45 protein-coding genes (2 of these 45 cut by a window edge) are annotated in these 57,671 nt (G+C 39.0%); 10 read left to right on the top strand and 35 right to left on the bottom strand.

The window, feature by feature from the left end; translation table 11 throughout:
* The 20 genes from ACN9MR_RS06775 to ACN9MR_RS06680 form a co-directional block, all read right to left on the bottom strand.
* Positions 1 to 105, bottom strand: the 5' end (the start) of a protein-coding gene (locus tag ACN9MR_RS06775) for a DUF885 family protein (RefSeq protein ID WP_426328852.1). 1,677 nt of this gene lie to the left of the window's left edge; the window shows 105 of its 1,782 coding nt (coding positions 1-105); its start codon is at positions 103 to 105; its stop codon lies beyond the left edge, outside the window.
* Between the two features lie 87 nt (positions 106 to 192).
* Positions 193 to 1,095 carry an AraC family transcriptional regulator gene (locus ACN9MR_RS06770; RefSeq protein ID WP_426328851.1) on the bottom strand — a complete coding sequence of 301 codons (903 nt, stop codon included), beginning with the start codon at positions 1,093 to 1,095 and terminating at the stop codon, positions 193 to 195.
* Positions 1,096 to 1,418: 323 nt separating this feature from the next.
* Positions 1,419 to 2,660 carry an NAD(P)/FAD-dependent oxidoreductase gene (locus ACN9MR_RS06765; protein ID WP_426328850.1) on the bottom strand — a complete coding sequence of 414 codons (1,242 nt, stop codon included), beginning with the start codon at positions 2,658 to 2,660 and terminating at the stop codon, positions 1,419 to 1,421.
* A 39-nt stretch (positions 2,661 to 2,699) separates the two neighbouring features.
* Complete coding sequence (locus tag ACN9MR_RS06760; protein WP_426328849.1) at positions 2,700 to 3,701, bottom strand: 4-hydroxyproline epimerase; 1,002 nt, start codon at positions 3,699 to 3,701, stop codon at positions 2,700 to 2,702.
* Positions 3,694 to 5,280, bottom strand: coding sequence for an aldehyde dehydrogenase (NADP(+)) (locus tag ACN9MR_RS06755; RefSeq protein WP_426328848.1), 1,587 nt, complete (start codon positions 5,278 to 5,280; stop codon positions 3,694 to 3,696). Before ACN9MR_RS06755 ends, ACN9MR_RS06760 begins: the two co-directional genes overlap by 8 nt.
* A 14-nt stretch (positions 5,281 to 5,294) precedes the next feature.
* Complete coding sequence (locus ACN9MR_RS06750) at positions 5,295 to 6,212, bottom strand: dihydrodipicolinate synthase family protein (protein WP_029276121.1); 918 nt, start codon at positions 6,210 to 6,212, stop codon at positions 5,295 to 5,297.
* 341 nt (positions 6,213 to 6,553) lie between these two features.
* Positions 6,554 to 8,230, bottom strand: a complete 1,677-nt coding sequence (locus tag ACN9MR_RS06745) for a M1 family metallopeptidase (protein WP_426328847.1) — start codon at positions 8,228 to 8,230, stop codon at positions 6,554 to 6,556.
* 596 nt (positions 8,231 to 8,826) lie between these two features.
* A complete protein-coding gene (locus ACN9MR_RS06740) occupies positions 8,827 to 10,233 on the bottom strand; it encodes an aminopeptidase P family protein (protein ID WP_426328846.1) in 1,407 nt (468 codons plus the stop codon).
* A 704-nt stretch (positions 10,234 to 10,937) separates the two neighbouring features.
* Positions 10,938 to 13,703, bottom strand: coding sequence for a DUF5695 domain-containing protein (locus tag ACN9MR_RS06735; RefSeq protein WP_426328845.1), 2,766 nt, complete (start codon positions 13,701 to 13,703; stop codon positions 10,938 to 10,940).
* A 492-nt stretch (positions 13,704 to 14,195) separates the two neighbouring features.
* The gene (locus tag ACN9MR_RS06730) at positions 14,196 to 15,971 is read right to left on the bottom strand and encodes an aminopeptidase P family protein (RefSeq protein WP_426328844.1); all 1,776 of its coding nucleotides are present in this window, start codon (positions 15,969 to 15,971) and stop codon (positions 14,196 to 14,198) included.
* A 148-nt stretch (positions 15,972 to 16,119) separates the two neighbouring features.
* A complete protein-coding gene (locus ACN9MR_RS06725) occupies positions 16,120 to 16,587 on the bottom strand; it encodes a hypothetical protein (protein WP_426328843.1) in 468 nt (155 codons plus the stop codon).
* Positions 16,584 to 17,102, bottom strand: a complete 519-nt coding sequence (locus ACN9MR_RS06720) for a LytR/AlgR family response regulator transcription factor (protein WP_426328842.1) — start codon at positions 17,100 to 17,102, stop codon at positions 16,584 to 16,586. Before ACN9MR_RS06720 ends, ACN9MR_RS06725 begins: the two co-directional genes overlap by 4 nt.
* Positions 17,103 to 17,155: 53 nt before the next feature.
* Positions 17,156 to 18,451, bottom strand: coding sequence for an esterase-like activity of phytase family protein (locus ACN9MR_RS06715; protein ID WP_426328841.1), 1,296 nt, complete (start codon positions 18,449 to 18,451; stop codon positions 17,156 to 17,158).
* Positions 18,452 to 18,582: 131 nt separating this feature from the next.
* The gene (locus ACN9MR_RS06710; protein ID WP_426328840.1) at positions 18,583 to 19,485 is read right to left on the bottom strand and encodes a metallophosphoesterase family protein; all 903 of its coding nucleotides are present in this window, start codon (positions 19,483 to 19,485) and stop codon (positions 18,583 to 18,585) included.
* A 115-nt stretch (positions 19,486 to 19,600) separates the two neighbouring features.
* Positions 19,601 to 21,463 carry an alkaline phosphatase gene (locus tag ACN9MR_RS06705; RefSeq protein ID WP_426328839.1) on the bottom strand — a complete coding sequence of 621 codons (1,863 nt, stop codon included), beginning with the start codon at positions 21,461 to 21,463 and terminating at the stop codon, positions 19,601 to 19,603.
* Positions 21,457 to 22,980: a RagB/SusD family nutrient uptake outer membrane protein gene (locus tag ACN9MR_RS06700; protein WP_426328838.1), complete on the bottom strand. Its 1,524-nt coding sequence runs from the start codon at positions 22,978 to 22,980 to the stop codon at positions 21,457 to 21,459. The genes ACN9MR_RS06705 and ACN9MR_RS06700 overlap by 7 nt, the downstream gene beginning before the upstream one ends.
* A 21-nt stretch (positions 22,981 to 23,001) precedes the next feature.
* A complete protein-coding gene (locus tag ACN9MR_RS06695; protein WP_426328837.1) occupies positions 23,002 to 26,235 on the bottom strand; it encodes a SusC/RagA family TonB-linked outer membrane protein in 3,234 nt (1,077 codons plus the stop codon).
* A 230-nt stretch (positions 26,236 to 26,465) separates the two neighbouring features.
* On the bottom strand, positions 26,466 to 27,410 hold the full coding sequence (locus ACN9MR_RS06690) for a FecR family protein (RefSeq protein WP_426328836.1): 945 nt from the start codon (positions 27,408 to 27,410) through the stop codon (positions 26,466 to 26,468).
* Between the two features lie 63 nt (positions 27,411 to 27,473).
* Positions 27,474 to 28,037 (bottom strand): RNA polymerase sigma factor, encoded by a 564-nt coding sequence (locus ACN9MR_RS06685; RefSeq protein WP_426328835.1) that lies wholly within the window; start codon positions 28,035 to 28,037, stop codon positions 27,474 to 27,476.
* Between the two features lie 654 nt (positions 28,038 to 28,691).
* Positions 28,692 to 29,696 (bottom strand): LLM class flavin-dependent oxidoreductase, encoded by a 1,005-nt coding sequence (locus ACN9MR_RS06680; protein ID WP_426328834.1) that lies wholly within the window; start codon positions 29,694 to 29,696, stop codon positions 28,692 to 28,694.
* A gap of 450 nt (positions 29,697 to 30,146) precedes the next feature.
* Between ACN9MR_RS06680 and ACN9MR_RS06675 the strand changes: the two genes are divergently transcribed.
* A complete protein-coding gene (locus ACN9MR_RS06675) occupies positions 30,147 to 30,872 on the top strand; it encodes a LytR/AlgR family response regulator transcription factor (protein WP_426328833.1) in 726 nt (241 codons plus the stop codon).
* A gap of 25 nt (positions 30,873 to 30,897) precedes the next feature.
* Here the strand turns inward: ACN9MR_RS06675 and ACN9MR_RS06670 are convergent, their stop codons facing one another.
* Positions 30,898 to 31,029 (bottom strand): hypothetical protein, encoded by a 132-nt coding sequence (locus ACN9MR_RS06670; protein ID WP_426328832.1) that lies wholly within the window; start codon positions 31,027 to 31,029, stop codon positions 30,898 to 30,900.
* A 178-nt stretch (positions 31,030 to 31,207) separates the two neighbouring features.
* On the opposite strand from ACN9MR_RS06670, the gene ACN9MR_RS06665 reads away from it, so the two are divergent.
* The gene (locus ACN9MR_RS06665; RefSeq protein WP_426328831.1) at positions 31,208 to 32,242 is read left to right on the top strand and encodes a sensor histidine kinase; all 1,035 of its coding nucleotides are present in this window, start codon (positions 31,208 to 31,210) and stop codon (positions 32,240 to 32,242) included.
* Between the two features lie 189 nt (positions 32,243 to 32,431).
* On the top strand, positions 32,432 to 32,644 hold the full coding sequence (locus ACN9MR_RS06660; RefSeq protein ID WP_426328830.1) for a hypothetical protein: 213 nt from the start codon (positions 32,432 to 32,434) through the stop codon (positions 32,642 to 32,644).
* A 201-nt stretch (positions 32,645 to 32,845) separates the two neighbouring features.
* Here the strand turns inward: ACN9MR_RS06660 and ACN9MR_RS06655 are convergent, their stop codons facing one another.
* Entirely contained in the window at positions 32,846 to 33,223 is a 378-nt protein-coding gene (locus tag ACN9MR_RS06655) for a hypothetical protein (protein ID WP_426328829.1), read from the bottom strand.
* A gap of 367 nt (positions 33,224 to 33,590) precedes the next feature.
* On the opposite strand from ACN9MR_RS06655, the gene ACN9MR_RS06650 reads away from it, so the two are divergent.
* Positions 33,591 to 34,217: a hypothetical protein gene (locus ACN9MR_RS06650; protein ID WP_426328828.1), complete on the top strand. Its 627-nt coding sequence runs from the start codon at positions 33,591 to 33,593 to the stop codon at positions 34,215 to 34,217.
* Between the two features lie 39 nt (positions 34,218 to 34,256).
* Here ACN9MR_RS06650 and ACN9MR_RS06645 read toward each other — a convergent pair whose 3' ends face one another.
* Positions 34,257 to 35,144, bottom strand: coding sequence for a sugar phosphate isomerase/epimerase family protein (locus ACN9MR_RS06645; protein WP_426328827.1), 888 nt, complete (start codon positions 35,142 to 35,144; stop codon positions 34,257 to 34,259).
* Positions 35,145 to 35,479: 335 nt separating this feature from the next.
* Here ACN9MR_RS06645 and ACN9MR_RS06640 point away from each other — a divergent pair, with 335 nt between their 5' ends.
* Entirely contained in the window at positions 35,480 to 36,079 is a 600-nt protein-coding gene (locus ACN9MR_RS06640) for a GIN domain-containing protein (RefSeq protein WP_426328826.1), read from the top strand.
* 96 nt (positions 36,080 to 36,175) lie between these two features.
* Here the strand turns inward: ACN9MR_RS06640 and ACN9MR_RS06635 are convergent, their stop codons facing one another.
* The gene (locus ACN9MR_RS06635; RefSeq protein WP_426328825.1) at positions 36,176 to 37,546 is read right to left on the bottom strand and encodes a YeiH family protein; all 1,371 of its coding nucleotides are present in this window, start codon (positions 37,544 to 37,546) and stop codon (positions 36,176 to 36,178) included.
* Between the two features lie 312 nt (positions 37,547 to 37,858).
* Between ACN9MR_RS06635 and ACN9MR_RS06630 the strand changes: the two genes are divergently transcribed.
* Entirely contained in the window at positions 37,859 to 38,254 is a 396-nt protein-coding gene (locus ACN9MR_RS06630) for a DoxX family protein (protein ID WP_426328824.1), read from the top strand.
* A 257-nt stretch (positions 38,255 to 38,511) separates the two neighbouring features.
* On the opposite strand, the gene ACN9MR_RS06625 is transcribed toward ACN9MR_RS06630, so the two are convergent.
* The 4 genes from ACN9MR_RS06625 to ACN9MR_RS06610 all read right to left on the bottom strand — a co-directional run bounded on the left by ACN9MR_RS06625 (position 38,512) and on the right by ACN9MR_RS06610 (position 41,455).
* Complete coding sequence (locus ACN9MR_RS06625; RefSeq protein WP_426328823.1) at positions 38,512 to 38,685, bottom strand: hypothetical protein; 174 nt, start codon at positions 38,683 to 38,685, stop codon at positions 38,512 to 38,514.
* Positions 38,686 to 38,696: 11 nt separating this feature from the next.
* On the bottom strand, positions 38,697 to 39,479 hold the full coding sequence (locus ACN9MR_RS06620; RefSeq protein ID WP_426328822.1) for a DUF1223 domain-containing protein: 783 nt from the start codon (positions 39,477 to 39,479) through the stop codon (positions 38,697 to 38,699).
* 214 nt (positions 39,480 to 39,693) lie between these two features.
* Positions 39,694 to 40,455, bottom strand: a complete 762-nt coding sequence (locus tag ACN9MR_RS06615) for a LytR/AlgR family response regulator transcription factor (RefSeq protein WP_426328821.1) — start codon at positions 40,453 to 40,455, stop codon at positions 39,694 to 39,696.
* Positions 40,436 to 41,455: a sensor histidine kinase gene (locus tag ACN9MR_RS06610; RefSeq protein ID WP_426328820.1), complete on the bottom strand. Its 1,020-nt coding sequence runs from the start codon at positions 41,453 to 41,455 to the stop codon at positions 40,436 to 40,438. Before ACN9MR_RS06610 ends, ACN9MR_RS06615 begins: the two co-directional genes overlap by 20 nt.
* A 474-nt stretch (positions 41,456 to 41,929) precedes the next feature.
* Between ACN9MR_RS06610 and ACN9MR_RS06605 the strand changes: the two genes are divergently transcribed.
* Both ACN9MR_RS06605 and ACN9MR_RS06600 read left to right on the top strand, forming a co-directional pair.
* A complete protein-coding gene (locus ACN9MR_RS06605; RefSeq protein ID WP_426328819.1) occupies positions 41,930 to 42,979 on the top strand; it encodes an alpha/beta fold hydrolase in 1,050 nt (349 codons plus the stop codon).
* A 56-nt stretch (positions 42,980 to 43,035) separates the two neighbouring features.
* Positions 43,036 to 43,494 carry an organic hydroperoxide resistance protein gene (locus ACN9MR_RS06600; RefSeq protein ID WP_426328818.1) on the top strand — a complete coding sequence of 153 codons (459 nt, stop codon included), beginning with the start codon at positions 43,036 to 43,038 and terminating at the stop codon, positions 43,492 to 43,494.
* A 74-nt stretch (positions 43,495 to 43,568) separates the two neighbouring features.
* Here the strand turns inward: ACN9MR_RS06600 and ACN9MR_RS06595 are convergent, their stop codons facing one another.
* A complete protein-coding gene (locus ACN9MR_RS06595) occupies positions 43,569 to 44,036 on the bottom strand; it encodes an Lrp/AsnC family transcriptional regulator (protein WP_426328817.1) in 468 nt (155 codons plus the stop codon).
* Positions 44,037 to 44,692: 656 nt separating this feature from the next.
* Between ACN9MR_RS06595 and ACN9MR_RS06590 the strand changes: the two genes are divergently transcribed.
* Together ACN9MR_RS06590 and ACN9MR_RS06585 are read left to right on the top strand one after the other, a co-directional pair.
* Positions 44,693 to 45,199: a hypothetical protein gene (locus tag ACN9MR_RS06590; RefSeq protein WP_426328816.1), complete on the top strand. Its 507-nt coding sequence runs from the start codon at positions 44,693 to 44,695 to the stop codon at positions 45,197 to 45,199.
* Positions 45,187 to 45,942, top strand: a complete 756-nt coding sequence (locus ACN9MR_RS06585; RefSeq protein WP_426328815.1) for an oxygenase MpaB family protein — start codon at positions 45,187 to 45,189, stop codon at positions 45,940 to 45,942. Before ACN9MR_RS06590 ends, ACN9MR_RS06585 begins: the two co-directional genes overlap by 13 nt.
* 169 nt (positions 45,943 to 46,111) lie before the next feature.
* Here ACN9MR_RS06585 and ACN9MR_RS06580 read toward each other — a convergent pair whose 3' ends face one another.
* The 6 genes in view from ACN9MR_RS06580 to ACN9MR_RS06555 are tightly spaced (at most 32 nt apart) and all read right to left on the bottom strand, a layout consistent with a single transcriptional unit that may run on beyond the window.
* On the bottom strand, positions 46,112 to 47,845 hold the full coding sequence (locus ACN9MR_RS06580) for a RagB/SusD family nutrient uptake outer membrane protein (RefSeq protein ID WP_426328814.1): 1,734 nt from the start codon (positions 47,843 to 47,845) through the stop codon (positions 46,112 to 46,114).
* Positions 47,846 to 47,862: 17 nt separating this feature from the next.
* Positions 47,863 to 51,096, bottom strand: coding sequence for a SusC/RagA family TonB-linked outer membrane protein (locus ACN9MR_RS06575; RefSeq protein WP_426328813.1), 3,234 nt, complete (start codon positions 51,094 to 51,096; stop codon positions 47,863 to 47,865).
* Positions 51,097 to 51,125: 29 nt separating this feature from the next.
* On the bottom strand, positions 51,126 to 52,559 hold the full coding sequence (locus ACN9MR_RS06570) for a fasciclin domain-containing protein (protein WP_426328812.1): 1,434 nt from the start codon (positions 52,557 to 52,559) through the stop codon (positions 51,126 to 51,128).
* A gap of 32 nt (positions 52,560 to 52,591) precedes the next feature.
* Positions 52,592 to 54,406, bottom strand: a complete 1,815-nt coding sequence (locus ACN9MR_RS06565) for a fasciclin domain-containing protein (RefSeq protein ID WP_426328811.1) — start codon at positions 54,404 to 54,406, stop codon at positions 52,592 to 52,594.
* Between the two features lie 10 nt (positions 54,407 to 54,416).
* Positions 54,417 to 55,880, bottom strand: a complete 1,464-nt coding sequence (locus ACN9MR_RS06560; RefSeq protein WP_426328810.1) for a RagB/SusD family nutrient uptake outer membrane protein — start codon at positions 55,878 to 55,880, stop codon at positions 54,417 to 54,419.
* 10 nt (positions 55,881 to 55,890) lie between these two features.
* On the bottom strand, positions 55,891 to 57,671 hold the 3' portion of the coding sequence (locus ACN9MR_RS06555; RefSeq protein ID WP_426328809.1) for a SusC/RagA family TonB-linked outer membrane protein. Its footprint extends 1,495 nt past the window's final position; 1,781 of the gene's 3,276 nt are visible here — the last part of the coding sequence; its start codon lies beyond the right edge, outside the window — the gene reads right to left on this strand; it ends in the stop codon at positions 55,891 to 55,893.

Here is a 57,671-nt window from a genome sequence, read left to right as displayed (position 1 = left end):
GGTTTGTTCGTACAAACTTTCGTTTGACGTTTGGGCTAATACAAAAGTACCTGATAACAGGCTTACCATTAAAAAAAGGGCAAAAAACTTCAATTTGTTTTGCATTTGGTTTGGTTAAATTTGGCGAATAGCATTTGCCTCCATTTGAAAAAATGGCTAGCTTTTTTTTTAAAAAAATAAAAGTGTTTTTGTTTAGGCGCCTACATAGCTCACCCTGCTCACATTATTATAAGTATCGATATATGCTCTTGGCGACTGACCAATAATACTTTTAAATACCCGGTTAAAATTGGTAATACTATTAAAACCAGCTTTATAGGCTACACCTGAAATGCAATCGGCTTTTTCTCCAGAAATAAGGCTTTTACAGGCATCGTTAATTCTAACTTCGTTTAAAAAGGATACGAAAGTATGTCCCGTATGTTTCTTAAAATATCTGCAGAAGGCCTGAGGAGTCATAAACGCGGCATTGGCTACATCTTCTAAAGAAATTTGATTATTGTAGTTTTCGGTGATAAAGTTAATGATCTTACTCAACCGCATACCTTCATTTTCGGTCACGTTAGAAGAGTACATATCCGAGCATAAAGATTCTACATTCTCATTCAAATCCTGCAGGCTGTTAACCAATTTCAGAAAGTTAAACAACACATCAACTCCCGATGCCTGGTGAACATTGAACATTTTGGTTACCATGTTTTTAGTAAAAGCAGCAGGAATTTTGAAACCATGTTTGTTTTTAGCTAAAAAACCACTTGCCATCTTCATTTCGGGAAGATTGAACAAAGCAGCTAAAATACCATTAGGATTAAAGTAAATAGAACATGCTTTGATTGTTTTATTGTTATCGGGGGAGAAATACTCGGGGTTGCTTTTAAAAAGATGTGGAAGTTTTGCCCCAATTACAAAAATATCGCCCGGTCGGAAAGCATGCATATCATTCCCTGCGATTAACGTACCTTCTCCTTTTTCTATATAAGTAATCTGCCATTCATCGTGGCGGTGCAGATACTGGTAAAAATATGGAAGTTCAATATGTTCCGATATCACACTCTTGTCATCGGGAACAAGCATGGTAAATGGTAATACTTTCATAATTTTGGTTTGGTTGGTTGAGTTTGATTACGAATTGAATGTATGAATATTAACTCAAATAAACCAATAAAACCTAAATAAGGTTAAAATCCTGCTATAATTTGATAATATATGACGGATTTGATGATGAATTTGGCAGCTTGTAAATCACTACAAATTTAGTTTAACCTACTGTAAAGCAATATCTAAGCCGATTAATTTGAACGAGTAACGTCTGTTATTTTTGGACTAGCAGTCTACTTCGGCGTTTTTTTTGGGGAATTGTGAAGAAACTGAATTAGCTAAGGCAGTCAAGTTTTTAAAAACTTGACTGCCTTAGTATATTATCGAACTACTGCGAATGGCTCCATTTTTAGATCAGTAGCCATGCCTGAAGCAATCTGGCTAACCAATAAACCCGTTGCAGGGCCTAAACTTAACCCCATCATACCGTGGCCGGTAGCGATGATTAGATTTTCTCTTTTTTGGCTTCTGCCAATGTAAGGCAGGCCATCAGGAGAAGACGGACGGAAACCATACCAGATATCTTTTTCTGCCGGGAGTGTGGGTTTTAAATCTGGAAAATATGCTGGAACCGATTCTACAATACCTTTAACCCTTTGCATATTAATGCGGGTATTAATTTTATCTAACTCCATTGTACCGCCGTACCTAATCTGCCCGTTCATTGGTGTTATGGCCACTCTGGCTTCACATAGCAATGCCGGAATAGTTAGCCGTTGCTGAGGTTCTGGCTCCATAAAAGAATAACCTTTACCTGGCATTAAAGATATATTAACATCGGCCATTTTTGCCACAGCAGGCGACCACGAACCAGTTGCCAGAACATACTGATCTGCTTCCCAGGCAGTGTTGCCTGTAAAAACCTTCATAATGCGATTGCCAACAGTTTCAATTTTATCAACCTCTTTATTACGTTCTATTTTAACACCATTGTTTAACAAATATTGAAGCAAAGCATTCATCAACTTTGTTGGATAAAGGTGTGCATCGCAACGATAATGTACTGCGCCTAAAACATCTAATTTTAAATCTGGTTGTAACGCGCGGCACTCGTCGGCTGTTAACACAGCCATATCCAAACCCAGTTCAATTGCCTTTGCAGCTAAATGCGCTTCTTCTTCTCCTGCTTTTTCTGTTTTATAAAATGCCAGAATACCATTGTTCGTTAATTCGAAATCGAAATCAGGCTCTTTTGCCAAACCTTCATATAGTTTTTTGCTCAGTAACGATAAATCGCGTAAAGGCACTGCCGATTGGCTTACGTGTTTTGCCGTGGCATGTTTCATAAATTTCAAGCCCCAGTTAATGAGGCTCCCATTTAAAGATGGGCGAACATAAAAAGGGCTTTTGCTGTCAAACATCCAACGGATACCTTGTTTTATCATACCCGGTGCAGCCAAAGGCACAAAATGGCTTGGCACAATCATCCCCGCATTACCAAAAGAACAGTTGTCGGTAATATCTCCCTTATCTAAAACTATTACTTCGTACCCCCTTTTCTGCAGATAGTACGCTGAAGTTAGGCCTACAATTCCACCACCTATAATTAATACTTTCGACATTCTTTTAATTTATACTGCTGATATTAATTTAAAAACTCCCTAAATCACCTGAAATCCATGTGCATATGGATCATCTTCGGCATCTATTTTAATGGTATTGTAGCCATAAATTTTTGCCCAGCCCTCTACACTTGGTATAATGGCTTTAATTCCGTTCAGGTCTACAACTTCTTCTACTCTTCCAATAAACTTACTACCGATAAAACTTTCGTGAATAAAATCTTCTCCCTGTTTTAGTTTTCCTTTAGCAAACCACTGTGCTAAACGGGCTGAGGTACCTGTTCCACATGGTGACCGATCGATGGCTTTATCGCCATAAAAAACTGCATTCCTGGCGGTTGATGTAGGATCGATTGTTTTTCCGGTCCACAACACATGGCTACAGCCATTTATCGTCGGATCTAAAGGATGTACAAAAGTATATTGCTCATTGATGCGTTTTCTAATGGTCTGACTCCAGGTAATCAGTTGCGAAGCGGTATAGTTTTCCAGTCCCGGAAAATTTTCCTGCGGGTCTACAATGGCATAAAAGTTACCGCCATAAGCTACATCAAAAGTAAGCTCACCTAAATCCGGGCATTCTACTTCTAAATTTTCTGCAGCCAGGTAAGAAGCTACGTTTTTCAGCTTAACCGATTTAACCTTTTTACCTTCCTGCTTGTATTCAATTAATACCAATCCGGCCGGAGCCTCCATCCTGATCACCCCTGGTATTTTGGGCTGAATCAATCCTTCCTCTATGGCAATAGTAATGGTACCGATAGTACCGTGGCCACACATTGGAAGGCAGCCACTGGTTTCGATAAAAAGCACAGCTACATCATTCGCTGGATCGTGAGGCGGATAAAGAATACTGCCCGACATCATATCATGGCCGCGTGGCTCGAACATTAAACCTGTTCTGATCCAATCGAATTCTTTCAAAAAATGCTGACGCTTTTCGCTCATGTTAGAGCCAATAAGCTGAGGGCCGCCGCCTGCAACTAACCTAACCGGATTTCCGCAAGTATGTGCATCTACACAAAAAAAAGTTTTACTCATGAGATTTCGTTAATATCTGGTTAACCGTTCTGAAAATACCTAAAGGATTTCCGTCTTTCAATTCATCCGGCAATAATTCCTGCTCCCAATCCTGATAAGCCAATGGCCTTGCAAAACGGTTGATTGCAGTTGAACCAACTGAAGTAAAACGGCTATCGTTGGTAGCAGGAAATGGTCCGCCATGTTGCATGGCGGCACAAACTTCTACGCCTGTAGGCACACCGTTTAAAATAATCCTTCCGGTTTTATCAGTCAGCTTATTTACCAAAGTTTGATAGTCCTGAAGCTCCTGTTTTTCGGCCATTAGGGTTACGGTAAGCTGTCCTTCCAATACATCAATGGCCTTTTCAAGTTCGGCAATATCCTGAGCAACAACCAACAGCGAATATGGGCCGAAAATTTCTTCACGGAGTTTTGGATTTTTGATAAAATCGGCAGCACTTACCTGAGCAATTTTAGCCTCTGATTGGTTTTGAAGCGCACTATTTTTTACTGTTGATACCGATAAAAGCGCAACGCCACCCTCATTTACTATCTCAGCAGAAAGTTTACCATAATTATTGGCAATACCTTCGGTAAGCATAGTTGCTGATGGAATAGTTGAAATTGCCTCTTTTAATACGGCTTTAAAATTTTCGAGTGCCGGCGATTGAACCGCTAACAATAAACCCGGGTTGGTACAAAACTGACCAGCGCCCAAAGTAATTGATGCAGCATATTTTTTGGCCAGCTCTTCTGCCTGGTTTTCTATGGCCTTGGGAAGAAAGATTACCGGATTAATACTTCCCATTTCGGCAAAAACCGGAATAGGTTGTTCGCGCTGTTGCGCCAGATTAACCAAGGCCATTCCGCCTTTAAACGAACCTGTAAACGTTACTGCTTTAGTTAATGGATGCTGAACCAAGGCGGCTCCAATGGTATAACCATCATCATACAACAAAGAGAAAACACCTTTAGGCATTCCCGTTTTCTCGGCAGCCTTGATAATGGCACCGCCTACCAAAGCACTGGTTCCGTAATGTGCGGGATGTGCTTTAACTACTACCGGGCAACCAGAAGCCAATGCTGATGCCGTATCGCCACCTGCAACAGAAAAAGCAAGTGGAAAGTTACTGGCACCGAAAACCACTACTGGCCCGATTGGGATCAGCATTCGTCTGATATCAGGCCGTGGTAAAGGCTGTCTTTCAGGCAGTGCAGTATCGATGATTGCGTCCACCCAAGAGCCTTCGGCAACCAGATTGGCAAACAACCTTAACTGGCCTGTGGTTCTGCCCAGTTCGCCCTGTAAACGAGCTAAAGGCAAACCGCTTTCTGCCGATGCCCTGTTTACCAGCTCTTCGCCAAGATTGGCGATTTCATCGGCAATGGCATTTAAAAAAGCGGCTTTAAAATCTTTGTTTAGGTTTCTATAGCTTTGGAAAGCCGATGTTGCCGATGTTAAGGCATCGTTAACAAGACTATCGTTCGCTTTAAAAAATTCACCGTCAAGCGTTAATCCCGTTGCGGGATTAACAGCTTTAAGGCTTCTTTCATTAACTTCTATATAGGTGCTGGCTACAATATTTTTTCCGTTCATATTTGGTTTTTAAACTATTTTCCCCAACTACCCGCAGGTAGTTCCGGACGAACAGCTAATGCATCGTTAATAATTTTCAATACTTTCTCTCTCTCTGCGCCACTTATTGGTAAACGAGGTGCGCGAACCGCTTCTGTTCCTAATCCGGTTGCTACTTCAGCCAGTTTAATGTACTGTACCAATTTTGCATGAATATCTAACTCAAGTACAGGTAAAAACCAACGGTAAATGGTTAACGCTTCAGCTATGCGGTTTTCTTTAATCAATCTGAAAATAGCCACTGTTTCTCTCGGGAAAGCATCTACTAAACCAGCAACCCATCCATGGGCACCCATCACAATGCTTTCCATCGCCAATGGATCTACTCCAGTAAAGATTTTGAAGCGGTCGCCAAAGCGGTTGATTAATCGGGTTACGTTCGATACATCTCTAGTTGATTCTTTGATTGCCTGAATGTTATCGTATTTAGTCAAAACCTCGAACATATCTAACGTTACTTCGATTTTATAATCAACAGGATTGTTATAAATCATGATCGGTAGGCTTGTGCTTTCTGCAATGGCACCAAAAAAGGCCAAAGTTTCGTCTGGAGCAGCATTATAACGCATTGGTGGCAATAACATTAAACCTTGTGCGCCAAGCGATTCTGCTTTTTTAGCTACTTCGATTGCTTTTTTTGTAGTCGACTCTGCAATGTTCAATAAAACCGGTACACGGCCATTTACCACAGTTAAGGTATGCGATAACAGACCGAACTTTTCTTCATCGGTTAGTACACTGGCTTCGCCAAGCGATCCACCTAAAATAATCCCTTCAGCACCTGCTTCTAATTGCGCTTCGATATTTAAATCGAAAGCCGGAAAATCTAACTCATCGTTTGCTGTAAATTTTGTAGTTACAGCAGGGAAAACCCCAGTCCATTTGATACTCATTGTAATGTTATGTTTTTTAATAATTATGATTCAAAAAAATTAATCTGGCCCGTTTAATCCAAAAGCCGGGTAATTGGCAAATCATCATTTAATTAAATTATCAGCGATAAATGCTATTAAACGATATTCAAAGTTAGGCGATTGCTAAACAGTAATATTGTTGGATTTTAACCGATATTGGCTATAAATACGCCATTTGAATCAGACAGAATTGATTTGAAAAAGCTGAAACGCTTGTAGGAGAAATGAGATATAACGAAAAAGGTATCCTTACGAAAAGGAATACCTTTAATAAAATCCGTCGGATGGACACCCACCCGCTCTGCCTATTTCAAAATGAATTATTTTGTGTTTTTCGCCTGTAGGTAATACATAAATTCGATGGCCGATTTTGCAAAAAGCGCATCCTGACCTTTAGCCAATGTAACCTGTTGCCAGTTTTGCGAAGGAATAATTTTAAGCGTTTTAATACCTTCTTTTTTCAGACTTAAAGGCAGATTGAAACCTTTAACACAATTGCTGTAACGGTAGAAAGCTTTACCACCTTCCAGGTAATATTCGAATGCAGGAACTTGTACCGTACGCAGGTACTGATCAAAAACTTTTGAAAAATCATAGCCTGCTCTCTTAGAAATATAATTTTCGATCTGCGCAGTTGTTACCGTTTTATGATAAAAGGTTTGGTTGAGTCCCCGCAATATCGACCTAAAAAGTTCGTCGTTATTTAAACTATGCCTGATGGCGTGTAACATGTTCCCTCCTTTTGGATACATATCGCCACTACCCTGTGCATTTACACCATAAGGGGGAATAATAGGGCTATCATTCCGGATGCCTTTTCTAATTCCAAAATTATACTCATTACCTGCTTTATTGCCAAATATGTAATCTACAAAAAGAGTCTCGCTATAATTGGTAAATCCTTCGTGCACCCACATATCGGCCAGATCGTTGGTGGTAATATTATTGCCGAACCATTCGTGTCCGCTTTCGTGGATAATGATAAAATCCCATTTTAAACCCCAACCATCGCCCGACATATCTCTCCCTCTATAGCCAAACTTATAACCATTACCATAAGACACTGCCGATTGGTGCTCCATTCCGGTGTGCGAAGCATCGATAAGTTGATAACCATCTTCGTAAAAGGGATAAGGACCAAACCAATGTTCAAGGCTTTTCATCATTTTATGCACCTGATCGGGCATATAGGTTTTCGCTTTTGGATAATTGTAATCAAGTACCCAATAATTTACATCTAATGCACCTTTTTCACCTGCATATTTCTCCTTAAAATTTACGTACTTTCCAATGTATGGGATGATGCAATAATTGCTAATCGGGTTTTTAACATTGTATTGGTAAGTCACAGTACCATCGCGGTTATCTTTTTTGAATACCAGTCGTCCATTCCCTATCGCTACCAAGGTATCAGGAACCGTCATTGTTAAAGAAGCGCCCAGATTGGGTTCGTCGCTTTGATGATCTTTATTTGGATACCAAACTGAAGCGCCTAAGCCCTGGCAGGCAACCGTCATCCATGGGCGCGAAAGCGAATCGGTGGTGAAGATAAAACCACCATCCCAAGGCGCTCTTTTGGCCTGGTGAACCTTACCATGGTAAAAAATATGCACGTTATTCAGTGCTGATAATTTTTGTGCCGGAACATGCACATACCAAACACTGCCCACATGTTCGAATTCCACTTTTGAACTTCCGTTGTACAGCACACTATCAATAATTAATGGTTCCTGTAGATCGATCTGCATGCGGGTATTACCATTATTATGCTGCACAACTTTGTATACGATTTTGTTCGAGCCCGTTATACTTTTGTCATTATAATCGGGTTTAACAGAAAGTTCATAACGCTGCACATCCCACCAGGTACGTTCGGCATTTAGGCTTCCCCTCAAGGTATCGGCCAGCGTGTAAACCTTTTTGGGTGACTGTGCAAAAAGTATTGTACTGAACAATACTAAGATCATTGTTAAGGTTGTAAGTGTTAATTTTCTCATCTTTTGCTGGTTATCATGTTGCGATCGTATATTATTCATTTGAAAAGCAATTACAGTACTTATCGGTTAGTTCAGTCCTGCTATCTCTCCTGCTCCGATAAAGGATCGGGAGCATCCGTTCCATCAGGTTTATTTAATCCTGGTCTCTGTAAACACCAGTTTCCTGTTCTGTGCTTCAGTCCTCAGTTTTTAGCCCTGACAGAAGCGGGCATCCCGATTTTTCTCGGGATAAAGCGGATGGCAGGACTATCCTTAAAAAAATCGAAAAGCCCTGCGCTCCAAAACAAAAAACAACAGTTATTTTAAAAGATCTACGTTAAATTTTCTTTAATGGCTCTTTATTAATTGTTATGTTGTTATTATAGCTAAATATTAATTTGAAAAGCAGTTTCAGTTTTTCATCGGTTATGGCAGCCCTGCTATCCCTCCTGCTCCGATAAAGGATCGGGAGCATCCGTTCTATCAGGTTTATTTAACCTTGGTTCTGTACTTCGAACCCAAGTTTTTAACCCTCGTAGAAATGAACATCCTTAAAAAAATCGAAAGGTCCTGCGCTCCAAAATAAAAAGATTTGTTAATCCCAATAAGCACCTTTGCTAATAAGCCCCACTTCTAATCGATTCGATTTCATCGGTGGTTAAAGCCAAATGTTTACCCAGCATCCTGCTTCCGTTTTCGGTAACCAGAAAATCGTCTTCAACCCTGATACCGCTAAAGTTTCTGAACTGTTCCAATTTATCATAGTTAATGAATTCGGTAAATTGGTTAGCGGCTTTCCAACGGTCTATAAGTTCGGGAATAATATAAACACCTGGCTCTACCGTTAACACATATCCTGCTTCGAGTGCTTTGCCCAACCTCAACGATTTCAATCCGAACTGAGTGGTATTTTTAGTCAGTTCATCAGTATAACCTACATATTGCTCGCCTAAATCCTCCATATCGTGTACATCTAAACCCATCATATGTCCTGTTCCACATTGAAAGAACATCGCATGTGCACCGGACTGCACCGCATCGTCGATATTACCTTTCATCAGGCCTATGTCTTTTAAACCCTGTGCCAGCATTTTACACGAAGCCAAATGCACATCTAAATATCTTACACCCGGCGCCAACATATTTTTGCCATGCGTGTAAGCATTCAATACAATATCATACACATCTTTTTGCTCGGCACTAAACTTTTTGCCTACCGGAAAAGTACGCGTAAGATCGCCTGCATAACCTAAGGCTGTTTCTACACCAGAATCGTTCAAAACCAGTTGACCTTCCTGCAGCTGATTACCGTGGTAATGGTTGTGCAAAATTTCGCCACGAACAGTCAAAATAACCGGATAGGCCAGATTACCGCCCGAAGCCAATGCAGCACCTTGAATTTTTGCGGCAAGTTCGCGTTCGTACATACCAGGTTTTGCCTGTTGCATCACCATTAAATGAATATCGGCCGATACTGCTGCTGCACGGTCTAATTCTTTAATTTCTTCGACAGATTTAATCGATCGTTGCGCCACAACGGCTTTAATAAAACTAAGAGATGCTTTTTCTTTAAGCTGATCGACAGGCAAATCAAGCCAGCGGGCCAATTTAATCTTATTCTCTGAACGGTAAGGCGGTAAAAAATGAACATGACGCTTTTTGTCCTGGTATTGCTCAAGATAAGTATCCAGCTGTGCTAAAGGCAGAACCTTGGTCAAGCCGGCATCCACACTTTTTTCTTCAAGTGTTTTCTGTCTGCCCATCCACACGATATCATCAATGCCCATTTCATCACCGAAAAGGATTACCTGATCTTCATCAAGGTCGATAATGGCGCCCAATGCGGGCTCACTTATCCCAAAATAGTATAAAAAGGTACTATCCTGCCTGAAATGGTAGGTATTGTCCTTATAATTCATCGGACTTTCTTCATTACCCAAAAAGAGTAATATTCCCGAATTTATCTTTGATTTTAATGTTGCTCTTCGTTGGAGGTAGACTTTCTTTTCAAACATATTTTTCATGTGTTAAGCAAATATCCAAAAAGCCATATTCATTACATCAGAATTAAAATGAATGGATAAAATATGGTTTATATCTGCAAATTATAAGCTATGGTTATGGCACAAAAATCACAATAAATTTCAGGTTAGCGAAAATAAGGGTAAAATATGCATACTGTTAGGGTGATTAAAAAATCAAAGCATGTTATTAACAGGAAAGATGCTGATCCCGAACATTCGGGACAGTATGACGATCGTATTAGGAATATGTGCTAAACACAAATACAGGCTAATGTAAATGCATCCACATGAAAAGTCCATGCGGGGATGACGTTCGTTGGGGTTAAAAATAAAAGCATATTTTATGCGCGATAAACAGCTTTTCTCACATCATCCTCGTTACAAACGAGGATGATCTAAGCAATTAAATGGACTATATTATGACTAAATTATATAATTTTCTGAAATACAAAATATTGAGATCATTAATATGAAGTAATTATATAGCTATAAACAGCGCAAAATAAATGGTTTTCAATCTATAAAACTTACCTATTAAGTTAAATATTTAACTTTAATAAGCTAGAATACAATCAATATGAATACCTTATATCAATTTACAATATTGATATAAGATACATATAATTGATTATCAATGTCATTTCACAATAAAAAAGCCCTGCAAATTTTGGTTTACGGGGCTAATACAGTAGAAAAAATTGATATTATCTTTGAAGAATGATTTCAGTTGTATGTTCTTTTGCAAGTGGAAACTCGTATCCTCCCCTATTCCTGGCGCCACTGCTTTTTACAGTATAAGCACCAAAGCCATTAATTTTTGCAGGTTGCGATAACCTCAACACGGCATTGGGTGTATATTCATTTGCTTTGCTCAGTTTTAGGCGAATTTCACCATTTACAGTATTATAATTTACCTCATCAATGGTTCCGGCATCAAGGCTAATCCAAAGCCCCGCAGGTGCAATGTAAACCGATGATTTTGCTGCTGTAGTTAATTTAACATTGATGCTATTGCCTGTTTTGTTCAGATTGCCTCCGAAAGCTAACCAACCAAATTCAGGATGTTGTAAGATATATGACGAAGTATTAACCGCATAGCCAAAAAAACCAGATCCATAATCGCCCGTAATGCCGTCATTTTTTAAGGTTGATGGATAAGCATGAAATGCTGCAGGCGCAAAACCCTCTTGAGTGATATTGGAAATCGAACCCAATAAGCCACCGTAACCGGCACGTAAAAGATAAAAGTCGCCTGGATTTTTACGGTAATCCATTAATACGGGAATGGCATTGAGTGCTGAACCGTAATGATGGATCATCCGTTCGATGCGCGAAAGTTTACCTCCATAAAGAAAATCCCAGTACCGACGGGCATTACCATTGTATGCCCAATGCGGCACTACAGGCATATAGGCTAATATGGCATCAAGTGTTACATTTGCTTTATCCTGGTAGCCAAAATAGCTCGACCATACATAAACTTCTTCTTGACCTGTAGAGTCCCAGGGCATTTCACTTCCAAAGGGATATTGTAACGAACGCCAGTGGTTGGCCCGCTTCTTCATTTCATTTTCTAACCTGGCTGCTTCTTCTGTTAGTCCTTCGTTTTTAAGATCATTAAGGATGAGATAGAAAACTGTGCCTTCCATTTGACCGAACTGTGCGTAATAAGGGGCAATATTAACCATAGCCATGCCTGTTTCAGCGGCGTTGATAAGGTGTTGTTTCCAGCTCTGTTCCTCCACCAGGCCACTATAATTACGCGCCAACCGATACATCACCCAATGGGCTGCTGCAACATGCGGATAGTTATACGACCGGCCCAGGTTATCAGCTTCTTTTTTGGGCCATGCAGACCATGTTTTAAAATTTATATTTGCAGCATAAGTATCTTTAGGGAGCGAATCTGGTGCATAGTAGAACAAACTCTTTTTTACCCCATATTTCTGAGGACCGTTTTTAAGCTGTATCCGCCCAAACATTACACTATCTACAAATTGTTTCAGTTTATCAACTTCTTCTTTTTTAGGTCGTACCAATTGCTTCATTATTGCCCCTAACCACGAACCTGCACCGCCTTCATCGCTTAAACCTGCAATCCATGCCCTATTGTCTTGCGTTACCTGCTGTTGCTTTTCATTATCGTACGTAATAGCTGAAGGACTTCTTTTAAAGATAGGGTCGGCCTGGTTAAACCATTGCTTGGTTGTTAAAAAATTGCCATAACTAGCAATCACATCACTTTCGGCTTCAATTACCTTATAATTTATACTTTGCTCCAAGCCATCTTCGTAGGTAATAGACAATCTTGCTCTCCCCCAGGTATTTCCCTTTACGGAATAACTTTTCCAACCATTTTTGGTTGAACCTAGTGCACTTACTTTTAGGGCGTTTTCGGGTTGAACCTGAATAGCTTTAATCTTTTTAGGGTAGCTGATAAACAATTTCCCTTCCACATCTCTAGGCAATACATAACCTGGAACTGATATCGCTACTGGTCGTTTATTTTCGATCAGTTTGCTTTCGATATCTTTTGCAGCTCCCGAAAGGATAAACTGAAGGGCATAACTTCTGGTTTCACCAGGTTTTAAAATGGTTGAAGTTGGAGTGTTCCACTGCTCAGCATTTTTCCATTCATTTTCGGCATAGGCTTTACTGTAAACCATCCACTCATAAAAACCTTCAAAAGCTATCCCTCTTGGTGTCCGGTCATCATTAAGCGGGTTGTAAGCCTCAAATGGTGTATACCCTAGTGGCGTAACGAGCAAAGAAGGGGCATGGCCACTTAACCGGGTAACTTGCAGATAACCGGCATCTTTTCCGATGTATGGATCGTAAAAAACATTTTTCGCATGGGTTTGCTCCAATGTTCTGCCTTCGAGAATGTTATCAAAAATCATCGGAATACCTAGCGCACCGATTTCTACGTTTTTATTGCTCTTGTTTTTCAGTTCGAAGCGGAGCACAAGCTTTCCGTTAAGCATTTCCCAGATCCGTTTAACCTGCAACGGGATATCGGCCGGAAGTGTTGCAGCAAGATCGGCAGCAGCGAGTACATTTTTACCCATAGCAATGTTTTTCACAGGGCTTCGTTTTGCCGCTGTGCTGTAGCTTTCCCAGGCTTCTTCACCAATGTAGCGTAACTTTAAGTTGATATCGCCCAAATGATATAAACCATCTGAACTGCGCACTTTTAAACTATCGCTCGGTGCAAAATCGAAATCTTTAACCATTTTAGGCTGTAGGCCTGCCACTGTTTGTGATGACTTAACAAGTTTTAGATTAAATGCTCCGGCATTGTAAGTCGAAAATCCATTTTCCAGCCCTAACGTAGATGGCTTTTTGCCTAAAGCAATCCAAGGCGATTGGGCCAGAACTACCTCAATATTTAGAAAAGATAAAATACAGCAAAATATTGCTTTAAAAGTTATTATGGATAAGGTGTTCTTCTTTTTTAGTTCAATAATCATGATGACAAAGGAAATTTAGGAATGTGGTTAAACCAAAATTAAAATTTAAAAGATAAAGCAGGCATTGAACTTAAAAATAGCGCAAAATCGGTAAAGAATTGGTGTATTTATGGGGAGTTGGGCGTCGGGCGGTAAGCGGATGGCGGGATCGATGGTGAATAGCAGGAAGCATGATGAACAAAATAGGTTCCCGCAGATTACGCAAAGCGCGCAGATTAACACATGAGGAGAAACCTACCCCATTAGTACTACGCTAGGTGCCCAGACGCGATTGCAGCAGCAGCTCCCGAGGTAAAGTCGGGACTATAGCGGAAAGCGCAACTAACGTAGATTGAAATGCAGGAATTGCTTTCCTATATCAAATTATTGACCATATAAGAGCTATAAGATTATTTAAGCCGTTATATTAAAAAATAGCAAAAGGGTCTTCGACAAGCTCAGACTGACATTATTATATTGAAATCGCGATCTATTTAGTTCCTCCAAATATTGTTAAATAGGCTGACATTTCACTTTCAACCATTTGGCTTCTTCATCAGATAACATGTGCTGAAGCTTCTCAAACACCATTTGATTGTATTGATTTAACCACTCCATCTGATCTGGTGCCAAAAGCGCTTTATTTACGATAGAAGTATCAATGAAACATAAGGTTAAGGTTTCGAAAGTGAGAAAATCGCCAAATTCACTATTGCCCTTAGGAATACATAAAACAAGGTTTTCGATGCGCACACCATGTTTTCCCGGACGATAAATACCAGGCTCGATGGAGGTTACCATTCCTGGCTTAAAGACAACATCTACATTGGCTGGACTAATATTCTGAGGTCCTTCGTGTACATTCAGAAAAAAGCCAATACCATGCCCCGTTCCATGCCCAAAATTTATGGCATGTTCCCACAGTGGTTTTCTACAAATTGAATCTATTTGATACCCTTTAGTACCTTCTGGAAAAATCAGTTTAGAACCTTCAATCAGGCCTTTTAGCACCAAGGTATAATCATCGGCCTGGATTGATGAGCAATTACCGATAGGCATTACCCTGGTGATATCGGTCGTACCATACAAATACTGGCCTCCTGAATCGACAAGAAACAAACCATCGGCTGTAATTTCCTGATTGCTTTCTGCTGTTACACTATAATGCGGCAAGGCTCCATTGGCATTGTAACCAGCAATGGTATTAAAACTTAAACCTACGAAAGAGGCTTGATCAGCCCTAAACGTGGCCAATTTCTCTGCTGCAGACCATTCTGTAATTTTTTCTTTGCCTAAATGATCTTCCATCCACTTAAAGAACTTGGTTAAAGCAACCCCATCATTTAGCATTGCCTTACGAATGTGGTTAACCTCAGTATTATTCTTTAAACTTTTTAGATGTGTGCTTGGGTTAATGCCTGAAACGATTTTGGCACTTGAAGGCAAACACTGGTACAAGCCAAAACAAGTACGTTTAGGGTCGATAAAAACCTGCGCATCTTTTGGCAGTTTTTTTAATGCCTCAGCCACCTCACTATAGGGATACAAAGTTACGCCCTGCTGATTTAAAGTGTCGATATCTGTTTGTGACAATTTTTGCTTATCGACAAAGAGTTTTACCTCTGTAGGAGCAATTAAAGCAAAACTTAAGGTTACAGGGTTATAATCTACATCCTTTCCCCTTAGGTTAAAAAGCCAGGCAATATCATCAAGCGATGAAATAAAATGATAATCTGCTCCATTTATTTTTAAGGCCGCTTTTACCTCATTTATTTTAGCCGAAATACTAAGACCTGCAGCTTCTTCGCCTATTAAAAAGGCATTTTCTACAGGTAGCCCTGCCCTATCGAGCCAAATGGTGCTGATAAAATCAACGTCAGTTATCTCAATTCCACGTTGGGTCAAACTGCTCTGCATCTCAAGGGCTAAACCTACCGTAATGAGCTGATGGTTAAAACCTACTTTTGCACCCTCTGGCAGAACCTGGCGCAACCAATCGATGTATTCGGGCGTATGTGGCACTTTCAACTTTACCAATTCGTAACCAGTATTTTTTAATTGTGTTTCTGCCTGCGTGAAATATCGCGAATCAGTCCACAAACCAGCAAAATCCTGAATGATGACCAGCGTACCAGCCGACCCTGTAAATCCACAAGCAAAAGGAATAGCTTTATAATGCGCAGGTAAATACTCACTAATGTGTGGATCTGCCGCTGTAATAATATAAGCATCTACTTTTTGATCTGCCATTAATTGACGCAGGGCCTTCAATTTTTCTACAAAGGTCATATTGAGGAAGAGTTTTTGTAGGGCCAAATTTAAATATTACATTGACATCAGTGCTTAAAACAAACAAGAATTAATATAAATTTGAAAACACAGCAGATTCTGAATGCGTCAGAACCTGTGTTTGCCTTTAAAAACATTTAGGACAATACTAAACGTACCGATCAATTGCAGGTGCTTTAACCACCTCATAACAATCTGATTTCTGAAAGCACCATACTTTAAAAACAAGCGCAGATTCTCTTTGCGCCAGCGCATGGATACCCAATGTAAAACGTTGTTTAAAGCGTTTGGGACAAGCCTCTTTATGGCAAATTATTTCATAATGGTCTTTATTTTCTACAACCACATCAAACACATACTTTGGCCACTGTTTTTTAATCAAATTAGGCAACCAGCTAAACTGTTGCGTGTTGATCAAATCCCCCATCCCTTCAATTGCTTTTGGCGAAATATCTCCACCTATAATCTGGCTCCACTTCCCTTCAACTTCATCGATAATCCCCAGCACTTTACATCCAGACAGCACCAACCATGGGTCTTCCATGCTTGACCGCATTAACTGATAGGATACATCTTCCGAAAATTCCTGTTCAAAAAGGTAATTAAGTTCGATCATAAGCTATTTTCATTTTTAATCGGCAGATTATTAAGCCGTATCAGTTTATCAATGGTACCAGCAAAACGTTTCATTGAGATTGGTTTGCCAAGATAACATTCAAAGCTGGAATCTATTTTTCTCACCTCATTTTCAAGGTGGGCGGATGCGTAAATCACAAACCTGGCCTTTGAGCGGAGATGTTGGGACAGTTCAGTTCCCCTCATCCCATCCATATCTATATCTAAAAAAAGAAAATCAATTTGATCTCCGGCACTAATTGTTTTTAAGGCATCAAAGGGGTTATTAAAGGCGCTAAACAGTTTTAAAAAACGGATACCTTCAATATAATCGTGAAGTAAATCAATCGCGTGCTGTTCATCATCAACAATTGCACAGCTGTAATACATAGGCAAATTAAGATAGGCTGTACAAAGCTTAACAATGTAAGCTTCAATTCCTATTGCCAGGCACAAAAAGGGTAAAAGTACGGTAGTAATGGGCATACTAATAAGACAATATATCACAACTTGCACCTTATTTCACGATATAAAATAGCCATGAGTCAATTGACACATGGCTAATTGCTTTAAAGTTTAATTTTAACAAAGTATAAACGGTTTCTATCAACCGAATTTGTTAAAGGCAATATTTTTTGCGCAAAACCACTTGCACCATTATCTACCACACCAAAATCATCATCGTTAGAAATTACGAGGATATTGCCAGGCAGTAAGGCCAAGCCTTCTGCTTTATCGTGCGGATAAATGGAAGGTAGATCTTTCAACAGGTCTAAAACTATGGTTTTGCTTACAGGAGTAATTCCCGCTGTATTTAAACCTGCTGCATTATTCAGTTCTTCCACTGTTTTGCCGCCATAAAGTTTTCCTGTTGCACCGTTGCCGGAATCAGAAATATCGGTGGCACCACTCAGGTCTATTTTGAAAACTTTTTTAAATGTTGCCGGATTGCTTGCTGCGCCGCCATACAATCCATCACGTTCTATGGTTAGGAAAGTAGTACTGTTAACGGCAACAATATCGCTCACGCCTGTTAAAGTAGTGTTATCCATCAGGTAAGCGTATTGCTTGGTTGCGCCGCTTGCGATATCAAAAGTCAAAATTCTTAATACCACCGAATTGGCAACTGCAGCTTTAGACGGATTGTACATTGGCGACTGCATCATGCCTACCAAAGTTTTTCCATCCGGGGTAATGGCCAAACCTTCCATCCCACGGTTTGCTCTCCTATTCGCAAATACAGCTGGAATTTTCCGCCCGCCGGTTCCTGTTCCAAAGGGGTTAATGCGCTCTATTGTTTTACCTGAGGCATCGAAATGTGCAATATGCGGACCATATTCATCACTGATCCAAAATGATCCATCAGCTGCCCTTACCAAGCCTTCTGAGTCGATCCCATCAGCACTTGGGGCAATTACCTGTCCATTTAAGTCGTAGGCGATTTCACCCGAAGCCCCCATTCCCGCAGGGTTAGGAAGTCCGTTTAATTTGTTGCCAGATGCATTTTTAAGTTCGATGGTTTGTTCGAGCACCAATTTCCCATCTTTCAATCTGAATTTGCCTATCTGTGGGTCAAAATCAGGTTTTCCGATGATGATGGAGTTTGCGATCTGCCCGGCAACGTTCGAACCCCTATCGGTTAGCATATAAAAAACATCCGGCGAGTTAGGATCAGCGGCAACTGCTGATCCAAAACCTCCGTTGTACACTTTTACGCCAGCAGCAGTTGTGAAAAGAACCGAAGGATCAGAAACTTCGGCCATTGCGGGGTAAGTAAAATCTGCTGGTCTTTCGTCGTGGTTCTTTTTGCACGATACCATACCGATAGATGCAGCAGTTATTAAGGTAAGTAGTTCTCTTTTCATTTATTCTTTTTTGAACAAAGCAATGATCTGGATGTGAAGAGAATGTTAAGGGAATAACAAGAATAGTAATTGACTGATTACCCTGCTAAAAAGACCCTGAAACAAGTTCAGGGTGACGACTTCTTCATACATCAATAATTAACATATTGCTCTTCAAAGCTGCCATCAGCATGTAAATCGACCAGTCCATAACCAGGGGCGGTTTCTCTTCTGTTGCCTTCCCACCAAGCACCTGATACGGCACCGTTACAAAGATAGGTAACACCGTTGTAAACCACTTTATCGCGCATATGCAGGTGGCCACTTAAACACAGCTTTACATTAGGATGTTGATAAAAAAGATTGATAATTTTGCTCGTATCGGTATGCATATCGCCACCCAGCATGGTCCACTTGTTTACAATATCATCTTCTATCATTAAAAGCGCGGTAAGGATTGGAATGTGCGACATTACCATTACAGGCATTGTAGAACTGGTAGTTTCCAGTTCGTTTTTTAACCACGTTAACTGCTCATCGCCCAATTTCCCAATATACCAGGTGTTGTCGATATCCAGATGGGTACTATCCAGCACAATAATCTTCCATCCGTTCTGTACCAAACTATAATAAGGCTTAACCAGCTGCAATTTATCCATAGCATATTTCTTCCCGTAAAAAACATCGCCCTTGGTGTTTTCGTCCCACCAGATATCGTGATTGCCCAAACAGTAATGCACAGAAAGGTTACATTCGTTCTTCATCGTCTCTTTTACCAGTTTCCATTGATCGTTAATGGTGCCGATGTTTTCTTTATTCATATCAAACACGATATCTCCACCGTTCAAAACCAGGTCTATCTTAGGCGATTGCGACTGTAAATGGTGCAGGCATTTAACAAACCTGGCGGGCGCATTAAATTGATTTTTAAGATGCACATCAGTGATGTGTGTCACTCTTAGCACCGGTTTTTTATCGGCTACCGACGAAAATGCAGGCAGGGTTGGCAGTAAAAACAGGCCACCTATATTCTTAAGTGCTGATCTTCTTTCCATAACATTCTTTTTATTGTTTCAAAATTAGTGCTGCCACGTTGCTTTAACGTTAAGAAAAAAGCGGTGCCGTGGGTATACAGACACCGCTATTCAGATTTTGGTATATTTTAAAGATTTATTGAGTTTTCTTTAAACGATAAGCTTCGATGATTTTATAAAAAATCTGATGATTAGGATAAACTCCCATAAAGGCATCCGAACCAGGGCCATAGGCAAATACAGGCACCATGATATTGGTATGATCATCTGTACTGAAATTGCCACGAACGGTTCCTTTTCTATAAGAGGCATCCAAGAGCGACAGCCCTCCGGTTTCATGATCGGCAGTTACGATTACCAACGTTTCTCCATCCTGATCGGCAAACTTTAAGGCTTCACCCACCAGACGGTCAAAATCCTGTTGTTCGGTTACCGCAAAAGGCAAATCGTTTGCGTGCCCGCCATGATCAATCTGCGCCCCTTCTGCCATGATGAAAAATCCTTTTTTATTTTTCGAGAGCAATTCAACTGTTTTTAAGAACGAAGTCTTCAGCATTTCTCCACGGCCTTCCAATATTTTCCGCGTAGCAGAATCGTCTAAAAGTACCACTTGCTTATCCACATTTGAGGCAACAAAACTTTTTAGGTCTTTCTGTAGGGTATAACCCTTAGCCGAGATTTTATCCATCAATTTTTGATCTGGATTCTCGGTAAAACTTTTGCGTTTCGAACCAACTAGTATATCAACATGACTGTTCTGAAAATCGGCTGCAATTTCCTTTGTCATAGATCGTTCAAGCTGATGGGCATAAAATGCTGCAGGTGTAGCATCGGTAATATCTCCACTACTGATTATCCCGCTTGTAAGGCCATAAGGGGCCAAAATATCAGGAATGGCCTGAAGTGCTTTACCCGTAGAATCGACGCTGATGTAGCGGTTATTGGTTTTGTGCCCTGTAGCCATAGCCGTTGCACCTGCTGCAGAATCAGTAAAATCTGAATTGGAAGCTTCGGTGCGCGATAGGCCAAGATGTTTAATCGTGATAATGTTGGATTGACCGAAATTAGCACTCAAGCCTGCCTGAATCTGTGCCAGTCCCATTCCATCACCTATTAAAAGAATTACATTTTTGGCCTTGATTTTTAATCCGTCGCTTTTGTAAGTTGGCTGATAAGGTTTATAAGCTTTCGGGCTGCTGTACTCGAGCTTAGCCCTGTTCTGATAAAAATCTTTTAGCAATACGGGATGATCTGTTCCGATCCAATCAACCCCCATGTGTTCCAGCTCTTTCCAACTATTCGGACTATCTTTAGTTGCCCAAAAACGGAAAGGTTTACTTAAAGCATGTACCTTGGCAATCACCGCCTTCATTTTTTCTAAATCGGTTGGTGTTGGAGTACCCTTTCCATTCCATACCGAATAATGAGAAATATCATCGCTAATCATACCAATGTGCTTTAACTGATCACTTGTGTATTGATTTGCAGGACGGCCATCAAAACTGATAAGTGATGGATAATCCTTAAACTTTTCGGTAGGCGGTACAGCCCCGCTCATTACAATTTTAATGGCTGAAGGATTGATCTGTTGATCGAAAACAGATTCATTACCTTTTAAATCGGCCAATAATTTCGGGATTACGTGTTCATAATCCTCCTTTATATCGATTACCAGCTGAAGTTTTTGTTTCGGATCGGCATAAGGATGGTTGGCATGATCTTTAAAAAATGCCACCAATGGATCGATATATAATTTTTTCAATGTTTTGCCCGAGGTAATTTCGCTGCTATCGTGTGCAACAAACAATTCTCCATTACGGTAAAACACATCTGCCTCGATAGATCCCATACCAGCATAATAGGCCTCCAACAAAGGAATCTGCTGCTTATAATCATTATGGCTATGTCCATTAGTGGCATTCAGTTTCTGCTGAGCAGAAACTGAATGTACACCTAAACCCAACAATAAAAGGAGGATCAGTTTATTCGCTTTTACCATCCTGGATTTTGTTTAATTACGCCTGCACTGTTATCAATTTCTCTTTGTGGTACGGCCCAAACATCGTGTACCTGTGGATTGAAAGTTCTTGCTGGCCAAATTACAGTTCCATCAAAATCGTGTAAAGGTTTTGCATAAGCTGCCTGAGCATCACCCCATCTTACTAAATCGCGGTGGCGGTCGGCCCATTCTCCTGCAAGTTCGTTGCGGCGTTCGCGTTTAAGGTCGTCGATAGTCATTCCTGTTTTGGCACCTAAACCTGCGCGTAGCCTGATTTTGTTCAGTTCGGTATCGCCTGCCCCTGCACCGCTAAGGTTAATTGCAGCTTCGGCCTTAATCAGCAATACTTCGGCATAACGCATTAAGGGCACATTTAAATCAGTTGTGCCATTGTCTCCATTCGGATTCACATGCGTTGGAATTGGATTAGCATAAGAAAACGGCTCCATGTATTTTTTAAATTGGTAATTTGAAGTTGCTCCTCCATCTTTAGTAAAGCTACGCTCGGCACCAAAGAACATAAATTTATCGCCAGGTTTCAAAATAGTAGCTTCCCTGCGTTGATCGCCAGCCTCGTAAGAATCGTAAAGTTCTTTGGTTGGCAGGTAATAACCCCATCCATTATAAATACCCCATGCTTTATTGGTTAACATTACACCGGGAAGTTTACTTCCCCAGCCGGTACCACCACCACTTGGTGTACAAACTACCGACCAGATATATTCTTTAGACCAGTTGTTTGAAGCCTTAAAAACATCGGCAAAACCCGTATTAATTAAATCATGCTGACCTGAAGTGATGATCATATCAGCATATTTAGCAGCATTGGCATAATCTTTTTTAAACAGGTACACCTTAGATAAGTAAGCCCATGCAGCCGTTTTATGTGCTTTACCGTAATCAGCTGGTTTCATTGCCGAAAACAGGGGAAGGTTATCAGCTGCCTTTAATAGAAGCGAAATAATATAATCGTAGTTCTCGTTTACATTGCTGGCGCGGGGAATGGGCTGAGATGCATCTGTTTCAGGCTTAACAATTGGCACACCCGCTTTATCATTTCCGTAGTTTGCTGCCAATTGGAAATACACCAAACCTGCATTAAAATACGCATCGCCAATGATCTGTTTCTTTAAACTTTCATCCATATTGATGTTCGGCACATTGGTAATGATATCGTTGGCGCGTTTAATGATGGCATAACGCATGCTCCATTGGGTTTCGGTATAACCTCCACCAACATAGGTACGGTTAAAATTTTTGATATTATCGGCCTCTGGCTTGTTGCGTCCGGTAACCATATCATCGCTGGCATTGATAAACCAGAACATCCCGCGCCCGTAAAAGTCTTCGGCATTGTAATTTTCATACATCCCAGCTTCTGCTTTTAAAGCATCTTCTCTTGTTTTCCAAAAATTCTGTATTGATGGGGGCCCTTCGGGCATAATATCAAGTTGTTTTGTACAAGCTGTAAATATAGTTACGAACAATACAGCTATATATTTTATTGATGTTTTCATATTTTCTAAATCCTAAATCAATTAAAGGTTAACACTTAAACCAAACATAAAACTTCTGGCTTGTGGGTATCTTCCTACATCAAGACCATTGTTATCCATGCCAATCTCTGGGTCGAAGCCAGAATAATCTGTAATGGTAAAGAGATTGTTTGCCGTGGCATAAATTCTTACCGCTCCGGTTTTTAGTTTATTTGTTAACGACTTTGGCAAACTATAACCTAAGGTTACGTTACGGATGCGCAGATAAGAACCATCTTCGATATAAAAATCGGAAGCATTAAAGTTTCCATTGGCATCACTTGTTGAGATAATTGGCACTTTACCACCCGGGTTCTCTGGCGACCAGGCATCAAGGATGCCTACCAGTTTATTGTAAGATGGTCCACTGGCGCTGTAAGTGGTACGTTTAACGGCATTAAACAATTTGTTACCCTGTACACCTTGCGCAAAAATATTGAAATCGAAGTTTTTATAACTTGCATTAAAGCTCAGTCCGTAAGAGAAATCGGGATAAGCACTGCCAGCGAAATAACGGTCTTTGCCATCAATAGATCCATCGCCATTGATATCAACAAACTTAAAATCACCTGCTTTTGCATTCGGCTGAATTTTAGTTCCTTTCGCATTTTTATAGTTATCAGCTTCTGCCTGACTTTGGAAGATGCCATCCGTTTTTAACACATAGTAACTGTACAAAGGTTGCCCTACCTTGATCATCAACGGCGTTAACTCATTCCTAAAGGTTGTACCTACCGCAATGGTTTCTAAACCTGGTGTTAATTCAATTAATTTATTATTCACCTTAGTTATGGTTGCATTAACCGAATAATTGAAAGCAGCATTTTTTTCTCCACTATAGGTTAAACCAAGTTCAAACCCTTTGTCTTTAGCCAAACCTGCATTAATAGTCTGGGTATTTAACCCTGCGGTTCCCGGAAGCGTTCTGGTCAAAATCATCTTATTGGTTTCCTTAATAAAATAATCAGCAACAAGGCTCAATCTATTAAAAACGTTAACATCAATACCAATATTCGTTTGTTTACTTTCGGCCCAGGTAAGGTTTTTATTCGCTAAAATAGTTTGGATATAACCATTTTGCAAAGCAGGATTTTGCCCAAAATAAGCCTGTGTACCAGTCAATAGCGGATTTACTGCCGAAGCATTTAAAGTAGCCAGATTACCCAATATACCGTAACTTGCCCTCAACTTTAATTCGGATAACCAAGAAGCCGATTGTAAAAAATCTTCTTTATTGATTGCCCACCCCGCAGAAAAAGATCCGTAATTTCTAAATCTATTTTCTTTAGGAAGTAGGGAAGAACCGTCTCTCCGACCGATTAATGAAAGCAGATATTTTTCTTTGTAATTATAATTTGCCCTAAGAAATAATGATAGCAGTGAAGTTGCATCAAAACCACTATAAGATGGCTGGATTACTGTAGCATTAACCAAATACCTGTATTGAGGTGATTCATCATCAAAACCAGCACCTGAAGTAGATAAGCTATTTCTTTTTGTTTTTTGGAAGGAATAACCACCAGTAAAATCAAGTTGATGCGATCCCAAGGTGGTTTTGTAATTCAAAACCTGCTCAGTTAGAAAATCATTGGATTTGGTGCTACTCTCTTGCAAACTATTGCTCAGTACCGGTTTTCCAACCTCTGGTCTTTTAGGCGTAAAGCTTTTAAACGAAACATCTGTTTTTGTAATGCTTAAGTTAGACCTAAAGGTTAGCCCTTTTGCCAGTTTAAGGTTAGCATAGGGGTTAATTACCAAAACATTTTTAGGGTTATTGATATCGATACGCTTTAAATCAGCAACAGGATTAACAATATCCCCATAATCACCGGCGTATTGCCCACCCGGTAAACCGGCAAAGCTGCCATCGGCATTATACGGCGTTCCGTTTGTTGGATAATAAATGGCAGAAAGTAAGGCACCCGTATAATCGCTACTGGTATTTGCACCGTTGCCGTTGGTACTGCTATAGGATAAATTTTCTCCAACTTTTAACCAATTGGTTACTTCATGCTCGGTGTTGATCCTGAAGTTATAGCGCTTAGTTTTGGTATTTAACACAATGCCTTCTGCATTACGGTAATTGAAACTTAGGTAATAATTAGATTTTTCGCTACCACCGTTTATTGCGGCATTGTAATCCTGTAACAATCCATCTCTAAAAACCTCGTCCATCCAGTTGGTACGCGTAATCTGTCCGTCAGGATATTTCGAAATATCAAAAGCAGGCAATATGTTTGTACCACCGTTTTTGGCTGCGGTTGCGGCAACCTGGACACGTTGTTCGGCATTTAAAGGTTCTAGTTTTCTCCATGCGCTTTGTTGTCCCAGTTTGGCATCAAAACTGATCTGCATTTTACCACTTTTGCCTTTTTTGGTAGTGATCAATATCACACCTCCAGAAGCTCTGGCACCGTAAATTGCACTGGCTCCATCTTTTAACACCGAAATAGATTCGATATCGTTAGGATTAAGTTGCGGTACATCCGAGAATATGGCACCATCAATTACATAGAGTACACTTTCTCCATTAATACCACCTGCACCGCGGATATTAATACGTGGTGTTGAAGTAGGATCGCCGCCTTCATTGGTTACAATTACACCTGGTGATTTTCCGGCCAGTACCTCTCCTACACTGTTCAATGAGCGTGAAGAAAGTTTATCCAGGCCAACAATGCTGATTGCCCCGGTTAAAGTTTCTTTTTTCTGAGTACCATAACCTACCACCACTACATCCGCAAGTGTGGAGCGTTCTTCGCTCAACACCATATTAATGACTGGATTTTCGCCCACTTTTACTTCTTTGGTACGATATCCAATCATAGAGAACGATAACACCGCATCAGCGCCAACTTCAATACGGTAAGCACCGTTGCCATCGGTAATGGTACCGCTTTGTGTGCCCAGTACCTTCACAGAAACACCAGGAAGCGCTAAACCTGTAGTATCGCGTACTATCCCAGTAATGATCCGGTCTGGCTTATTCTGAACGGCATTGTTTAAAATTACATATTCGCCTTTTTCTAAAATCTGTAATCCAAGCCTATCCAATAATGACCTTACAGGTTCTGTGGTAAAATCGCCACTTACAAACGTATTTTTCTGTTGTAACTGATCGGGATTGTACACAAAGCTAAGCCCGGTGCGCGACTCTATTTCTTTAATAATATCGGTCATCTTACGGCCTTTATTAATCGTAATGCTGACTGTAGTTTTCTCTAATTTTTGTGCCATACTAGCCGAGGCCAGGATTGAGCTGCAAAATATGCAGAGAATTGAAAATGTTAAACATGAGTATTTCATGATCTTATAAAGAGCTGATGTCCTCTTAGCGGAGGTTGGTTTCATTTGTTTGATTTGTTTTTTTTAAAGCTTTTAATTACGCTGGCTCTTTGGCCAAAAAGAAAGATTACAGTGGCCAGTCTAACTGGCACCGTTAAGTATTTCTATATTACCTGCTCATCTCATCTGTATATAATAAATGTTTTATGATTTTTTGATCCGTTGAATTTTAGGTGGTGCAGGCTGCAGATGATATCCAAAATCTCTTCTGGCGATTGCCTGCTGCTGAAAACGGCTGTGCTTTTAAGTTTGCTCAAAGCGCTATCGCTCATCGAAATCTTGATGCTGTACACATACTGGAGTTTGTTAATTACCTGTTCTAAGCTTGCTCCGTCAAAAGCGAGTTCGATATAAGCCACAGCCTTGCTTTTGCCAATGGCAGCCCGGCCGGCAGTTTTATCATAAATTAAAAACTCATCTTTAATCAATGTTCCCAGATTTACTTTTTTGTTGCTTACGGCAACCTTTCCAGTAATTACGGCAACTTCGATGTGTTTACTTGCCTGATACGACTTAACCTTGAAAGAAGTGCCCAACACCCTGATATCGACACCAGATGCGGTGTGCACCGTAAATGGTCTTTTTTCCTGATGGGCAATATCAAAAAAAGCTTCCCCTTCTTTTAAGGCAATCTGGCGGTTATTCGAAGCGAAGGCTTTAGGATAGCAGAGTTTTGCAGACGGACCTAACGAAACCACCGAACCATCTGATAAAGTGATATGCTTCCGTTCTGTACTTCCGGTAACTACGGTAACCTGGTTTTCAAGTTTTACCGGGGTAATGAGTTTCCAAATGCTTATTCCAAGTGTAATGATGATGAGTACGGTGGCAGCGATCCTGATAAAGGACTGTAGTTTAAATACTTTGACATATTTTGGCTTTTGGCACATAACTACCTGAAGATGAGCAAGCATTTGCGCTCCTATCGCTGCTTTCCGGTCGGCTGCCAATTCAATATTTTCCTGATGGAGCGTGGCATACCACTCTTCGACTTTTTTTTGCTCTTGTGGACTTGCCTGCTTATTGAGATATTTCTGCAGCAGTTCCTTTGCCTGTTCTTCTGTCATTTAAATACATGTCAGTTGAAAAGCAGATTGGTACTAACCAAGAATGTTATCTATAAATTAACTTTATGTTAAGCTGATTAAAGCCGCAATGAGCAGGATATAGGAAAGGCTTTTTTTAAGCAATTTTAGCGCTGCAGAAATCTGGTTTTTTACGGTTTGGACCGAAACATCAAGTTCTGAAGCTATTTCTTTGATGGATTTTTCCTGTTTTCGGCTCATCGAGAATACCAATTGCATTTTTTCGGGTAAAAGTGCAATAGCAGCATCAACTTCTAAATGAAGTTCTTTTAAAATCAGTTTATCATCAGCAGCTGCAATATGCTGCTCATCCATTAATACTTTAAGTGCAGTTTGGTGGTGTTCTTTAATGCTGCCCGACCTGAAATAATTAATCACCTTATATTTCACCGCACCATACAGATAGACACCGAGGCTTCCTTTTAGGTCAATTGCTGTTCGGTTTTCCCAGAGGGATATGAAAATTTCCTGTGTAATGTCCTGTGCCAGCGACTCATCACCTATTTTTTTCAACGCAACATCAAAAACCTCCTCCCAGTAAATCCGGTAGATCGCCTCCATAGCCTGATGATCTCCAAGCTGTAAAGATAAAAATAATGAATTGTCCAAGGGATGCCGCTTTATAAAGTGCAAAGCTAAGGGCCCAATATTCCCTTAGTATTAACAAATCTTAAAGAGTAGATGACGAATGACGGGAAATGTAAGATGGAAAATGGACAGGATGCTGCGCGCATAAGCGATATCCGCGGGAAACATGATGAGATTGAGTTTCCGCAGATTTAAGAAGATTGGCGCAGATGATTTACAACAGAATCTTAATGTCCTTAACTGCTTAATGGTAAAAATACAATTCTGCGCTCATCCTTGGCTGTCTGTAGAGTTCCGAAGGGCTCTACGGACGATACAATGGAAAAGAGTCTCTGACTCGGTATTAACCATTGAGCTGTCAAATTCTCTATCCGTAGTGACACTGCGTTTAACACTACGGATAGAATGTGGAAAATGGACAGGACTCTGCGCATATTCGATATCTTCAATAAAACGGTCGTCATCTCGAATGGAGTGCAATGGAATGGAGATATCTACCTTGGCTGTCTGTAGAGTTCCGAAGGGCTCTACAGACGATACAATGGAAAAGAGTCTCTGGCTCGGTATTAACCATTGAGCTGTCAAATTCTTTATCCGTAGTGGCACTGCGTTTAACACTACGGATAGAATGTGACGAATCAGGAAGGAGACATATTCGCAATGACTCCTAATCAATTACTTAAATAATCCTGCAAAAAGTTTATTGGAATGTAATTTTGCCTGATGATTGTAAATATGCGAGGTGCTCATGATTTCGTTTACGCCATATTTTGCAACAAAAGCTTGTAAATTCCCACTAATGGTTTCGGCACTACCAATAAAAGAATAGTATAGCATCTGTTCTACAGCTTCTTTTTCCAACTGATCCCAATATTGATTGATATCATCAACTGCAGGCTTTAATAATTCTCTTTTACCTGTAATTACACCCAGGAACATCCGCTTTACCGAGCTTGATAAACGTTCGGCTTCCACATCAGTATCGGCAGCAACCACATTTACACAGGCCATTACATAAGGTTCCTGTAAAAATTGGGAGGGCTTAAAGTTATTTCTATAAATTGCGATGGCTTGTTCGAAATAAGCCGGTGCAAAATGACTTGCGAAAGCATAAGGAAGGCCTTTTTCTGCTGCTAAGCGTGCACTATCGGTGCTCGAACCTAAAATCCAGATCGGGATATCCAAACCTTCTCCCGGAATGGCCCTTACACTCGCACGATTATTATTCGCTGAGAAAAATTGCTGTAGTTTCTCAATATCCCTGGGAAAACTATGAACAGCACTAAAATTTTCACCACGGATGGCCATTGCAGTAACTTGATCGGTTCCAGGTGCCCTGCCTAAACCCAGATCGATACGGTTGGGATAAAGAGAAGCCAAAGTACCAAATTGTTCGGCAACAATTAAGGGTGCGTGATTGGGTAGCATAATGCCTCCGGAGCCTACACGGATGCTATTGGTACCACCGGCAATATAACCAATAAGCACAGCTGTTGCCGAACTGGCAACACCAGCCATATTATGGTGTTCGGCAAACCAGTAACGTGTGTAACCTAAACTTTCAGACTGTTTAGCTAAATCTAGACTTGTTTTAAAGGTATCTGCAGCAGTAAAGCCATCTAACACTGTTGCAAGATCGAGAACGGAATAAGGAATATTTTTCAATAAGTGATCAGCCATAAATTATAAGGGATAAAATCTATACTGCAAAAATATCCTTAATAAAGCCAAGTCTTGTTGATCTGAATATATATGACGTTTAGCCAACACTAATCAGTACAGCGGGAATTATGCAAGGAAGCTATGCAAGAATGAGGACGCTAATCAGATAACCCCGAATACACAGATGTAGGAGTATATATACTCTTGTAACAAACCATACAAATCTGCGCTCTTAATTTGGTTAAAACTTATAATTCGATTAGCAAAACATTAAAGGCGAAGTATATTTTTTAGGTTTCTAGAATATTTTATGGATTGTGTGTATTGCCAGCATCTTCTAAACTTAATTGACACATTTTTGCGTTAAATTAGTAAATAGGAAAAAGACTTAAAATTAATCCGTACAGATAGTGCCCTTTTCGGTACGAAAAGGCGTAATTTCGTTATAAGAGAAACAGATTTTTGAAGATGATTAAGTGCATAGCCATAGACGACCAGTTCAGTTCCTTAGCGGGACTACAAAAATATATTGAGGATACTCCGAACATGCGACTAGTCCAGCAATATACTGATCCAATTACTGCTTTAAGAGAGCTAGCCAATTCAGAAACAGTTGACGTAATTTTTATGGATGTGGAAATGCCCCAGATTTCCGGTCTGGAATTGGCTAAGGCTATCCGCTTTAGAACCAGAAAACTCATCTTCACCACTTCACACCAGGAATATGCTTTTGATGCTTTTGAAGCTGCAGGAGATGCTTATTTGCTTAAACCATATAGTTATGCCAAATTTGCCACAACTATTACCCGGCTTTTTGGACAGGAAATGACAGGTGGTGCCAACGAAGATTATTTTCTAGTTAAAAACAAAGAAGAAGAACACCGTGCGGTAATGGTTAAATATGAAGATATTATTGCTTTTGAAAGTTTTCATAATTACATTAAAATACATACTGTGGAAAAGGTAATTATTGCTTACTTAAGTTTAAAAGATGTTCGGGAACAGCTTAGTATTAAAAAAGGTTTTATACAGTTACACCGTGGTTATATTGTTGCGATTGATAAGATTTTGTATGTGGATGGCAACCGGATTACCATGAACAACCACATTAGCTTTACCGTTGGAGATATTTTTTATAATGAGTTCAAAAATTTTATTTCTGAAAGATTAATCATCAGTAGCCGTAAAAAATAACAGCTACTGATGGAATAAAATAGCATTAAACTATTCCTGAAGTGGTCGTAACTCCTGAAGTGGTTGGTTCGGATATACTTGTTTTTTCATTTATCTTTCCACTATATTTTTTTTTAAATACAAAAAGTGTTCTTTTAGCTAATTTTTGAGTTTTCATAATTGTTTTTTTTCGAAAACTAGCAGCGATAGCACCTTATAACTTTAATTGTTACACAAATAGTAAATAAGTCTTTATGAATAGTTTAAAATGGAGCAAAAGTATATTGCGAAACTGGCTCTATACTTATCGGATACACATAATTGCATGGGCTGTATTTATCATTTGGGAAACTCTTATGGTTCTTTATTTTGCAGGTATTTTAGGAACATTCGGCAACTATGCTATTCATTATATGATTAATATGACCTTATTTTACACCTATCCTTTACTGATAGAAAAAGCAACAGCATTCTCTAACGAAGCAGTATGGAAAGTTCCATTAGTTGTTATCCTCACGATTTTGATTTATTTAGGTGTAGTTACTGGTGTTGACATTCTGTTAAATACTTATACCAATATTTTACCAGGGAAATTGCCGAGTTTTAGGATCAGAATATCAAGGGTACTTTACAGAGGTTCGTTTTTCCTTCTTTTTTCTACAGGTTATTATTTCTTAAAGCGGTTCATCAGAGAAAAAACAGAAAAATCCCGCATCGAAAAGCAGCGTTTTCAAATGCTTATCGATAAGGAAAAAATGGATAAGGAACTGGCCATGTCTAAAAATGCTTTTATGAAAGCGCAGATCAATCCACATCTGCTTTTTAATACATTTGAGTTTGTACATCAGAAACTAAGCACCTACTCTCCGGAAGATGCTAAAGTAATGCTCTATCTGTCTGATATGATGCGTTTTGCTGCCAATACTCAGCACAATGAAGGTTACGTATATTTAAGTGAAGAAATTGCACAATGCGAAAATCTGATTGGTTTGCACCGCATTACGCAAGGTGCAATTTATATTGAGCTTGCCAGCGGTCCTGATCTTGGTGAAATAAAATTAATTCCGCTTGTTTTGCTCACTATTTTGGAAAACATGTTTAAACACGGGAATCTTAATGATATAGAAAACAAGGCCACTATAGATGTTTACACCTTTGATGACAAACTGCGTATCGAAAGCCGCAATTTACCCAGATTAGTAAAAAGTAAAGTAGGCTTTGGTTCAGGAATGGACAATATCCGTAACCGATTAAAATACGCTTACCACCAAAATGCTGAAATAACGGCAGGGATTGACGAAGACGGTTTCTATATTTTAAGCATAAGTATTTCCTTAAATGCATTAACAATAGAATCTGAAGATAAAATTGAACAAAGCATCCCTCTTTAATAAATTAGATTGGTTAAATAAGAAAACCTTTCCTCAAACACATTTCCAACCAATAAAATATTATCGATTTCCTTAACTTAATGTAACGAAATTATTACTATATTAAACCGTGCTAATCGACGTTCTAATATACCAGATAAATCTTTATTGAAGAATTAAGTGTAAGTCTTAAACCAAACAGATTAAAAAATGAGAAAGGGTACAATATGCTATGTAGATCAAAATAGTGGACATGGCATTATTAAAGATGAAAATGAACAGAAAATTCAATTCTTTTTAATGGAACTCCAGGAAGAAATCAGGCTCAATGACGAAATTTCATTTGAAATCGAGCTTACAGCAAGAGGACTTGCCGCAACAAAAATACATTTAGTTAACACTGCAGAATTAACATCCTATTAGCGCCTCAATGAAACTTAGGGGCTAATACTAAATCAAATAAAGGAAATTAATACTGATTAAGCCTAATTGACTATCGTTTGTACTAATAATATGTTCAATAACCCGAAAGGTGCTGTAGCAAAAGTCAACCGGGAATTTATATGTGATATTTTAAACAATGGAAATTTAATATCAAGTAAAACTTCTGTTTCCAATGCAAGATTACCATTTCTGAATGGGTTGATAACTGGATTTTTCTTCCCTTCGGCTAAGTTTCTTTATAAAATCTTCACTAAAATCATGGCTATAAACTTTAAAATTGATTGCCCATTCATCCTTTATCATGGCAGGTACAAATTTTTCAAACATTTTTTCAAATGATCTGAAATTTACAAAGGGTTTGCAGACTACCAAGTATTCAGAATCTGAATTCGCTATAATTTCCTCAATAAGTTTTGGCCATCTCAATTTAATCTCGATAGGCAAATTTTGATATTGCTGCCGATCAATAAACAGCCCTATATTTTGTATAAGCTCTTCAGATAAGGAACTGCCTAGCAATGTTTTCCATTTCCCGTCTTCTTTTAATATCTTTTCCAAAATCTGTTCATGGTCAAGAACAGTCCATAGCTCACCTCTCGAAAGCTGGATAAGCTGAAGATGTTTGATATCGCCATTAGGCAGATTAAAGAAAAAGTCGAGTTCAATCATCAATAACGAGGTGATACTATGTATTGCTAAATCAAAAGTATAGAACTATTCCTAAAGCACAAAAAAGCATAACATTAAAAACCTAATTATTTCTGCTCAATAATTTTAAACTGTTTCAGCCAACAATGATGTATATTTTTTCAGGTAAATAAAAAGTTGATTTTTATCATGAAATAAATTTCAAAAACACTTAAAAAACGTAATATTAAACATACAAAAAATTTAATACTAGCAATTATACAATTATCTTTGTGGCATGAAAAGTGCCAAATCATCCGCTCTAGTAATCCTTTTAATTGCCTCATTACCTTGCTTATCGATTCATGTTCTGGCTCAAAACAAGCAAACAAAACTAGCTGATATTTTCGAGAATATAGATAGATTGAACGGAAACGATATGATTGAGCGTTTAGCTGCTCAACGCAGTTCATTTAACAAAAACCATTCGAAAAATAGCCTTCCAAAGGCAGAATATATCATCAACAGGAATAACTTAACCCTCATTAGCTTTAATGGCTTAGATTATTATGTAAAAAACAATAGGGTAATAGGCATACAAGGATTAAATCTTTCGGATGAAGTACTGAACCAGATTACAGACAAATTGGTTCTTTTAGACAGTATCCAGTTTAATTACACTGAACGGTCGAACACCGAGCACTTTAATCCAAACGTTGATTTTCAAAAGATCAGGAATATCGACCGTCAATTTATGCTCACACTTAGAATATTGTTGAGCACGGTAAGAGACATAGCTGCACTTACTAAAAGTGAAAATCCATCTTTAACCGTTGAGGCCAACGTTGCAAAAATGCGCTTACCAAATATCGATAAGGGTGCAGAAAAATCAAATATGCAATCGCTCGTATTATTATCGAAATAACAGCAAGTTATATCTTATTATAGCCGAAAAGAACAGTATTTAATCTGCTTTCTTTTCCGAGTACACTTCGGCAATCTGGGCGGAAAGATATTTGAAAGCAAGCGGCATTTCAATAGCAGCATTTTTGATACTTCCTTCCATAAAGATGAAACCTTTATAGTTTATTTTGTGCAAGGCTCTTAAATAAGGCTTAAAATCGTCGCCCATTACACCTGGCAACGACCTGTTTTGCTTTTCGGCAACCTCAGAAAATGCAATCAATGTTCCAGCCTCAATAATTTCATTTGGAGATTCTCCTTCACGCATCATGTGGAATATATCAGCATTAAGCCTGAAATTTGGATGATCAACCTCCCTTACAATTTCTGCAGCTGACTTTAACGAGGTAATGAAGTTAGTTTCGGTGGTTTCGAGGTTTTCTAACAAAATTGTAACCTTATATTTCCCCGCGATTTTTGCTAGTTTTTTACCCAAGCTAATAAAATCTGATTTCGCCTTAACGACATTATAATCTGCCGGAATGCTCCTTGCACCCGAGCTACCCAAAACTATAAACTTGATCCCCGCCTGTTGAGCCCTTGAAAGAACAGTTTCGGTATAAGTTAAAACCTTCGCTTCATCTACCTCGGGGCCAGCTATTTTTATACTCGCCGGATAAAAAAGGTTACAGGTTAACACTTTACATTTTGCAGCTTTAATCTTTATCACGTTGGCACGAAACTGATCATCTGTTAGTGCAGGCGAAAGCATCTTCGGAACAGATTCGCCAATCATTTTAAAACCAGAGGCATAGGCTAAACTATCCTGTGTTAAACCAGATACAATCCCTAAACGCGGATATACCTGTTTATCAGAAATAAAACCACAAAAACCGAGATAGATCAGGCAGGTAAAAAAAGCTAAATAGTTAGATTTTGTACTTCTCATATTATTCTTCAAATTATTTGGTCAAAAAAAAATGGAAACCTCCTCCTCGCTTATTGATAAAGGCTTGAGAATTCTTGTTTAAAGATAATATAAAATCTGTCCATTAAGTTTTGTATCAACAAAATCACGGATTGTGAGGAAAATGGAATACAGAAGCTCTTATCGATCGAATACAAAAATAACTACGACCATTCGGCAGTTTTTAAATCCAGTTCGTCGACAATTTAGCTGTGTTGGTATAATAGCGGCATTTCTACTGCAACGTTTTTGGGGTAAAGGCGTCTTATCTACAAAACAATCACAAAATATTAATTAAAAATATAAATAACAGCATTATGAAAACCTCAATCAAAACCCTAACAAAATCACTTTTAGCAGCTATCGTTTTAAGTTCTTCTATTTTCTCTACAAGCTTAATGGCTGATGAGAAGCAATCAACTAAAGTTTCTGCGCCTAAAAACGTGAAACAGGTTATTGTAAGTGGAAATGTAGAAGTTACTTTGGTACAAAGAGAGAAAGAAGGCATTAGCTATAATGATGACAATTCTGGTAAAGTAAAAGTAATCCAAGATGGATATGCATTAAAAATCAGTTCAGACGATAAAGAGGTGGCCAAGATTACCCTTTATGTTAACAATATCTACAGAGTTAAGGCATCAGACAATGCTGTTGTAAAAACACAAGGCAAATTGGATGTTAAATATCTTCAGGTATTTTTAAAAGGAAATGCGGTTGCAGAAATCAATTCTGATACCGAGAGTTTATATACCGTAATCGAAAACCATGCCGACCTAAAACTGAGTGGTGCTACTGAAAAACATACTTTGGTAATGGGTAGAACACAAAAATTAAACCTTGATAGGTTTGCCGCACTAACAACAGAAATGAGTAGCCCAGATACAAATGCATTGCAAACTGTTGCATTAGCAAAATAATGAAACAAAAAGAATAAAAAAAGCGACAGTGATGTCGCTTTTTTTATTTGCAGGAAGAAGTGCGCCTGCTTAAGGGTTTTCTTAAACTCAATTTCTCTATTTAAAATCAGGTACAGGGAATATATATCCGCCAAATAAAATATACGACCATAAGAGGGTCCAGAATATGTTAAATATTTGTGCAGTAACAAATGTAAATGCGGGTTTACCGCCCTGAAGTTTTACCAGTGAGGAAAATTTAGCTTCCATACCGATCGAAATAAATGCGATTGCAAACCACACTGTACGTAAGCCGTTTAAGGTTGGTCCAACGCTTTTTGCAGTTGTGGGAGATAACAGAAAAGAAAACACCAAAGATGCGGCAACAAAACCCAATACAAATTTCGGAAACCGCTCCCATACAATTTTCAACCCCGGACGTTCTGCTTTAATCGGCACGCCATCTTCACCTTTAGGTTTTTTATAAGCCCACCATATTGCAATAAAAAAAGCAGCAACACCAATAAAAACGTTTTGCGAAAATTTAGCAATAACCCCCGCCTTAACAGCTATTGGTCCAACCAAATCGCCTGCAGCAGTTACGGTTGCCGTTGTATCTAAAGTACCGCCCAGCCATGCGCCACCAATCACCTCAGGTATATGAAAATACTTTACTGCCCAAGGCAAAATAATCATCATGGGGATAGCCATAATTAGCACCAGCGTAGTTACGTAAGATAATTTACGTTTATCACCGTTAATTGCGCCAGCAGCTACAATAGCCGCAGAAACGCCACAAATAGATACTGCTGAGGCCAATATTACGCCAAATTCATCATCAACTTTTAACTTGCGACTTAACCACATCGAAAAAAACCAAACTACGGTAACCACTATAATTGCCTGTATTATACCTGGTAAACCAGCTTTAATCAAATCGGCTGATAAAATAGTGGTTCCTAATATCACCAAACCTGTTTTAATATAAAACTCAGACCGTACGGCTTCTTTTAGCCAGGATGGCAACCTGATTAGGTTACCTAATGCGATACCAATAAGCAATGCAAATACCACATACTCTAGTCCAAAATAAGATACGCTTTTATTACCTCCTATAATGAAGGAAACGATAGCTAAAAAGTAGATGAGTGTAAAACCACCAGCAAACCGCGCAACACTGCCTCCTGATAAACTTATAGCGATCGAAGCTAAAACCAGAAAAACTGCACCCATTTCAACAATCAACAATAAATTAGATGCTGATAGTATTTTACCCAAAAGATCTTCGCTATTAGCCCATTTAAATGCCGGCAAACTGATTACAGTGTCATTACTGTTTAAGTAAAGCGCGGTAGCAATAATAATTGTTCCCAATATAACTGCCCACCAGTCTTCGGTAAGTGATTGCAAAAATGTTTTCTTATCCGGGCTTATCCCCGCATCTGTTAAGGCTCCAGTAGTATCGGCTGCGCTGTTTCGATTCGACATTAGTTGATTAATTTATGGTGTTAATTTGATTTTAAATTCTAAAAATATGTATGGATATGATTAAACAGTAAACGATACCCAATATCGAACTAAAGTAAATATTCAGGAGGATTTTATCCGTAACAAATATCTGACTTCGCCTACACATTTTTATTAATAAGCCCTTTAAGTTAAAAAAGTATCGCAAACCAGTAGCTTAAAATAATTCATTCAATTGTCTAACTCAGGATTTAATTTGTCTGGTTCAGATCCATTCAACTGGTTTTTGGAATGTTTATGCAACATTTTTGGGTAACACTTAAAAAAAATATTATGACTCTTAAAACGACAAAAACCATTTATTGGATCGGCGCCTCCCTAACTTCGTTATGGTTTGGCACCAGCGGAATTTGCGAACTCACAAAAAACCCTATTGTTTGGGACATTACATTACAACTGGGATATCCAGCGTACTTCATTTATGTACTAGGTGTTGCCAAATTAGCCGGAATCGTAGTGCTACTAACCCCCAACAAATTGTTAAGGTTAAAAGAATGGGTATTTGCAGGGATATTCTTTGATATCATTTTTGCATTCTGCTCAAAACTAATTGTGATTGGTCCGCTAGCCACTACCGATGCCATTATAGCCTTTGCTATAGTTACAATAACCTACCTGATGTTCCAAAAACTTTATCCTGCCCACTATTCTAATTTAACTGCTGTTTAAGGTTTGAATAATTCTAATTAAATCAGTTTTCACATAAAAAGGGCGCTAGTAGCGCCTTTTTTATTAGTGAGAAATTTTACCTGGCACAGCATTCTTATCCATACAACAGCTAAACATCCAAGGCTGTGAATGCGCTGCTAATCTCTTTGTTTGATGCTAAAGCACAGCGCGAATTGTTTTTAAATAGAAAAGTCGCCAAATATATGACGACCTCCTAACTAAAAAACGTTGCTTATGAATTTGCAACTGGATTTATGTTATACAACTGGCTCATTCTCCAGTCTTTCCTGTTTTTTCTTTCCGATGCTCTGCACCATTTCACATTGCTGTGGATTTTTTTCAAATGGAGGGCTAACCAGAAAAAGTGTCGACATTAAGGTTGCCAATCCAACTAACAAACTATTGGTTGTGGTATTTTGATGATTTTCCATGATAAGTATGATTAAAAAGTTGTTGATGCATTTACAGCTGAAATTGCGCCTGTTGTTTTTTGCTGAACCATTCCGATTACTTCCCATTTTTCAGCATTGCTACCTTTAGGGATATTTAATACTGCAGTTCCAGATTTTGCATCTTTTAGAGACAGTGTTAAGGTTTTACGTACAATTTGGACGTGGGATAATTTAAGTCCTGCATTCTCCCCACGCTGCACATCAGTGCTACCGCTCTTTTGTACCAGTGCAAAAAGAAGATCGTCGCTAGCCTGAGTATCTTTGGCTTCGTAATTTATTGTCAATACCTCTCCATCTCTCTTGGTATTGAAGGCTAAACTGGCTGTATGCTGTGTATTCAGAAGCTGTTTATTAATGGCATTTCTCACCTCACTTTCACTAGATCCTATAAATTCTTGAGCGCCGTTAATAACCAATTGAGGGGTATAAACCTGTGCATTTAGCCAAGCACTATATTTTTTTTGCCTTTTTGTATTTTCCGGACTTCCAAAAACATCCTTCCAACCTAAATTATCAAAATAATCTACATGATATCCAAGTACATACACTAGCTTTCCATTAGATTCTTTCTCTATTTTGGCCAACAGTTCTTCTGCTGGCGGACAGCTCGAACACCCTTCAGACGTAAATAATTCCAAAACGGCAAAGCCTTTTCCATTAACGGGCTGTTCTATTTTTTTTTCTTGTGCAGATCCTACCCAAATAAATGCGCTAAGTGCTATTACCGCCAAAATGACCGCATTTACGATCGCTATTCTTTTTAGTGTTTTCATAATTTCTATTCTTTTTTTATCAAAAATAAGCGAGTAGTATGCCTGAAATTAGGTGGAAGATAGCTGAACCGGACAAATTGATGGAAGAGCTAGACAGGAAGCAGATAAATAAGACAAATTAGCTACGAGCATGCCCTAAAGCAAAAAAGCCAGAAACGGATATCCGTTTCTGGCCAAGCTTGTTACCCAATAGCAGATAAATATGGATTTTTCATTACCTATCTTCCATCCAGGAAAGAAAAGCAGGCGTTTTTTCCTTATTAATCAGCAATTTATCTGGAGTTTCAATCACCAGTTTAACAAATAACTTCCTTAAGAAATAATGTTCTATTTCTTTAATGGCTTTAAAGTTCACTAAATATTGGCGGTTAACCCTGAAGAACTGTTTAGATGATACCAATGCCATAATCTGATCAAGAGACTGACTTAATGCAAACTCTTGTTTATCAAAGCACATAATAGTTGAAGCATCATTTCTGATATAAAAGAAAGCAATATTCTCGGTTTGAACAGTGGTATATTTTTGGTTTTTAAATACTAAAAAGCTCTCTTTTCCTGTTGGGCTGCTCAATTTTGTTAATAAATTACTTAAATCGGGAATTACTTTTTGCTGAAAAAAATTCTGAAGACCATCTACCTTTTGAAAAGCCTCCTGAATATCTGTTTTGGAAAATGGTTTTAACACATAATCTACTCCATTACGCTTAAAAGCTTCTAATGAGTACTCATCGAAAGCTGTGCAGAACACAATGGGACTGTTTACTTTAACCTGTTTAAATATTTCAAAACATAATCCATCTGCCAATTGAATATCCATAAATATCAAATCGGGCTGTGGCTGTTCTGACAACGCTTTTACCGATCCTTCGATGCTCTGGTACTGCCCTACTATTTTCACGTCGGGCCTCAGGCTCAAAATTATATTTTCGAGTGATTTAGCTGTTTTCAGCTCATCCTCAATGATGATGATGTTCATGAATTAATGGAAGTTTAATTTTAAAAATTTGGCCATCGTTAATAATTTCGATTGGTTTTTCGAGAAGATGTTGATAGCGCAACGTAATATTTTTTAGTCCAACCCCCAACGAGTTGTTATCGGCTGTTTTTAACCGGATAGGGTTTTCCAGAACAATTTGCCCATCTTCGGCATACAAGCTGATATGCAAAGGTTTATCCAGCGAAACTACATTATGTTTAATACAGTTTTCGATTAGCAGCTGCAGCGTAAAGGGAGGAATTAAGGTGTGCAATATTTCTTCATTTAAAGTAGAAGTAAAACTAAAACCACCATCAAATCTTGCCTGTTGTAAAAATAAATACGCATTGAGTATTTCCATTTCTTCCGAAACGTGAATCAGGTCTAATTTACGGCTCTCGAGGGTATATCGATAAAAATTAGAAAGCTTAAGGATAAAATCAACAGCCTCTTCATCGCCGATTTCTACCATAGCCTTTAGTGTATTGAGGCTGTTAAAAAGGAAATGAGGATTAACCTGCTGTTTAAGCAATTCGTACTGAGCGCCTAAACTATCGCTTTTGATTTTTTCCAGTTCCATATTCACCTGTTGATTTTCGTAATTTTGCTGCAACAGATGGAGAAACATATAAAAAATTAAATTGATCAATATTCCCCTTACTTCAACCATCAACATTACCGGACCGAAATTAATATGCGAAAGGATCAATTGCTGAATCCATGCCAGGCAAAGCATAACGCCAATACCAATCAAAAGACTTTTAAATAACCTGGAGTAGGAGATCCCTTGCTTGTTGGGTCTACTGCTCTTTCGCGACAGCATGTAAATATTCAAATACCACATCAACAATGCAAATACTGAAGTAATACCCGCATTAACAGCGGCTTCCGCAGCATTAAAATGATGCTCTGCAATTTGAGGAACAGAAGATAAAAGTCCAAGAAAAATAGAACTTATCCAGATAATAGCAGGCGAAATCTTTAAAGGGCTTTTAGTCATATCAGTTTTTAGCCAGGCTAATTAGGTGGGTTGGGATAATCAAAAATAATATTTTTTTAAATATGATGGCAGCACCACATGTATCTCTTCTTTTTTCACCAAAAGTAACCAGGCAAGTCTTATAGTTAAACAATTTTAAACTTGAACCAGACAGATTAGACGCTTAAGCAGACAATGCCATATTTAAATCAGCACAACAATTGTGTTTTTTATTTCGGTAAGATCCGTATTTCGTTAAAGCAATCAGCAAAAAGCATAAAAGGCTAACAATAAAAAATGTATCAACTTGATAGCCGACACAAAATAATGACCATTCCATTGGATTCAATTCCAGTCCCACCCAGGTTTAAAAATGTATAAATCAAAACCTAATTTGTCTATTTCATCCCGAAAAGGCTAATCTCCTCTTTCCATCCGCATTAATTTTGACATATCTAACGGAGTAAAACATTAATCATCAACAAATTTTAGCAAATGGAAAATCAAAATAATTACAGCCGCCGCCGCTTTTTAAGCTTAGCAGCACTAACCGTGGCCGTGACAGAACTTGGAGGGTTAAACCTTTTGAGCGCCAAAGAAATTATAAAAAATAAAACCAGCAATAATAAAATCAACGGCAATACATCCTTCGATAGGATAAAACAGATTCATGCCGGTGTGTTAAACATAGGTTATGCAGAAAGCGGACCCGCAGATGGTGAACCAGTTATATTGCTACATGGATGGCCGTATACCATCCATAGTTATACGGATGTGGCCGCCCTATTTTCCACAGAGGGATACAGGGTAATTGTTCCACATCTTCGTGGCCATGGCAGTACACAGTTTCTTTCGGCTAAAACCCCAAGGAATGGGCAACAATCGGCCATTGCTGCAGATATTATTGCTTTGATGGATGCCTTAAAAATAGATAAAGCAGTAATTGGTGGCTTTGATTGGGGAGCAAGAACCGCCAATGTTATAGCTGCCTTGTGGCCAGAGCGCTGTAAAGCAATGGTTTCGGTAAGCGGATACCTTATTGGAAGCCAGGAGGTAAACCAAAAACCATTATCACCCAAAGCTGAGTTATCATGGTGGTATCAGTTCTACTTTGCAACTGAACGTGGCCGTTTAGGATATGAAGCTAACCGAAAAGATTTTGCAAAACTGATCTGGCAAACCGCTTCTCCAGAATGGAAATTCACTGATGCAGTTTTCGAAAAGTCGGCAGTTGAACTGGATAATCCAGATCATGTTGCCATTGTAATCCATAATTACAGGTGGAGATTGGGGCTGGCAGAAGGGGAAGCACAATATGATAAATATGAAAAAATATTAGCCACATTTCCAGCAATAACAGTTCCAAGCATTACACTTGAAGGTGATGCAAATGGTGCACCGCATGGCAACCCGGATAATTATGCAGCTAAGTTTAAAGGTAAATACGTGCACTATAACCTTAGTGGCGGCATTGGCCACAATCTTCCTCAGGAAGCACCTAAAGCATTTGCAGATGCCATTATCCAGGCAGCAATGATGGCCTAAAAAAAGCTAAAATACTCATCTGATAATTTTAAAAAATCATAATAAAACTTAAAAAAATGGAAAATCAAAATGTAATCGAATCAGCAAATACTCTAAATGTAGTCATAAACAAAGTGCTTTATACTGGAAAAGTTCATGTAAGCGGTGGCCGTGAGGGCTTCGCAAAAAGCAGCGATGGAGCGCTTAACACTGCATTATCATCTCCTGGCAGTGCAGGAAAAGGAACCAACCCTGAGCAATTGTTTGCTGCAGGCTGGGCTGCATGTTTTATTGGTGCAATGAAACATAATGCGCCTCAACTTAAAATCGCACTTCCTGTAGATGCTGCAATTGATGCAGAAGTTGATCTGGCTTTGGCCGATAGTGGTTTTAACCTTCAGGCAAGATTAAATGTAGTTTTACCCGGACTTACTTACGAAGAAGCAAAAACAGTGGTTGAGGCTGCACACCAAACCTGCCCGTACTCTAAAGCTACCCGTGGTAATATCAACGTACAGATCAATGTGGCTATATAAGCATAAAAAACAGAAAAGCACTCCGGATTTAAAATCGGAGTGCTTTTTTTTGATTTATAAATTTAATGACCTTGCTATACAGGCAAAGCGGTTTCGCGTTTAGCCTGCGTAATTACGAGTGAGCTATTAAGGGTGCCTATATTATCCAAGCGACCGAATTTATTGGTTAGAAAATCGTTGTAAGCGATCATATTTCTTGCAACAACCTTTAGCATAAAATCAAAGCCTCCTGTAGTATGGTAACATTCCAGCACTTCATCGAATTTGCTCACCTCCTGTTGAAATAACCGGAAGGCATTAACAGAATGATTGGTAAGCTGAACCTGTAAATAGGATATCATACAGTTCTCGAATTTATTAGGATCGATCAATGCCACTACCGAAGAAATAAATCCTAGACGTTCTAGGCGTTTTACACGTTCCTGAATAGGTGATTTTGACAAATGCAATATAGCTGCCAGTTCCTTATAGGTTAGCCTTGCATCTTTTTGTAATAGGGTTAAAATATCTCTGTCTGTTTGGTCAGGGGTGTATAATTCCATTATAGTGGTTAGTCTATTTATTTCTTTTCTAGGCTTAGTTTATAATGAATATCCAAATATATAAATACTCTCCGTTAAACCCTTAAACGGAACACAAAAAAAAGAACAAAATTTTGGCAAAAAGTATAATTAAAACTACCATCAGAATTAAATTTCGTAAAAACCTATTCAACAGGACATTTTCCGTATTTATCAGCCACCTTCGTTTTAATTGTCAATCTGACAGATATTTGTTTAACGAATGAAACAACTGCTAGCAGCAGCGCGTTGATTTAGTTTAGTTAATGATAACAAGAGCGCCAGCGCGATGCTGGCTCTTTTGCTTTTTAGATTATACGATTATCTGGTGTAAACACCTAGCAAATCGCCTCCCTACTCGATAATTTTTAAGTACAACTTATTCTATTTCCAATCTTAATACAAGAAGATCAAAAATTCATCATGTCGAAAATCTTTAACTTTTTTTGGAATATTCAATTTTTAGCATTTACTTTGAAATACAAAGCACTTTACAAAACATAGAAATATGAAGCAATTTATTCCATCAGGCTTATTAGCGCTGCAATGCTTTAGCATAAAGTGTCTTTCTTGGATTTTATTATATTTTCAGCAGGCATATAATCACTTGAAAATCAACTTTTTTTAACCCGCAAGTTATGAATACGGAAGAAAGAAAATTAAGGCTACAATCCAAAATATACGTCTGCACAATCATTGTAGGATTAACAATCAGCGGATTAACCGCTTTTCCGTTAGAAACCGAAATGGCTTATCTGGTTAAACACAGTGCTATTTTGCCAAGTAATCTTCAAATCTGGATTGAAACGGTTTATCAGGGCATTAAAGCGACCAACCTACGTTATGCATTTTTAAGTTATGGCACCGATTGGTTGGCTTTTGCACATATTATGTTGGCCGTGCTTTTTATCGGTCCATTAAAAGATCCTATCAAAAACAAATGGGTAATCGAATTTGGTATCATCTGTTGTATTGCGATTATTCCATTGGCCTTAATTGCCGGAAACATCCGTCACATTCCGGTATTTTGGCAAATGATAGACTGTTCTTTTGGCATCATCGGCATTATCCCGCTGATACTATGCCGCATTAACATCAAAAAAATTGAAATATTAGAAGAGCATTATGGATTATGGACTTTGTAAACAAAAATTCTATCGTAAGGAAAATATGGGGCAATACCGATGTTGTTCTTTTTATTTTTGCTGGCGCCGCAGCAGAATTTAGCCTGAATAAAGCTGTTGATTGGTTGTATTTTACCGGCAAACTTCCTAAAGATCCACTGGGAAGATTATTTTCTACCGTTGCCTATGCGCAAAAAATCGTATTTTCCACTGTAACTGAAGCCAATGCAGCGATAGATCAGATCACCATGATCCATCAGCATGTTGAAGCTGGAAGAAACGCTAAAATTCCGGATTGGGCCTATAGAGATGTATTATTTATGCTGATCGACTATTCTATCCGCGCTTTCGAGGTACTGGAAAGAAAACTCACTTTAACAGAAAAAGAAGAAATATTTACTACTTTCTATCAAGTTGGGTATCGCATGGAAATAAACGGACTTCCTACTAATTTTGCTGCCTGGCAAATGATGCATGAACAACAGCTACAGGAAAATTTAATTTATAGCTGCTTTTCTCATGATCTTTTTGATCAGTACAAAAAACACCTGGGTGCGCTGAGGTATTTATTAATGCGAAAAATACAAGCACTCATTGTTCCACTTAAAGTGAATGAACTGCTTAAACTGGGCGAAGGAAAATCCATTAAACCAATACTTACTTTATACAAAATAAGTAGCAAACTGAAGGTGAACAAACCGTTAAGAAATTTAATTCTCCCGGCAGCCTACAAGGCACAGATTTTGAGCCTCGAAGCCTTTTAATAATAAGAGGTTGTATCCAAAAATATAGTTCTGTCATCCTGTCCAAAAGACTCCTGTGGAGAGCCTGTTGAAGTACCTGTTTAGTACGCTTTGAAGTGTTTCGACAAGCTCAACATGACAGCATTTGAGATAAAATCGCCATTATGGTACAACCTTTTATTATATTTTTCTATTTCCAATCAAATGGCAGATACCAATTGGCCGGATCCATTAATTTTTGTCTGGTAAGACTTGCATTAGGATTGCCTGCTTTTAGCAGCTTTTGGTAAATGCGATCTGCTAAAAAGGCCGGATTGTTCTGTCTGCGGGCAATGCGGACCAAATCAGGCCAGCGGTTACCTTCAAAAGCGAGCTCCAATGCGGCCTCATCAATTAATTTACCTTCTAAGCCAATCATATCTGTCTGGTAACTTACATCGATCGCGTTTACTACTGCCCTACCTCTAATGCCACAGTTACGGTACCAGGTACCCGAAACATCGTTATTTTTTCTGGCATCGAAATAATAGGGTGAAGTTTGTGGATAAGGTGTAATCATGGTATTTAACTCTGCGACCGAAACAGGTGCCTGGACACCAGCTGTGAACGTACCTACGTAATAAGTATTTCTAATACCTGTGTTTAGCAACGCCCATCCTAATTTGGTCTGTCCATCTCTATTGGCTGCCTCCGAAAAACGAAGATGCAATAAAGGTGCCCTGTAAATGCCCCACTTACCGCCATTATCTGTTAGTTTAGTAATTTCATCGCCCATAGCAGAAGCATTGAACGATAATTTGCTTCTTGGATCGAAGGGAATACCACCATAGGTAATTTGGCTGTTCCAAAGGTCTTTTATGGCTTGTGATGGCTTAATCTGATAACTTTTTAGCGGTGAACACAAATCAATCATTGGGTTTACAGGCTTAAATGCAGTATTGTAAGGCATAGACCACAACCATTCTGAACTCCACGCACTTGATGTTGTTGGTAATCCGAAAATAGCGCGCCAGCCTGCATCTAAACTATTGATTAAACTGGTAGGATCTTGTCCGCTTCTGCTAAATAAGATGGCTAAATTAGCGTAGGCAGGATCTCCGGAGTTATTGATCTTATAAAAATTAAACCTGAAGTTATCATTCCCGTTATTGTTTTCGGCATTCATCAGCTTGGCATAATTTTCTGCCGCCTTAATGTAATTTCCCTTCCATAGATAAAGATCGCCTAACAGAAAAGCTTTAGAAGCAAACAATTTTTGGGTACTATTAGCATCGATGGTAACCAGCAAGGATGTTCCTGTTGGATAAGCATAGGCTTCCTTATATGGCAGGCTCTCGTTAAAGGCAATTAATTTATCCAAGAGCTGGTCAAATGGTGTTTTCGGATAATTGGCCAGTTTTTTTAAATCATCTACTGTTTCAATCGCATCGGTAATATAAGGTATGCTGCCATATTGAATACCTAAATGCAGATAAATCCAACTCCTTAATGTGGCAATATCCGAGTAGCGTTTGTTGTAATCATCAACACTCATCCGGCGATCATCGACCATCATTTTAAAGTTTTTGAGCACATCGTTACAATTCACAATCACCTGGTAATATGGCCTTGGATCAACATATTGATTGTTTTTTGTTTCGGTATGTGATGATAGCTCCTGCAGATCGGCACTTGATTTGGAGGTAACATCCATTAAATCACCACGCAGTTCGTTCTGCAGAATATACAGTTTTTCCAGTCCCAAAAATTGGCCGTAAATACCGATAACCGCAGCATCTGCATCAGATACTGTTTTAAAAGCATTTACACTATCCAACTTATCTTCGGTTGGTACATCAAGCATTTTTTTGCAAGACCACGAACCTGCCGATAAAATACCCAACAGTAAAAGGGAGGCAATTTTTTTATTTATGTTCATTTTCATGAGTATATCTTTCTTAATTATAATCCAACTCTAACGCCTAGTTGAAACGACTTGAACTGTGGCTCAAGCGTGGTATCTACACCCTGGCTAAATAAACTTCCGGAGTTACTAAATTCCGGATCATAGCCTAAATAATTGGTTATGGTAAACAGATTATTAGCCGTAGCATAAATTTTTGCGTACTTAATGGCTTTCAGTTTTAAGGGTACATTATAGGTTACATTAACGGTTCTCAAACGTAAATAGGAACCATCTTCTATCCAGCGGTCAGAAAAACGGGCATTCCCTACCGGATCGCCATAAGTAGCTTTTGGCACCGACGTAACTTGTCCATCACCTTTCCACCTGTTGCTGATATTTGGTGTTTGGTTGTAATAGGTACTTCCAGATTCTAGTTGCGCCCTTGTATAATTATAAACATCGTTACCGCTAACAAAAGTGATTAAAGCATCTAAACTCCAGTTTTTATAAGTGAAAGTGTTGTTAAAGCTCCCAAATAAACTCGGATTAGGATTACCAATAACAGTACGGTCGGCATCGTCGATTATTTTATCGCCATTACTATCGGCAAACCTTACATCGCCTCCTGTAAATGGCACAAGTGCTCCTAAACTGTTGCGACTAGATAAACCTGAAGCAGCGGCCTCTGCATTGGTAGCATAAACCCCATTGGTTTTATAACCATAAAACTGATTCGCCGACTCACCAACCTGGCTGATATAAGCCCCCCCTGCATAACTGGTTATAACTGACTTTCCATCAGGTAAACTGGTAATTTTATTGGTTGATGTACCGATGGTTAAACCCGCATCCCATTTTAATTTTTCATTTAGAATCCGACCGTTTAAGGCTAAATCTAAACCATTTGTCTGCATGCCACCATTATTATTGATAAAAGAAGCAGTACCCGTAACAACACTCAGTAATTGATAGCTTAACATATTTTTAGTACTGTTTCTCCAATAATCTAAGCTGATGCTTAGGCGCTCACTAAAAAAGGAGCCATCGATACCAGCATTAAACTTGCGTACGGTTTCCCATTGTAGATTTGGGTTAGCAAAATTACCTGTCACTATCCCATTGATACCCAATACATTCTGAGAGATATAATATTTTCTGGCCGTGTAATTCCCCACGTCATCATTTCCAACCAAACCATAGCTCATTCTTAATTTCAGCAGATCAACGCGGTGTAAATTGCGCATAAATTTCTCTGAAGAGATTAACCAGGCAGCACCAACGGCGGGTAAAACGGCATAACGGCTTCCATTAATCCTCAAACCATCATCGAAATTTAAGAAACCCTGACCAGCCTTTGTACCAAAGCGCGAAGAACCATCAACAGCCATTGAAAAATTAACCAAGTATTTATCGGCATAGCTATAATTGGCAGATAGATAATTGTTCAGCGTACGCCATTTCCCAATATCACCACCAAATGTTCTAAAAGCAGCATTACTGTTTCCAATGCTAATCAACTCATCTGTTGCAGAGTTAAAACCCAAAGCATAGTCTTGCTCGCTTTCGCTCTGCGAATAGCGTGTACCTACAATTGCATGTAGTTTGCTGTATAAGCCGAAAGATTGATCGTAAGTTAAGTGCAGATCGTTAAACACATTAAAAAACCTTCCTACCTGTGTACCCAAACGGCTATCGCCTACATAATTGGAAAGCGTATCGTTGGTTACCCCTTTTCTCGGAATAAAAAGTGCTTCCTGTGTTTTATCGTAAGTTACCCCGCTTAGGTTAGATAATTTAAAGTTTTTGTTAAAAGTAAAATCGAAATTGATGTTTCCATAAAACCGATAAGCCTTTTTTAAATTTTGTCCTTTCTCGATTAAAGCTCTTGGATTACTCACCTGTAAGGTATCGTAATCGGCTAAATTAGGTGAAACTGCCCCAGTCGAATTTATTTCATTCCTGGCCATAAAAGGCGATTTAACCAAAGCTAAAAACAGTGGGTTGGTTACCGGAGCAATCCCCTGGTCCTTTAAGCGTTGTTCTGTGTAGGTAAATGATAAACTGGTGCTTCCCTGCAGTTTTTTAGTCAGGTTTAAATCACTATTAAAGCGCGTACTGTATTTTAAATTATCTGTACTATCAATTACGCCCCTATCTCTGGCGTAAGCAGCAGAAAGTGCATACTTCGCAATATTATCACCTCCCGTTACCTTTAAAAAATAGTTCTGATCGAAACTGCTTTTTAAAACTTCATTCTGCCAATTCGTTTCGTTATGGTATTTAAAATAATCGGGATTGGTTGAACTATCGTTCATATAGGGTTTTGCTGCAATGGCGCTATTACTTAACCCCTGACTTCTTAAAATATCAGAAAGATATAACCTATAATCAGAAGTACCCATTACAGGTAAGTTTTTAGGTTTGAAATTAAAACCTGCGTAACCAGAAAAATCGATATTAGTGGCCAGATCATGTGCACGGTTGGTGGTAATCAACACCACTCCATTTGCCGCTTTCACCCCATAAGTAGCTGCCGAAGCCGCATCTTTAATGATGCTGATGTTTTCAATATCCCGAACATCGATAAATTGAAGCGGGTTGTTAACATGACCTTTAATAAGCGAAGTACCGTAGTTATTGGCATCGAAAATCATCCCATCAACCACATATAAAGGCTGATTTGTAGCATACAAAGAGTTAAATCCTCTGATGAGCACATCAGCACCTACTCCTGGTGTTCCTGAACGCCTGGTAACTTTAACTCCTGCTGCCCTGCCCTGGATGTAACTCATTACACTTTCAGAATTACTGGCCCAGTTACCTTGCAAACTCACATTACTGATGGCGGGTATTGCCCTTGCCTGAGAAATTGTGCCTATTGGTGTAACTACTTCATTATAAACCGAGGTAAATGACAATGGATAAAGCTTAGTTCTGATTTCTTTATCTTTGTAAACCGGTAATACTTTGGTTTGGAAACCATTACCCGAAATAATAATACTGGCTTTATAATCGGGTACAACTACAGTAAATCTTCCTTTTTCGTCGGTAATGGCAGCATTAAAACCAGTAACCGTGATATTAATGCCCACTAAAGGCTTATTGGTATTCCCATCGAGCACAACTCCCCTTATTTTTTCGCCCTTAACTGCTCGGGCCTTTACTTTTACGGTAGTGGTATCTGTTTCGGTTTTCATCGAATCTACTTCCTGTGCCTGTGCGGCTAAGCCAAACACCAGCAAGCAAAGCAATGTGCCCCAAACTTTTTTTATCGTTGTAAAATTATACATAGTATTTTTTTTGAAAGCAAGATTCATAATTAAGGTAAAACTGGTTCGAAGCGGAGATAATCCAATATGAGTGTACTTACATTTACACTTGTACTGTTTGCAGCGGTTAACCTCACCTGAAAATTGCCAAACTGTGCAGGTGTATATTCTCCTAAGTAGGTTTCGTTATAGGTTAAGGGGTTTACCAGATGGGTATAAAACAAAGTATAACTTACTGTGGCAGGGTTAAAAAAGAAATAACGCTGCGTAAATGCCGCCACCTGTGGGTCGCCGGGCAAACCAGAAATGGCCCTTGCGTACACTTTATACTTTACCACCGGCAAGTTGGCTTTGGTATAAAACAGCCCAAATTCTGCATACTTGTGGTCGTAAACCTCAATGTCGTTAAAGGTTTTTCCCAAATTATCGAGTTTTGTGCGGTATAAAAGCGTACGTGCAGCACTAACAGATTGTGGTTTTTCACCCTCGATTTTAAATTCTGGAACTTTATCCTTCAAACGGAAAGGCAGTGCATTTACCACATGCACCATCCCATTACTGGCCCGGTAGGAACGGATAATATTAGCCTTATTGATCGGTACTTTTACACCTTGTAAAGAAATCAGCGTATCTGGCAATTTTTCAATTGGGTAAACACCTTTAACGGTTAAATCTTTTACCAAGAAGTAGGAAGCATTCAAATTCGGATTTATACTTGGATAATAAGTTGAAAGTTTAGCAGATTCGGCTGTAAAAGCAGCATCCTGTAATATAAAATAAGTGTATTGCTGACTTTCGTCTCTCAAATCTGCTACATTTACCCAGTAAGTATTTCTGGATATCATTGGTGGATTAGGGGCAAAAATTGGATTACCCAATACGTTATAACCAATAACAGTAGCGTTTGCGGTATCGATAACGGTAATCGATAGATTATTAATGTAGTTCTTTTGCAAAGTGCCATCAGTACTGTTGAGCATATAATCCCAAATGTTCTGTTTGGTTGGAAGCGCCTGATCTACGGTATACAATACCCCATTTTTTACAAATTGGCCAGCAGCAGAAACAGTGCCTTCTTCAAATTTAGTGCTGGTAAAAACACCAAACTTATTATTAAGCAGTTTCAATCTCGTGGTATCGCCATCTTTGTTTAATGGGAAAGTAGATAGTGCAATATGGTTGGCCACAAAATCTTTTAATTTTGCGGGATCAGCAACAATTGCTGCATCTAAACTGGCTAAGGCCTGGTTGGTTGGTGCCCAAACCGTATAATTTTGCGCACCTGCAAGCACCTTATCATAACCTGTAGTTTTAACATAACCGTTAAAAACACTGAGGTTAGACTGGGCATCGAGCTTTTGCGCTAGATCTAAACTGTTATCTACATTGGTAAGCTCGTTATGAAGGTCCAAGTTATCTTTACAGGAATATAAAACTGTACCGATACTGAGCAGGGCAACGTATATTATATATTTTCTAGTCATTATTTATATTTTTAGTTCTATTGCTCAATTGGTTATGGGCGCTTATAAATCAGGCCCGACGGACTAAATCTTGGATAGTTCTGATCATCATCAATCGGAATAAAGTGAATCATATCCATATTCATAATCCCGGTTCCATTACCGCGCAGTGTAGTAAACCTAACCCAATGTTTATCTGTTGTTTTAATATCTACTACCCCAGCTAATTTCCCGACCATAACCGACCATAAATTATTCTGTGCGATGGGCTGTAAACCATTTACACCGTTACTTACCTCGGCAGTTGTAGCCATATAGCGTTTAAAACCGTTGGTTAACATTAATCCATCTGCAGAAGGCAAGGCAGCATTGGCAGTAGGTACTCCAGAACTGGTTAATGTTTGCGCAAAATCGACCAGGTTTGGCAATAATTGCTCTTGTGTTGTACCCACATCTACCCCAACCTGTGTAAGCGGTCCGGAGCCATTGTAGGTATAACAGATCCAAACTTTGTATTTACCTTTTACCAGCATAGGTGTTCTGATTTCCATCCAAATAGAACGTGCGGTATTGCTGGTGGTTGGATTAAATTGAATTACATCTCTGTTGGCATAACTCCTACCATCAGATGCGCCGATTGGCGTCGACGACACGGCATAAACAGGTCCGATTGTGTTTGACCGGTAAGCATCAAGCCTGATGCCTGCAGTAATTAACTTTCCATTTTGTAAAAGCTGGATGGTTTGTCCAGGGGCACGCCAGGCAGCTAATAATTTTAATTCCGGCTGGTCGCCTATATCGAAGAAAACACCCGTAGGCACCCTTGGTTTAATTTTGTAAAAACCTTTCGACTCGTGTAAAACCCCATTCGAAGTAGTAACATTACTAAAAGTTCTGTTTACTTCTACTCCAGGCTCAATCACACCATTAAACTCATCATCATTTAATAAGATTTTTGTTCCCACTAATTTTGTGGTTATAATTTCACTCGGCACCAATGTTGCCAATGAAGGCGAAGAAACGATATCGGGTGTATAACTTGCTCCTGTTGAAATATGGTACGCTACATACATCCACAAACTATCGGTATGGCTTTTCGGATTTCCTGTTTTTGAAAGTTTGGCTTTTAAAGCAGCGTAATTATTAAAACCTGCAGCTTGTAATGCCGAATCAGATTCTAGAATTACCGTCTGGAAACGACGTGTAGTATCAGGAATTACAGATTGAACATAATTTAATGAGTCGTAAAAACCGGTTTCCTTTAAGGCCTGGGTAAAGATGCTATACCTGTTATTGCCTTCGATAGTTGAAGCCAGTGTTTTAGTTGAAGGGATTAGCACATGATCGATAACATGGATAATTCCATTCCCAACCCGAACATTCGACTGGGTAATGAGTGCTTGTTTGTTGATGATAAAACTACTTACACCATCTTTAAAAGTAACTCCAGTTTGCAGATACTGACCATAAAGGGTAATCTGTGTTAACTTGCCATCGGTAAATTTTCCCGTAGCAACTGTATCAGGCAAAACATGAAAACGAACAACGTCTTTCAGTTCTGCAGCTGATAATTGGTCGACTGCTGTTTTGTTTAAACTTTTTAACCAATCGTTAACTGCGTTATTATCTGGAGTAAACATGGTATATTTACCATAAGCAGCCAAATAACCTTTTGTACCCGATCTTTCTAAGATTTGGGTAAACAGAGAAAACTTATCGGGATTTTTCTCCAAAAACCCGGTAATATTTACATCATCAGTGGTACTTAACGTTAAACTTTCTCTTTTACAGGCATTAATCACGAAGATTACAAATGCACTAAGTATAACCAAATAGGTAATGTTGCGGATGTCTAATTTCACTTTCATATTACTTATTCTATTTAGTGTAAAATGGATTTTGAACAAGATTAGGATCGGTAAATAACTCACTTTGATAAATTGGCAAGTAGTGGCTATTGGGATCTCTAAATTTGGTAATGGCCGATTGTTGAAGCGTAGGTGATACTGTTTTGGCAGCAAGATCTAACAAAATATCAATTCGGCTATAGTTATTGCGTTTGGCATGGCGTAAAAGGTCGAACCATCTTTTGCCTTCAAAAGCAAATTCTCTGGCGCGTTCGGCCAAAATATAATCGCACAAAGCTTCAGTTTCTGAAGGGTCTACAGTAACTTTCGTGGCATTTACAGCATTACGTCTTAATCTCAGTTCATCAACCAATGCCAGTGCTTCTACACCGCCACCGGTTAAAGCCAATGCTTCGGCTTTAATCATCATGATATCTGAATAACGGTAAGCCTGCCATTTTACATAAGAAGGATTTTCTATGCCATATTTTTGAATGGTAAAAGCCGAACTATAATAAGAGCCTGGTCTGATATCATAATTATTATCCGGATCAACATCATCTGGAATAAAGATTTCGGTACTCAGAAACGGAGATCCGATAAAACGTCGTCTGGTGTTTACCAATAAATTATAAAACGGGTTTTCTATCGCCTGGTCGAATTCAAATATGGTTTCGATGGACGACCCTTTAAAAAATACATTATTGTACCAGCCAGCTGCACCAACCAGGGCAAATCTTTGCGAACTGATAATTTTATTACACTCGGTAATACAGTTCTGATAATCTTCCATCCACAGGTACACATCAGCTAACAAAGCATTTACCGTAAATTTGGTTACTCTACCCTTATCAAACCTTGTGCTGCCATAAGTGGTAACCGCTCCTTGTTCTGCCTTTTTTAAGTCGGCAACAATCTGTTTTAAAATATCGGCCTGTTTGGTTTTCGGCAGATCCTGTAAATCGGTATCTTTTACGGTAGCGGTTAGTTTTAATGGTACATCTCTAAAGGTACGCAACAGGTAAAAGTACATGAGGCTTCTTAGGGTAAGCGCTTCTGCCACATAGCCGTTCAATGCTGCATCGGTAAAAGTGGGATCGGTAGCTTTAACGCCAGGCGCAAAATCGAGTACGGTATTGCAATAATTAATGGTACGGTAAAATGCTGCCCATCTTGCCGTTGTATTATCCTGGGTAATATTTACATTGATAATATCCGTTTCCTCTGTTGTAATACTTGGCCCACCTGCAATCATATCGGCCCTGAGCTCGCCATACATAAACATGTACTCTAATAAAGATTTATCGCCAATACCTGGAGGAGGCGCCAGTAAAGAAGTATAACAACCTGAAACTGCTGCTAAAACATCCTCTTTCGTTTTCCAGAATTCCTGTCTGGTAATGCCATCTCTAGGTTGGAGATCGAGCCATTTGTTGCAAGAGCTGCTCATCACCAGCATCATTACTAAACAAGTGCTATATAAAATATTTTTCATCAGTTTTGAATTAAAAGTTAGCAGTTAAACCGAAAGTGATTGTTTTAATTGGCGGCGTGGTAGAATTATCTATCACCGTGTTCGACCCGTTTAACTTAATTGGCACCTCAGGGTCCTGGCCAGTGTATTTGGTAAATGTTAAGATATTCTGAACGGTAAGGTTGGTAGTAAGCGATTTCATGCCCAATCTCTTCATAAAGGTTTTGCCAAAATCGTACCTTAATACCACCGAACTCAGTCTTAAAAATGATCCATCTTCAATATAGCGGTCGGAACCTAAAAAGTTATAGCCCGTACTATACATGGCTCTTGGCATATCGGTAACATCACCCTCTTTTTTCCAGCGGCGCAATACGGCTGTACTTTGGTTATTAAAACCATACATATTGGTGGTGTTAATTTTAGTACCGTTAATAATATCGTATCCGGTACGGAAGGTAAAATTAAAACCTAAACGAAGGTTTCCGTTGATGGTTAGGTTAGATCCAAATCCTCCTGTTAGTTTAGGGTTACCATTACCCAGGTACACAATATCTTTATAATCGATGTTCCCGTCATGGTTGATGTCTTCATACATGGCATCGCCTGGTTGGAAAACATAATCGATAGATGGATAAGCAAAACGCATGTAAATTTTATCGCCGTTTGGTCCAACAATCTGGTTTCCATTCTCATCCAATGCGACTGTTGCATTTTTATCAGGATATACGCCTTTGAATTTGAAACCATAAAACGACCCGAAAGGATTATTTTCCTGAACAAACACTTTGTATACATTGTTGCTGGTTACCCGACCTTTGTTTTCCCTAGGGTATAGGGGCGAAACCTCGCGGATTACGTTTTCGTTGTGCGCAATATTGAAAGAAAGGTCTAACCTTACCTTTTTCTTTTTGATAACAGTAGCATTCAGGTTTACTTCCCATCCCTGGTTATCCATGGTGCCCACATTCATATCAACCCCTCCATAGCCGTTATAACTCGCTACCTGTAAACCCGGATAAAACAGATCGGTAGTACGTTTACGGTATAAATCGAAATCGATATTTAAATTTTTAAAGAGATTTAAGGTAATACCTAGATTGGATTGAGTAACCGTTTCCCACCTTAAATCGGTTAATTCCATGTTGGTAGAGTATACCCCGGCATTATCCAGGTAACTAAAACCGTAATTCTGATAAATATTAAAGTAAGAATAATCGTTACGAGGAACGTTGCCACTTTTACCATAACTGGCCCTTAAACTAAAATCGTCGACATATTTATTGGCCTTTTTCATAAAGGGTTCACCCGATATCCGCCAACGGCCAGAAACTGAAGGGAAAATACCATATCGGTTAGCAGCACCAAACCTGGAATTACCATCGCCCCTGATACTACCGTTGATGATGTAACGGTCTAAAAATTTATATTGAACGTTAGCCAATAAACCAACTGACCTGGTTTGTCCTAATGACGATGATGCAGAGCCTGTGTAATTGGTCCGGCTATCAACAGAGGGGTCGGATAAGTACGATGATGCAGTATTAGTAGAGAACAAGTACTGCCCAGTCCTTCGGCTATCTTCACTATCGAAGCGTAAAAAACCTATGATATCGTGTCTATCGTTCAATTTCGGCGTATAGGCCAATGTCATACTGGTGTTCATGGTGAATGAATCGCCATCAGCATCTGAAGCCGTATTGACTACCGATTCGGTATAAGGGCGGCCTGTTGCAATCTGTGGAAGGAAGGTTTTTACTTTGGTGTTGTTAATGTTCACCATAAAACTTCCGTTTAAACGCAGTACACTTG

The organism is Pedobacter sp. R-06 (genome assembly GCF_049913135.1).
In the GTDB taxonomy this organism is placed as follows: Bacteria; Bacteroidota; Bacteroidia; order Sphingobacteriales; family Sphingobacteriaceae; genus Pedobacter.
Note: the sequence above shows the minus strand (reverse complement) of the source record. Positions and strands in the feature narration are given on the sequence as shown.

Bases quoted from the DNA above. Each gene is read 5' to 3' on its own strand.
- ACN9MR_RS06770 (WP_426328851.1), bottom strand. From the start codon at position 1,095: ATGAAAGTATTACCATTTACCATGCTTGTTCCCGATGACAAGAGTGTG.
- ACN9MR_RS06765 (WP_426328850.1), bottom strand. From the start codon at position 2,660: ATGTCGAAAGTATTAATTATAGGTGGTGGAATTGTAGGCCTAACTTCA.
- ACN9MR_RS06760 (WP_426328849.1), bottom strand. From the start codon at position 3,701: ATGAGTAAAACTTTTTTTTGTGTAGATGCACATACTTGCGGAAATCCG.
- ACN9MR_RS06755 (WP_426328848.1), bottom strand. From the start codon at position 5,280: ATGAACGGAAAAAATATTGTAGCCAGCACCTATATAGAAGTTAATGAA.
- ACN9MR_RS06750 (WP_029276121.1), bottom strand. From the start codon at position 6,212: ATGAGTATCAAATGGACTGGGGTTTTCCCTGCTGTAACTACAAAATTT.
- ACN9MR_RS06745 (WP_426328847.1), bottom strand. From the start codon at position 8,230: ATGAGAAAATTAACACTTACAACCTTAACAATGATCTTAGTATTGTTC.
- ACN9MR_RS06740 (WP_426328846.1), bottom strand. From the start codon at position 10,233: ATGAAAAATATGTTTGAAAAGAAAGTCTACCTCCAACGAAGAGCAACA.
- ACN9MR_RS06735 (WP_426328845.1), bottom strand. From the start codon at position 13,703: ATGATTATTGAACTAAAAAAGAAGAACACCTTATCCATAATAACTTTT.
- ACN9MR_RS06730 (WP_426328844.1), bottom strand. From the start codon at position 15,971: ATGACCTTTGTAGAAAAATTGAAGGCCCTGCGTCAATTAATGGCAGAT.
- ACN9MR_RS06725 (WP_426328843.1), bottom strand. From the start codon at position 16,587: ATGATCGAACTTAATTACCTTTTTGAACAGGAATTTTCGGAAGATGTA.
- ACN9MR_RS06715 (WP_426328841.1), bottom strand. From the start codon at position 18,451: ATGAAAAGAGAACTACTTACCTTAATAACTGCTGCATCTATCGGTATG.
- ACN9MR_RS06710 (WP_426328840.1), bottom strand. From the start codon at position 19,485: ATGGAAAGAAGATCAGCACTTAAGAATATAGGTGGCCTGTTTTTACTG.
- ACN9MR_RS06705 (WP_426328839.1), bottom strand. From the start codon at position 21,463: ATGGTAAAAGCGAATAAACTGATCCTCCTTTTATTGTTGGGTTTAGGT.
- ACN9MR_RS06700 (WP_426328838.1), bottom strand. From the start codon at position 22,980: ATGAAAACATCAATAAAATATATAGCTGTATTGTTCGTAACTATATTT.
- ACN9MR_RS06695 (WP_426328837.1), bottom strand. From the start codon at position 26,235: ATGGCACAAAAATTAGAGAAAACTACAGTCAGCATTACGATTAATAAA.
- ACN9MR_RS06690 (WP_426328836.1), bottom strand. From the start codon at position 27,410: ATGACAGAAGAACAGGCAAAGGAACTGCTGCAGAAATATCTCAATAAG.
- ACN9MR_RS06680 (WP_426328834.1), bottom strand. From the start codon at position 29,696: ATGGCTGATCACTTATTGAAAAATATTCCTTATTCCGTTCTCGATCTT.
- ACN9MR_RS06675 (WP_426328833.1), top strand. From the start codon at position 30,147: ATGATTAAGTGCATAGCCATAGACGACCAGTTCAGTTCCTTAGCGGGA.
- ACN9MR_RS06670 (WP_426328832.1), bottom strand. From the start codon at position 31,029: ATGAAAACTCAAAAATTAGCTAAAAGAACACTTTTTGTATTTAAAAAA.
- ACN9MR_RS06665 (WP_426328831.1), top strand. From the start codon at position 31,208: ATGGTTCTTTATTTTGCAGGTATTTTAGGAACATTCGGCAACTATGCT.
- ACN9MR_RS06660 (WP_426328830.1), top strand. From the start codon at position 32,432: ATGAGAAAGGGTACAATATGCTATGTAGATCAAAATAGTGGACATGGC.
- ACN9MR_RS06650 (WP_426328828.1), top strand. From the start codon at position 33,591: ATGAAAAGTGCCAAATCATCCGCTCTAGTAATCCTTTTAATTGCCTCA.
- ACN9MR_RS06645 (WP_426328827.1), bottom strand. From the start codon at position 35,144: ATGAGAAGTACAAAATCTAACTATTTAGCTTTTTTTACCTGCCTGATC.
- ACN9MR_RS06640 (WP_426328826.1), top strand. From the start codon at position 35,480: ATGAAAACCTCAATCAAAACCCTAACAAAATCACTTTTAGCAGCTATC.
- ACN9MR_RS06635 (WP_426328825.1), bottom strand. From the start codon at position 37,546: ATGTCGAATCGAAACAGCGCAGCCGATACTACTGGAGCCTTAACAGAT.
- ACN9MR_RS06630 (WP_426328824.1), top strand. From the start codon at position 37,859: ATGACTCTTAAAACGACAAAAACCATTTATTGGATCGGCGCCTCCCTA.
- ACN9MR_RS06625 (WP_426328823.1), bottom strand. From the start codon at position 38,685: ATGGAAAATCATCAAAATACCACAACCAATAGTTTGTTAGTTGGATTG.
- ACN9MR_RS06620 (WP_426328822.1), bottom strand. From the start codon at position 39,479: ATGAAAACACTAAAAAGAATAGCGATCGTAAATGCGGTCATTTTGGCG.
- ACN9MR_RS06615 (WP_426328821.1), bottom strand. From the start codon at position 40,455: ATGAACATCATCATCATTGAGGATGAGCTGAAAACAGCTAAATCACTC.
- ACN9MR_RS06610 (WP_426328820.1), bottom strand. From the start codon at position 41,455: ATGACTAAAAGCCCTTTAAAGATTTCGCCTGCTATTATCTGGATAAGT.
- ACN9MR_RS06605 (WP_426328819.1), top strand. From the start codon at position 41,930: ATGGAAAATCAAAATAATTACAGCCGCCGCCGCTTTTTAAGCTTAGCA.
- ACN9MR_RS06600 (WP_426328818.1), top strand. From the start codon at position 43,036: ATGGAAAATCAAAATGTAATCGAATCAGCAAATACTCTAAATGTAGTC.
- ACN9MR_RS06595 (WP_426328817.1), bottom strand. From the start codon at position 44,036: ATGGAATTATACACCCCTGACCAAACAGACAGAGATATTTTAACCCTA.
- ACN9MR_RS06590 (WP_426328816.1), top strand. From the start codon at position 44,693: ATGAATACGGAAGAAAGAAAATTAAGGCTACAATCCAAAATATACGTC.
- ACN9MR_RS06585 (WP_426328815.1), top strand. From the start codon at position 45,187: ATGGACTTTGTAAACAAAAATTCTATCGTAAGGAAAATATGGGGCAAT.
- ACN9MR_RS06580 (WP_426328814.1), bottom strand. From the start codon at position 47,845: ATGAAAATGAACATAAATAAAAAAATTGCCTCCCTTTTACTGTTGGGT.
- ACN9MR_RS06575 (WP_426328813.1), bottom strand. From the start codon at position 51,096: ATGTATAATTTTACAACGATAAAAAAAGTTTGGGGCACATTGCTTTGC.
- ACN9MR_RS06570 (WP_426328812.1), bottom strand. From the start codon at position 52,559: ATGACTAGAAAATATATAATATACGTTGCCCTGCTCAGTATCGGTACA.
- ACN9MR_RS06565 (WP_426328811.1), bottom strand. From the start codon at position 54,406: ATGAAAGTGAAATTAGACATCCGCAACATTACCTATTTGGTTATACTT.
- ACN9MR_RS06560 (WP_426328810.1), bottom strand. From the start codon at position 55,880: ATGAAAAATATTTTATATAGCACTTGTTTAGTAATGATGCTGGTGATG.